Source organism: Castellaniella hirudinis, assembly GCF_047468865.1.
Classification (GTDB): Bacteria; Pseudomonadota; Gammaproteobacteria; order Burkholderiales; family Burkholderiaceae_B; genus Castellaniella; species Castellaniella hirudinis_A.
On record NZ_JBLGTV010000016.1, the window covers coordinates 1 to 56,457 of the forward strand.

Consider the following 56,457-nt stretch of genomic DNA (forward strand, 5'->3'; position numbering starts at 1 on the left):
TCTCAGTCCCAGTGTGGCTGGTCGTCCTCTCAAACCAGCTACAGATCGTTGCCTTGGTAGGCCTTTACCCCACCAACCAGCTAATCTGATATCGGCCGCTCCAATAGTGAGAGGTCTTGCGATCCCCCTCTTTCTCCCGTAGGACGTATGCGGTATTAGCTGACCTTTCGGCCAGTTATCCCCCGCTACTGGGCACGTTCCGATATATTACTCACCCGTTCGCCACTCGCCGCCAAAGAAAGCAAGCTTTCTTCGCGCTGCCGTTCGACTTGCATGTGTAAAGCATCCCGCTAGCGTTCAATCTGAGCCAGGATCAAACTCTTCAGTTTAATTCCTGTAATCGTAGTTTCTTGTCCCTGCCAAAACAGGAACGGAAAGCTACGTTCGCTATGCATCACTCAAAAGAAATGATCAGTTTGGTGTTAACCTTACTTCTTCATTTCTATCTGTGCGAGCACTTGGTATAACTTGTTTGCATTGCCAGCAATAACCAACCCGTGAGAGTCGATCATCGCCGTGCCTTGCTGCCAGTTACCCAGCGCCCACACTTATCGGCTGTTAAGTTTTTAAAGAACAATTCTGCGTCAAGCACAGAAACGAGATTATGAAGCAGTTTTTTTAGCTTGTCAAATCAGCGTTGGGGAAGAATTTGATCTTCTGGTTTTGCCGGATCGCCACCGGCAAGCTGCCGGCAACATCTGCCAAACCCCCGTGAAACCAGGAAAAATCCCCTGGGTATCACGGCCCACTGCGGACTGAAAAGCATTGCTGCATATTCCCATCCAAGCCCTCTATTAAAACAGAATTAAGTTTTAATGTCAAGCTGCACTGCCATTGGCCGAGGCCAACACTTCGTCGCCGGCGTGTCGCGGGAGTCGGGCCGTAGCCTGCAAACCCCCGCCAACTGAGCCGGGCACCGCACCGATGACTCGGTGATACCAGGGTTAACCCTGGGTGCCTGGCGGCGAAGAGGTCGAACTATAGCATGGTTTTTTCAATGCGCGCAAATCAGGAGAACCGCCCGCGCCGGCGGCGCCATTCTCCGGCAGGGCCGGGTTTTTCTATACACTGGAAAGACTGCTGCCTTGCGCAGCATTGCCCTTTGTCATCCCTCAGCCAGATTGCCGCATGAATCAAAGCGAAGACATCCTGATCAACGTAACCCCTTTCGAGACCCGGGTGGCCCTGACCGTCCAGGGGGTGGTTCACGAACTCCACATCGAGCGCAGCATACAGCGCGGCCACGTGGGCAACCTGTATCTGGGACGCGTGGCCCGCGTGCTGCCGGGGATGCAAAGCGCTTTCGTCGACATCGGCCTGGAGCGCGCCGCATTCATCCATGTGGCCGACCTGCGGCAAAACCGGCATACCCGCAACAACGCGGACGCCACGCCCCAGACCCCGATCGAAAAACTGCTGTTCGAAGGCCAATCCCTGCTGGTGCAGGTGATCAAAGACCCCATCGGCACCAAGGGCGCGCGCCTGTCCACGCACATCAGCATTGCCGGGCGGATGCTGGTGTACCTGCCGCATGAATCCCATATCGGGGTCTCGCAGCGCATCGACAACGAAGCCGAGCGCAGCGCCCTGCGGGATCGCCTGCTGGCCCTGCGCCCCGAGGACGAGGCAGGCGGCTACATCGTGCGCACGCAGGCCGAAGGCGCCAGCGACGCCGAACTGGCGGCCGACATTGCGTATTTGCGCACGCTGTGGGCCAACATCCAGACCCGCATCCGCCAAGTGCCGGCGAGCTCGGTCGTCTATACCGAGCTGACCCTGGCCCAGCGGGTGCTGCGCGACATGGCCGGCCCGGAGACCGAATCGATCACGGTCGACTCACGCACGGTTTGCCAGGAACTGACGGACTGGGCGCAGCGCTATACGCCGTCGGTAAACAACCGCATCCATCATTACCACGGCAACCGGCCCTTGTTCGATACGGCCAATGTCGACGAGGAGATCGCCCGCGCCCTGTCGCGGCGGGTCGACCTGAAATCCGGCGGCTACCTGATCATCGACCAGACCGAGGCCCTGACCACGGTGGACGTGAACACCGGCGGCTATGTGGGCGGCCGCAATTTCGACGACACGATCTTCAAGACCAATCTGGAGGCGGCGGTGACGATTGCCCGCCAATTGCGCTTGCGCAATCTGGGCGGGATCATCGTGCTGGATTTCATCGACATGGACGACCCGGATCATCAGGCTTCCGTGCTGGCCGAACTGCACAAGGCGCTGGCGCACGACCGCACCCGGGTGACGGTCAGCGGCTTCAGCCAGCTGGGGTTGGTGGAAATGACCCGCAAACGCACCCGGGATTCTCTGGCGCACCAGCTGTGCGAGCCCTGCCCCACCTGCCAATCCCGCGGTTCGGTGCGCACCCCGCGCACGCTGTGCTATGAAATCCTGCGGGAAATCCTGCGCGAGGCGCGGCAATTCGATCCCAAGGAATTCCGCGTCGTGGCGTCGCAGGCCGTGGTGGATTTGTTCCTGGAAGAAGAAAGCCAGCACCTGGCGATGCTGGGGGATTTCATCGGCAAGCCGATTTCCATGACCGTCGAGGCCGGCTATGCCCAGGAACAATACGACCTGGTGCTGATGTAGACCCGCGCCGGCAGGGGCATCAGGGGCCGACGTCCATTTTGTTTTCCCAGCTGGTATCGGCCTGGCATGCCGCCGGCTTCATCATGGCCGTCACCATCCGGTGCACCCGATCCATCTGGCCGGAGTAGTAGCTGTAGGCCTTGACGTTGATGGTGCGGTTGTGCAGCAGCGTCAGGCCCAGCACCACGCTGTCCGCCCAACCGGCGCCGGGCGCAGGCCGATAGACCACCCGGCCGAACGTGGACTGCCCGGGCAGCATCTCGAAGGTATAGACCTCGCCGCAAGCGGCTTCGTGGCGGAACAGGTTCTGCTGCACCCCGGCCAGGTCGATGGGCAGACGGCGGCGTTCGGTGACCAGGTAGCGGTCTGTTTCCAGCTGGTCGGCGGTCAGCCCGGCAGGCTGGCTGGCGCAGGCCGACAGCATCAGCACGGCGCTTAGGACGTAAAAGGTTTTCATGGGTTTCCTGTTGCCGATGAGGCGGCGGGCGATGGATTGGGGGCATCTTGGAACTGCAGCCGGTACAGGTTGGCATAAAGCCCGCCCTGGGCCAGCAAATGCGTGTGGCTGCCTTGTTCGACGATCCGGCCCTGATCCAGGACGACGATGCAATCGGCCTTTTGGACGGTGCTCAGGCGGTGCGCGATCACCAGGGTGGTGCGCCCGGCCATCAGCCGTTCCAGGGACGCCTGCACCTGGCGCTCGGATTCATTGTCCAGGGCCGAGGTGGCTTCGTCCAGGATCAGGATCGGGGCGTCTTTGATCAGCGCCCGGGCAATGGCCAGACGCTGGCGCTGGCCGCCGGAGAGGGCGTTGGCATTGCTGCCCACCTGGGTATGCAGCCCCGCAGGCAGGCTATCGACGAAATCCAGCAGACTGGCGGCCTGAAGCGCGGCGCGGATGCGGTCTTCGGGGACGTCTTCGAGCCCTCCGTAGGCCACGTTCTCGGCGATGGTGCCTTCGAACATCACGACGTCCTGGCTGACCAGGGACAGCTGCGAACGCAAGGCCCGCAACTGCAGTTCGCCGATATCGACGCCGTCGATCAGGATCTGGCCGCTGCCGGGCTGGATGAAGCGCGGCAGCATATTGACCAGCGTGGTCTTGCCGCTGCCCGAACGCCCCACCAGCGCGACGGTCTGGCCGGCGGCCACGGACAGCGACACCTGGTCGAGCGTATTGCGGGCAGCATCCGCGAACCGATGCGAGACCTGGCGAAACTCGACCTGCCCGGACGCCCGGCCCGGCAACTGCCGCGTGCCGGTGTCGGATTCGATGGGTTCCTCGATCAGGGCAAACACGCTTTCCGCGGAAATCAGCATGCGCTGGGAAGCGCCCGCGATGTTGGTCAGCCGTTTCAGGGGATCGAAAATCTGGCCCAGGGCGGCCATGAAGGCGGCGAAACTGCCGACCGTCAGCCCCTGGTGATTGGCTTGGTACAAGGCCACCGCCACCACGATGGCGACCGACAGGGCCACGAAGAATTGGGAAATCGGCGACATGGCGGAATCGGCGCTGGCCGCCCGCATGGCAAAGCGCCGCAGCCGCGCATTGACATAGGCGAAACGGCCGCGTTCGCGGTCATAGCCGTCGAAAAGCTTGACGACCCGCTGACCGGCAATGCCTTCGGACACCACGCGGGTGAGCTCGGCATTCATGTTGATGGTGTCGCGGTTGATGCGCCGCAGCCGGCGCACGAAGTAGCGGCCGGTCAGCACCGACAGCGGCAGCATGACCAGGACGATCAGGGTCAGTTGCCAGGACATGTACAGCAGCACCCCCAGCAAGGCCACCACCGTCAGGGATTCGCGCACGATCACGCGGATGACCTCGGTGGACAGGCCGCTGACATTGCCCGCGTCGATGGTGAAGCGGTTCAGCAGCCGCCCGTGGTCGCGGGCGCGGAAGGTCTCGTCCGACATGCCCAGCAGGCGCTCGAACATGTCGTGGCGCAAGCCCAGGAGCATGTTGTTGGCGACCCAGCTCATCAGGTAGGTGCCGCCGAAGGTGGCGACGCCGCGCAGCAGCATCAGGCCCACCACGGCCAGCGGGATCGACCAGACATAGGAGGGCCGGGCCCCGGTGAAGCCTTCATCCAGCAGGGGCTTCATAATGACGGCCAGCAGGGGCTGGGTGGCCGAGGCGATACTGAGCAGCACCAAAGCCAGCACGCCGACTTTCCAGTCTTTGCCCAGGCGGGTATAGATTTGCTGCCACAGCACGCGCCGCACCGGGCGGCTGTCCGTGGACTGTTCGAAATCGGGTTTCAACCGGCACACTCTCTTATATACTGTCAGGAACCACGCATTTTAGCCCGTCGCGCACGCGTGACGGGCTGTCGGAGCACCGCGTTGACCCCTGCCGCCCCTCTCGCCCTGTACGTGCGCCTGCCCAACTGGGTCGGCGATGTCTGCATGAGCCTGCCCAGCCTGGCCCTGCTGCTGGACAGCGGCGCGCCGGTGGTGGCCTGCGCCCGTCCCTGGGCGCAGGATCTGCTGGCCGCCTACCCCCTGGCGGGCTTCATCCCCCTGCGCGGCGGCTGGCGCGCCGACCGCGTCGCCGTGCGCCAGGCCCTGAAGCAGGCCGGGCACCAACGCCCCCGCGGGCTGCTGCTGCCGGATTCCTTGTCCAGCGCGCTGGCTTTCCGCTTCGCGGGCATCCCCTGCTCCGGCTACCGGGACGATGGCCGCAGCCTGATCCTGCGCTGGCCCTGTCGCAAACCCAAGGCCAGCCTGCACGCCGTGCAATCCTGGCACCACCTGGCCCGCTTCGCCCTGCAGCGCTGGCAACTGCCCATCGCCGCTCCGCAGCCCGACGCAGAGCTCCAATGGCAGGCGGCCGCGCAACACGAATCCCTGGCCCGGCAAGCGCTGGCCCAGGCCGGCCTGCAAGCCCGCGACTTCATCCTGATCGCCCCGACGGCGGTCGGCCTGCACAAGGGCCAGATCAAGACCTGGCCCGGCTTCGACGGACTCAGCAAGTCCCTGCAGGCCCAAGGGCACACGGTCGTGATGGCGCCGCCCGCCGCGGAACAAACCGCCGCCCGGCTGGCGGCCCCCAGCGCGCAATGCCTCCCGCCCCTGGGGCTGGGGGCCTTTGCCGTCCTGTGCCGGCTGGCCCGCCTGGTGATCTGCAATGATTCCGGGGTGTCCCACTTGGCCGCCGCCGCTCGGGCGCGGCAGATCACCCTGTTCGGCGTTACCGATGCGACCCGCACCGGCCCCTGGTCCAACCACGCGCTGCGCCTGGGCCGGCTGGGCGCCTGGCCCAGCCTCGCCGAAGTCCTGACCCAATCCATGGAAATCCTGGATACCCCCTTGCCCGCATGAGTTTGTCCGAGTTTCTGGCCAATCTGGTCATCCCGCTGAATCTATCCATCACACTGCTCCTGCTGGCCAGCATTCTTTTCATCATCCGCTGGCGCAAATCCGCTACGCTGCTGGTGCTGGGCGCGCTGGCCTGGGTGGTCTTCTGGTCGCTGCCCACATCGTCCCTATGGGCCGGCGGCCTGCTGGAACAGCGCTATGCCTACACCCCCCCCGCCGCGCTGCCGACAGCCCAGGCTATCGTCGTGCTGGGCGGCAACACGGCCAACAGCCGACAGAACTGGTTCGAGGAATACGACCGCCGCAGCACGATCCCGCGCACGGAAACCGCCGCCAAGCTCTACAAGGCAGGCCGGGCGCCCCTGGTCATCGTGTCGGGCGCCGCCCTGGACGGCGGGGTGAGCGAAGCCAGTATGATGGCGGCCGCCCTGGAACGCGACGGGGTGCCCGGCAACGCCATCATCCAGGAAAACCGCAGCCTGACCACCCACCAGAACGCGGTCTACAGCGCTCTCGTGCTCAGACAGCACGGGATACAGCGGTTCTTGCTGGTGACCTCCGCGCTGCACATGCCGCGCGCCATGGCCAGTTTCCAGAAGCAAGGTTTCAGTCCGATCCCGGCGGCCTCGCCCCCCCAGATCGTCGTCCCCGAAGACCCGGCTTTCTCTTTCTGGCTGCCCGACCTGCGGGCGCTGCAGGCCAGCCGCTCGATCGTCAAGGAATATCTGGGGATACTGGTGTATTGGCTGCGGGGTTGGGCCTGAGCCCGCGTTCGGCCAAAACGGCGTCATAGAGCGCCAGATACTGCCGCGCGACCTGGGGCCAGGCGTGGCGCGCCAGCACCGCCTGCATACCCGCCCGCAACCGATCCCGCAGCGCCGCATCCGAGCGCAGGCGGCCAATGGCCTGAGCCAGCTCGTCGGCGCGCTCGGGATGGCTCAGAACCAGGGCGTCTTGCTGATCCCGGACATACTGGGCGAAACCGCACCAGGGCGCCGGGCTCAATACCACGGGCAGGCCGAACGCCATGGCTTCCAGAGGCGCCATGCCGAAGCTGTCGTTCAGGGTGGGATGGACGTAGAGGTCGGCAGCCTGGTAGTACGGCGCAACCCGCGAGGTCTCGGACACCAGATGCACGCGGGCGCGCACGGCGGCCGGCGCCAGGGCCACGCAGTCCCGCGAGGCCGCATTGGCTCCCACCACCAGCAACAGCACATCATCAGGCAGGCGCGACAAGGCGGACAGCACCGTGGGCAGCCCTTTGCGCATGGGGTTGCGCGCCACCAGCAGGCACAAGGTGCCGGCCGCGGGCAGGCCCAGCGCCTGGCGGGCCTGGCGCCGCCGAGCCGGCGAAACAGGGGCTTCGAGCGCCACCCCGGGGGCAATGACCGGGATGTTTTCCTGGGCAAACCCGTAGGCCCGGGCCAATTGGTGAGCAATCAGGTGGGACACGGCCACGACCCGATGGCCGGGCCGGGGCGCGACCCGCCGGGATTCCAGGCCCAGGTAGGTTCGCACCCGGGGGCTGGCGAAGGACAGCAGGCGCTTGAGCCGGGCCATGGGCTGCACGCGCCAGCGATACCGCACGGGCGTGACGTGAATGACTTCGACGTCGCCGCACCAGCCATTCATGTGCGAATGTACAATATCGAAGCCTGTCGCGGTGGCGCGGGCCGCCTGGCGCGCAAACAGGTAGACGCGTATCCAGCTGGGCCAGCGGCGGCCGATGCGAAGGGGATGGAACGGCAGTTTCAGGTCGCAGGCGGGGTCGTATTCGCGGGCGAAGACGGTAATGCGGTGGCCCGCCGCGGCGAGTTCGCGCATCAGCGCCACCCCGTAGGCTTCGGCCCCGCCAAAACGATTGCCGAAACGATCCACCACGAAGGCGATGGACAAGGGCGCATCGGCCGCCAAATCTGCAGAGGCCCCGTTGGCAGCCTGAACGCCCGCTGTGTCCACAGAGGAAGACCCGTTGACGGCCTGAGCGTCCGCGGTGTCCGCAGAGGAAGACTCGTTGTCAGTCTGGCCGCCAGCCCGACCCCCGGCGTGGTTGGCGGGAATCACGTCCGGGCCTCCGCGGCCCGCCGTTTCCTGTCTTCCAGACGGGTCAGGCATTTTTGCAAAAAGCGCACCAGCAGGGTGGAGCGCATGACGGCGACCCGCGGCAAGGCGAAGCGGTCGTCGGGCCGCCGGGCCAGGCCGCGCGCCGTGGTGGTGGCGTTCAGGTAGCCGGCCGCGCGCACTTGCTCGGCCAGCGCCGGGGTGAATTTGCCATAGGGGTAGCAAAAGGCCGTCACCGGGGCGCCGCAAAGCTGTTCCAGGGCGTCGCGCGAATCGCGGATTTCGTTGATGGCCAGTTGGGGGGAAAGCCTGGGCAGGACGGGATGGTTCAGGGTGTGCGAACCGACCTCGTGCCCGGCCTCGGCCCAGGCCCGCAACCCGTGGGCGTCCATCAAGGCGGCGGCGGGCACGCCCTCGGCATGATCCCAGACGTTGCTGCCGCCCAGTTGCCGCACCACGAAATAGTTGGTGGCGTGAAAGCCGCATTCTTCCAGAATGGGCATGGCATGATCCAAGACGTTCTGGTAGCCGTCATCGAAGGTGATGCCGAAGACCTTGCCGTGCTTGTCCCCGGCCAGATACGGCATCAGCTGCGTCATGGACAAGCCGCGATACCCCAGGCGGCGCAACCAGATCATTTGCCGCCGGAAGTCCCGCGGATGCACCGTCAGCCCCCGATAAGGCGTGCCTCTGGGCGCGGGCTGGCCGATCTGGTGATACATCAGGATGGGAATCATAGGCGATGCCCCATTGGACTAAGCCCTGCGCCGGCGCGCACAAGCCGGGCAGACCTGTTGATAGAAGTCCAGGGTGCGCCGCGCGAAGCCGCGCAGCGAAAAGGCGGTTTCCGCATGCTTGCGCGCCGCCGGGGACATGGTCGGCGGAAGGGGTTCGGCCAGACGCTGGCGCAGCCAGGCGTGCACCGCATCCAGATTGCCGGCGGGCACGACCCAGCCGTCCACCCCGTCGCGCACGACTTCGGGCAGCCCGCCCGCATCGGACACCAGGGTGGGCAGGCCGGTAGACAGGGATTCCGCGGCGGCGAACGAAAAGGCTTCGTGCAGCGACAGCACGAAGCCGATGTGCGCGGCCGCCAGCACCAGTTCGGGACGATCCACCAGGCCGGGAAACACCACGCTGGTGCCTACCCCCAGGCGCTTGAAATCTTCCAGCAGCGGCCCTTGGATGGGGTCGCCCGCCACCAGCAGCCGAACCCGGGCGCGCAGCGCGATCGGCAGTTTCGCAATCGCCTGGGCCAGGTAGATCCAGCCCTTGTCGCGGTCGGTGCCGCCCACGCTGGCCAGCACCAGGGTATCGGCCGGCAGGTCGCCCAGGAACTGCCGGCGCAGGACTTGCGCCCGGGCCGCCGTCACGGGCCGGAAGCGATCGGTATCCACGCCATGGTGGATGGTGCGGATCGGGCAGCGGGCATAGCTGGAATCCAGCAGCAGGCTGCTGACGAAATCGCTGACCCCGATGACGCCATCCGTCCCCATCTGGGCGCGCAGGCGATTGCCCATGCTGCGAATCGGCGTCGTGTTGTGCTTGGTCCAGATGATGCGGGGGCGGTCGCGCAGGCCCACCCGAGCGAGCATGGCCTGGCGATGATCCGCCGAGCCGTTGACATGGATGAGATCGAACCGGCCTTCGCGCAGCAGCAGGCGCAAGGTGAGCACCTCGGCGCTCATGGCGGCGGGCCGGGTGCTGAAGGGCATATCCAGGCACTGCACCCCGGCGATATCGCTGGCCATGCCATACAGGCGGCTGGTGCCCGGGGTGGCCACCGCCACCTGGTGCTCGCCCTGGAAACTGCGGGCCAGATTGGCGATGTAGTTGGCATGCCCGCCCCCGTTGCGGGGATGGAAATTGGTGTAGAGAATTTTCATGGTGCGGGCTTGCCTGTGGTATCGGCCGCGGCCTGACGCTGCAAGCCATACAGTTTAGCGTAACGGTAGAAGCTGCCGGTGCCGGCCATCCCGGCCAGGATCAGCCCCTGCCAGCCATCCAGCACGCCCCGGCGCAGCGCATAATGGCGAAAAAAAGTCCAGAACCCATGCCCGAACGGGCCCAGCACCGACGTGCGGCGGCCCCGATCGTAGGCGGCCCGCGCCGCCTCGGAGGAATAACGGTTGATCTTGTCGATGAACACCTCGAAGCTGGCATAGGGATAATGCAGGAAATGCCCCGCCAGGGTGCCGGTGCGCCCCCGCACCTGAACGCTCTCGTGCACGGCGGCCTCGGTAAAGCGCCCCGCCTGACGGCGGAACAGGCGCACCACATAGTCCGGCCACCAACCGCTGTGGCGTATCCAGCGCCCGCAAAAATTGGACAGGCGGGCCATCCGGTAGGCATCGGCGGCGGCCGGATTCTGGATGGCCTGACGGATCTGCGCCGCCAGCTCGGGGGTGACCCGCTCATCGGCATCCACGGAAAGCACCCAATCGCCCGTGGCCAGGGCCAGGGCGCGGTTTTTTTGCGGCCCGAAGCCCGGCCAATCGGCGCGCTGGTGCCAGCCGGCCCCGCGCTGGCGCACGATCTCGCCGGTGGCGTCCGTGCTGCCGGAATCGAGAACGATGATTTCATCGGCAAACGCCAGGGAGTCCAGGCAGGCCCCGATGTGCGCGGCTTCGTTCTTGGTAATGATGATGACGGACAGGCGCATGACGACGCGGGCCTAGCCGGAATAGCGCTGGCCGCGCTTCCAGCGCTTCCAGGCATTGAAAACCGGCCCGGCCACCGGGTTGGCCGCCACCTGGATACGCCGCCCCACCGAGTCTCCGGTGGTATTGCGCACGGCGAAGCGAAAAATCGACGCCGGATCGCTGCCGGGACGGTTTTGGCCAAAAGCCCGGGTGGTGTACAAGTGCCTGAACCCGGCGTCCTGGGCGATTTTCACATAGTCGGCATCGAAATAGCCCTGCGGCCAGCACAGGTGGTCGGACACGCCGCCCAAGTGTTCTTGCAAGCACTGCCGCGATTGGGCCAACTCGATTTGCATGCGGCTGTTTTTATTGCCCGGGTCTTGTTTGTCCCAACGGGTATGGGTATGCGTGTGGCTGTGGAATTCGCACACCCCGTCGGCCTGCATCCGCTGGATTTCAGACCAGCGCAAGGCGATGTCGGACGCCTGGCCCGCGGCCACCCGGGCGCTGCAGGCGGCGTGATCGGGGGTCTCGGGCAAGTCGCCGCCCTGCCCCGCCGCCGCCCGCGCGGGACCATCGCCCACCCAGCCGGTGACCAGAAAGATCACCGCGTGGAAGCCGTATTCGCGCAGCAAGGGCCAGGCGTGCACGTAATTGTCCAGATAGCCATCGTCAAACGTCATCAGCACCGACCGCGCCGGCGCCGGCGCGCCCGCCAGATGGGCGGCAAATTGCGCGCACGTCAGGCTGCGATAGCCCCGCCGCCGCAGCCAGGCCAATTGGCCGCGAAAATGATCGGGCGTGACATTGATGGCCCCGCCCGCCGGGGTGACATGGTGGTACATCAAGACCGGCACCGTGCGCGTTGAACTCATGACTGACGCTCCTGTAGCCACCTTAAATAGCATGCTTCTGTTTGCCGGACAAGGCCTTCCGTGGTGAATTGGTCGGATCCCCGAACCGCCCGCAGGCCCGCCTGTCCCATGGCGCGCCGCTGCTCGGGATGGTCGACCAGGGTCTGCAGCGCGGTGGCCAGGGCGGCGGCATCGTGCAAAGGCACCAGCAGGCCCGTCACCCCGTCTTGCAGCATTTCCGACACCCCGCCGACATCCGTGCCGATCACGGGCAGGCCCGCGGCGGCGGCCTCGACAAACACCGTGCCCGAGGCTTCCTGCTCGGTGGCCAGGGCAAACACATCGAAGCCCGCCAGCACATTGGGAATATCCGCGCGCCGCCCGGTGAACAGCACCTTGTCCTGCAAGCCGCGCGACCGCACATGGGCCTGCAAGGCTTCCAGGGTGGGCGAGCCGTCCCCCACCAGCACCAGGTAGACGTCCGGCCGCTGCAAGAGGCCGGCCATGGCGTCGATCAGGGCCCGGTGCCCTTTCTTGGCCCGCATCACCGCCACGCAGCCCACCACGACCGCGTCGTCCGGCAGGCCCAGTTCTTGGCGCAAGGTGGAGTGCGCCACGCAGGGCGGCAGGGGAATCGGCGAATACACAGTGGCCACCCGATCCGGCGCGGCCCCGCGATCCAGCAACAGCTGGCGCACGTGATGGCTGACGGTGGTGACGCAGTGCGGCACCACGGTATACGACAGCAGGGATCCCGGGCGCACCGCCAAGTGGCGGGTACGCACGATCAGCGGGGTGCCGGCCAGACGGGCCGCCACCCCGGCCAGCATCGTGTCGCGCCGGCTGTGCGTGTTCAAGACATCGAACCGGCCGTCTTTCAGAATCCGGCGCACGCGGACGACACCGCGAAAATAGTTGCACGGGCCATCCATCAGCAGCGTATGCACCTGGAAGCCCGCGTCGCGCAGGCGCTGCGTCAGGCGGGCGTGCGGCTGGCACAGGGCTTCCAGATGATGGCCCGCCGCGCGCATGGCGCACATTTCCTTGAAGATGCGGTTTTCCTGGCCGCCAAACCCCGTGGCGGCCTCGGCGTGCAAGATGCGCAGGGGTTTCATCCGTAAAAAACCTCGACCTGATCGAAGGACAGCCACTGGCGCGCCTGGGCAATCAAGGCGTCATCCATACGCACCCGCCAGTCATCCCCCAGACGCAGCTGGCAGGCAAAGCCCGGGCGCTGCACCCGCAACTCCACCGGCAGGCCGGCCTCGGCCGAGCGCCACGGGGCCAGCAGCTCGCCCAGCCGCGCGGGATCCAGATCGGCGGGCACGGCCAGGCGCAGACAGCGGGCGCGGGTTTCGCGCACCCGCTGCAAATCGTACAGCTCATCCGCCGACACCCGCAGGCCGCCGGAATAATCATCGTGACTGACGCGCCCCTGGATGACCAGCGGACGGTCTTCCTTCAGGCTCTGGCGGTATTGCTCGTACAGTTCGTTGAAGATGGCGATTTCGATCTGAGCCGTGCCGTCGTCCAGCAGGGCATACAGCATTTTGCCGCGCCGGGTCATGCGCGGCCGCACGGCGGCCAGCACGCCGGCAAGCCACTGCGAACCGCGCGACGGCGCCAGCCGGGCCAGCGGCGTGGGCGCCACCCGGCGGATTTCATCGCGCCAGGCATCGAACAAATGGCCGCTGAAATAAAACCCCAGCGCGGTTTTTTCTTCGGTCAGAAAGGTTTGCAGATCCCAGGGGGTGACGCGGGCCAGTTCGCCCGCCACCAGTTGGTCGGAATCATCGTCGAACAAGGATCCCTGGTTGACATTGCGCTCGGCCTGCTCGGCCGCCTCGATGGCGCTGCCCAGGGTTTCCAGCAGGGCCGCCCGGTTGCTTTCCAGGGTATCAAAGGCCCCGGCCCGGATCAGGGCCTCGATGGTGCGGCGGTTGACGGTGTGGCGATCCACCCGGGCGCAGAAGTCGAACAGGCTGGCAAAGGGGCCGCCCGCCTCGCGGGCGGCCAGAATGGCTTCGACCGCCCCCTGGCCGGTGCCCTTGACCCCGCCCAGGCCATAGCGGATGGTGCGCGGCGGCCGGCCCTGGGCGGTGTGCGCGTCGGCCACCGGCGCGAAGCGATAGCCCGAGGCATTGACGTCGGGCGGCAGCACCGCCACGCCGTTATCCACGGCATCGCGCCAGAACACCTGGATCTTGTCCGTGTCGTCCATGTCCGACAGCATGGTGGCGGCCAGGAATTCGGCGGGATGGTAGCGCTTCAGCCAGGCGGTCTGGTAGGAAATCAGCGCATAGGCCGCCGAGTGACTCTTGTTGAAACCATAGCCGGCGAACTTTTCCATCAAGTCGAACAGATGGGCGGCAAGATCGGCATCGTAGCCCTTCTTGACGGCCCCTTCCTGGAAAATGACCCGGTGCTTGGCCATTTCCTCGGGCTTTTTCTTGCCCATGGCGCGGCGCAGCAAATCGGCCCCGCCCAGCGAATAGCCGCCGATGATCTGCGAAATCAGCATCACCTGTTCTTGGTAGACGATGACGCCGTAGGTGCTTTTCAGCACGGGTTCCAGGTCCGGGTGGAAATAATCGACTTCGGCGCGGCCATGCTTGCGATTGACGAAATCGACCACCATGCCGGATTCCAGCGGCCCGGGCCGGAACAGGGCCAGCAAGGCGATGACGTCTTCGAACGTATTGGGCTGCATGCTTTTCAGCAGCTCTTTCATGCCCCGGGATTCCAGTTGGAACACCGCCGTGGTGTTGGCCGCGGACAGCAAGACATAGGTTTCGGCATCGTCCAGCGGCAGGCTCATGATGTCGAAGTCGCGCTTGTCCGGGTTGAATTCGCGCACATAGCGCACCGCCCAGTCCAGGATGGTGAGGTTGCGCAGCCCCAGGAAGTCGAACTTCACCAGGCCCACGTCCTCGACGTCGTTCTTGTCGTACTGCGACACCACGCTGGTCTCATTGCCCGGCTGGCAATACAGCGGGGTGTAGTCCGTCAGCTGGCCCCGGGCGATGATGACGCCGCCCGCATGCATGCCGATATTGCGCGTCAGGCCCTCCAGGGGGCGGGCCAGGTCGATCAGGGCGCGGATTTCCTCGTCCGTGTCGTAGCGCTCTTTGAAGGCGGGCTCGTTTTCCAGGGTGCGTTCCAGCGACCAGGGATCCGCCGGATTGAACGGAATCATCTTGGACAGGTTGTCGCACACGCTGTAGGGCATTTCCAGCACCCGCCCCACGTCGCGCACCACGGCCTTGGCCCCCAAAGTGCCGAAGGTGGCGATCTGGCTGACGGCGTCGCGGCCGTATTTCTGCTTGACGTAGTCGATCACGCGTTCGCGGTTGTCCTGGCAGAAATCCACGTCGAAGTCGGGCATGGACACCCGTTCCGGGTTCAGGAAGCGTTCAAACAGCAAGTCGTAGCGCAGGGGATCCAGATCCGTAATGCCCAGGCTGTAGGCCACCAGGGAGCCCGCCCCCGACCCCCGGCCCGGCCCCACGGGCACGCCGTGCCCCTTGCCCCAGTTGATGAAGTCCTGCACGATCAGGAAGTAGCCCGGGAAGCCCATGCCGACGATGGTCTGGCATTCCAGATCCAGCCGGGCCTGGTAATCCGGCATCCGGCGGGCGCGTTCGCCAGCGTCGGGATACAGCTGCAGCATGCGCCGCCGCAGGCCTTCGTTGGCCAGCTGCACCATGTAATCGTCCAGCGTAACGCCATCGGGCGTGGGAAACAGCGGGAGTTCTGGGTGCCCCAGGTTGAGGCTGACATTGCAGCGCTGGGCGATCCGCACGGTATTGGCCAGGGCCGACGGCACATCCGCGAAACGGCGGGCCATCTCGACGCTGTCGGTCAGGTATTGGTCGGGCGTAAAGCGCTTGACGCGGCGCGGGTTGCCCAGCAGTTCGCCCTCGGCGATGCACACCCGGGCCTCATGCGCCCGGAAGTCGTCCGCCGCGATGAACTGGACGGGGTGCGTGGCCACCACCGGCAGGCCGCAATCCGCCGCCAGGGGCAGGGCCGCCTGCACGTAGGCCTCGTCGCCCTCGAAGCCGGCGCGCTGCAATTCGATGAAGTAATTGCCGGGAAAACCCGCCCCCCATTGGCGCGCCAGGCGGCGGGCCTCGTCGAGGCGGCCGGATTCAAGCGCCTGGCCGACATCCCCCGCCCGGCCGCCCGACAGAATGATCAGTCCCGCGTGGCCGGACAGCCAATCCCGGCGGATTTCCGCCCGGCCGCGCGCGCTGTTTTCAATCCAGGCGCGACTGAGCAACTGACACAGCGCCAGATAGGCCTCGTGATCCGTGGCCAGCAGCAGAATCCGAAACGGCTTGTCGGCGTCGCCATCGTTCTGCAGCCAGACATCCGCGCCCACCAGCGGCTTGATGCCCGCCTTGCGGGCCGTCTTGTAGAACTTGATCCAGCCGAACAGGTTGCAGAGATCGGTGATGGCCATGGCGGGCTGGCCAAACGCCTTGGCTTGCTTGATGAGATCCGGGATGCGCGCAATGCCGTCCACCACCGAGAATTCGGTGTGGCTGCGCAGATGCACGAACAAGGAAGATTCGGGGGAAGTGGTCATGGCAGGATTGTACTGAAGGATTTTCCCGGGCCCTTAACGGGGCATGGCCGCCCAGGTCTTTTGCAAACGCTTGACCGACACGGGAAACGGCGTGCGCAGCGTTTGCGCAAACAACGCCACCCGCAATTCCTCCAGCTGCCAGCGAAACGCATCCAGCTGCGCGTCCGGGGCCCCTTTCAAGGCGGCCCGGGCCCGCTGCCACGGGGTGATCAAAGGGGCCATCTCGGCCATCAGGCGGGCATCGCGCGCGGGGTCTGCGCGCAGCTTGTCGACACGCATCTGGGCGGCCTTCAGGTAGCGCGGCACATGCTTGAGTTGTTCCGCCGGCGTTTCCTGGATGAACCGGGGGTCCACCAGGGCATCCAACTGCTGGCGGATATCCTGCTGGGCAGCCGGCCAGGGCTTGGCCTGGGGCAGCTTTTTTTGCAAGGCGGCGCGTTCCTGCAAGATCGCCCCCACCAAGCGGGCCAATTCCTGCGCCAGCAGGTTCAGGCGGGTTCGGGCGTCCTCGCTGCGCCGGGCGAAGGATTCGGCGCAATCCGGCCAGGGCTCCATCAGGCAGGCCTGGTCAAGCGCGGCATCGATCAACTGATCGCGCAAATCCTCCTGGCTGCCCAGATCCATGAACAGCAAGGCCAGGCGGGTCAGGTCGGGCAGGTTTTTCTCCAGGTAGCGTACCTGCTCGCGCAAGGCCAGGCGAAACAGGCGGCGCAGGCCAACGGCATGCACGCGGCGGGCCTGCAGGGGGTCGTCGAACACATCCAGGTCGCAGCACTCGCCCCGGTCGCGCAAGGCGGGATAGCCGATGAGCGATTGCCCGCCCCGATGGATTTCCAGCAGTTCCGGCAGCGCCCCGAAGGTCCATGCGGTCAGGTGCTCGTGTTCCAGCACCTGGGCGGCCTGATGATCCTTGGCGGCCAGTTGCTGGAACGAAGCCTGGGCCTCGCGGCCATGCTCGGCGCGCAGCTGATCCAGGCTGCGCCCGCCCGACAGCATGCGGCCATGCGCGTCGACCACCTTGAAATTCATGAACAGATGCGCGGGCAAGGTTTCCAGCTTGAAATCCGTGGCCGCCAGACGAATCCTGCACTGCGCCCAGACGTCCTGCGCGATGGCGTCCAGCAGCCCCATGCCCGGATCGGCGGCGCGCTCGAACCAGCGGTCGTGAAACCCGGCGGCATAATCCGGCAAGGGTACGCAATGGCGGCGCAGCTTCTGCGGCAGGGATTTCAGCAACAGGTGGACTTTTTCCTTCAGCATCCCGGGCACCAGCCACTCGCAGCGCGCCGCATCGATCTGGTTAAGCGCAAACAGGGGCACTGTCAGCGTCATGCCGTCGCGCGGCGAACCGGGCTCGAAGTGGTAGTCCACCGCCAGCTCCGCGCCCGCCCAGGACAGGCGGCGCGGAAAGACTTCGGTCGTGACCCCGGCGGCATCGTGCTGCATCAGGTCGTCGCGGCTGAGTTTCAGGCGATTGGCCCGGGCCGCGTCCAGCGTGGCCACCCAGGCTTCCAGCGTGGCGGTCTGGCAGACATCCGGCGGGATTTGCTGGTCGTAGAAGGCGAAGATCAGGGCATCGTCCACCAGGATGTCGGGCCGGCGGCTCTGGTGTTCCAGGCGTTCGATGGATGCGATCAGGCGCCGGTTGTGGGCGATGAACGGCAGTTTGCCGTCGATCTCCCCCGGCACCAGGGCATCGCGGATGAAAATTTCGCGCGCGGCCTTCGGGTCGATGCGGCCGTAATGCACGCGCCGCCCGGTGTATACCGGCAGGCCGTGCACCGTGCCGCGTTCATTGGCCACCACCTGCCCCGCCTTTTTTTCCCAACGCGGATCGGACCAGGCTTTTTTCAGCAGGTGTGCGCCGGCTTTTTCCACCCAGGCGGGCTCGATCTGCGCCACGCAACGGGCATACAGGCGGGTGGTTTCGACGAGTTCGGCCGCCAGAACCCAGCGGCCCGCTTTTTTTTGCAGCGGCGAACCCGGATGAATGGCGAAGCGGATGTCCCGCGCCCCCTGGTACAGGCTGGCGTCGTCGGATTTCATGCCGATATTGCCCAGCAGGCCGGCCAGCAGGGCCAGGTGCAGCTGTTCCCGGGTGGCCGGCGTCTGGTTCAGCCGCCAGCCTTGCTCTCGCGCCAAGGTCAGCAGCTGGGTGTGGGTGTCGCGCCACTCGCGCAGGCGGATGGGGGACAGGAACTTGGCCCGCAGCTGATCCACGAGTTTGCGCTGGGAGGCCTTGTGGGCGACTTGCTCGCCATACCAGGCCCACAGCTTCAGCCAGGACTGGAACTCGGACTGCTTGTCCCGGAACAAGGCGTGGGCCTGGTCGGCGGCCTCGCGCGCCTGCATGGGCCGGTCGCGCGGATCCTGGATGGACAGGGCCGAGGCGATCACCAGGATTTCCGTCAGGCACTGCTGTTCGTGCGCCGCGTGGATCATGCGGGCGATGCGCGGGTCCACCGGCAGCTTGGCCAGCACCCGGCCCACGGCGGTCAGGCGGTTGCGCTCGTCCAGCGCGCCCAGTTCCTGCAGCAGCTGGTAGCCGTCCGCAATCGCCCGGCCCGCGGGGGGCTCGACGAAGGGAAAGGCCTCGACGTCATCCAGCCGCAGGGCCTTCATGCGCAAGATCACCGAGGCCAGCGAAGACCGCAGGATTTCGGGGTCGGTGAACGGGGCGCGCTGTTTGAAATCCTGTTCGGCATACAGGCGGATGCACACCCCCGGCCCCAGGCGGCCGCAGCGCCCCGCCCGCTGGTTGGCCGAGGCCTGGCTGATGGCCTCGATGCGCAGCTGCTCGACCTTACTGCGCCAGGAATAGCGCTTGATGCGGGCCAGGCCGCTGTCGACCACATAGCGGATGCCGGGCACCGTCAGCGAGGTCTCGGCCACGTTGGTGGCCAGCACGATGCGCCGCTGATTGCCGCGCGGATGGAAAATCTGTTCTTGCTCGGCCCGCGACAGGCGGGCATACAGGGGCAGAACCAGGGCGCCCACGGGGTGGCGCTTGCGCAGGGCCTCGGCGCATTCGCGGATTTCGCGTTCGCCGGGCAGAAACACCAGCACGTCGCCCGCGCCATGGCGGGCGCACTCGTCCACCCCATCGACCACGGCATCGACCAGGTCGCGTTCTTCGTCGCCGCGCGCGGCGGCGTCGGCCGGTTCGTCATCCGGGCGAATGGGCCGGTAGCGGATCTCGACGGGATACAGGCGGCCGGACACCTGGATGACCGGCGCGGGCCCCGCCGCGCCGGCGAAATGCCGGGCGAAGCGGTCGGCGTCGATGGTGGCCGAGGTAATGATCAGCTTGAGATCGGGCCGCCGCGCCAGCAACTGCTTCAGAAAGCCCAACAGAAAGTCGATATTCAGGCTGCGTTCGTGGGCTTCGTCGATGATCAGGGTATCGTAGCGGCGCAGCAGGGGGTCGCGCTGGGTTTCCGCCAGCAAAATGCCGTCGGTCATCAGCTTGATGGCGGTCGCCGGGCCGGATCGGTCGCTGAAGCGGATCTGGTAGCCCACCCAGTCGCCCAGTTCGGTACGGAGTTCTTCGGCCACCCGCTGGGCGACCGAGGTGGCCGCCAGCCGGCGGGGCTGGGTGTGACCGATCATCCCCTGGCGGCCGCGCCCCAGCGCCAGGCAAATCTTGGGCAGTTGCGTGGTCTTGCCCGAGCCGGTTTCGCCGCACACGATGACCACGGGATGGGCCTCGATCGCCGCCGCGATGTCCTGGCGGCACGCGCTGACGGGGAGTTCTTCGGGATAGACGATGACGGGCAGCGGCCGGTCGCCGGCGCCGGCGGGCGCTGCCGCGGGCCGGGGCGGCCGGCCGGCGGCGGACGCGCCCGGCGGATGCGCGGCGGAGGCGGAGCGCGGCCCGCGAACGGCGCGACGGGGCTTGGAAGCGAGGGAGTCTGACAAAAGCGGTAATTCCACGAAAGAGGCCTGCCGACCACAAAAAACGAGGGGGCGGCCCGGCGGCGCCGGCGCGGCTGTCGGCAAAACACAATCCCTTATTATAATTTCGGAGATCAGCCCCAGTCGCCGTCACCAAGCCTTGCCATGAGCGTCACAGAAACCGATACCTATTCAGCCCAGGATGCCCCCGAGTTCGCCCCAGCCCAGTTCGTGCGCTGGTTTCGCGAGGTGGCGCCCTACGTGCACGATTTTCGCGGCAAGACCTTCGTGGTGGCGTTTGGCGGCGAACTCATCGAAGACGACGGCCTGGAGCCGCTGGTGGCCGATCTGTCCCTGCTGTCGGCGCTGGGGATCAAGCTGGTGCTGGTGCACGGGTCGCGCCCGCAGGTCAACGAGCAGCTGCGCCTGAAAGGCTACACCACGCAGTTTGGCCGGGGCACCGAGCCCACGACCCCGGAAGCCCTGGAATGCGCCAAGGAAGCCGCCGGTGAAATCCGCCTGGACATCGAGGCCGCCTTCAGCCAGGGGCTGCCCAACACCCCGATGTCGCACGCCAAGATCCGCGTGATCTCCGGCAACTTCGTCACCGCCCGGCCGGTCGGCGTCATCGACGGCGTCGACTACCGCCGCGCCGGCACGGTGCGCAAGCTGGACATCGACGTCATGCACAACGTCATCAGCCAGGGGGCCATCGTGCTCTTGTCGCCGCTGGGTTTTTCCCCCACGGGCGAAGCCTTCAATCTGGCCATGGAAGACCTGGCCACCAACGCCGCCGTGGCCCTGCGCGCCGAAAAACTGATCTTCCTGACCCAGAACCGCACCGTCACGGAAGTCGACGGTTCGGTGGACACCGAACTGGCCCGCAAGGACGCCGACGACCTGCTGGCGCAAAATGTGCTGGACGAAGACACCACGGCGTTCCTGCGGCACGCCTCGCTGGCGGTCAAGCGCGGGGTGGCCCGCGCCCACTTGGTGCCCTACACCCTGGACGGCAGCATCCTGCTGGAAATCTTCACCCACGACGGGGTGGGCACCATGGTGGTCGAGGACACCCTGGAAGACCTGCGTCCCGCCGTGGCCGACGACGTCGGCGCCATCGTGCAGCTGATCGAACCCCTGGAAGCCGACGGCACCCTGGTGCCGCGCGGGCGGGCCGTCATCGAGCGCGATGTGGAAAAATTCACCGTGCTGGAGCACGACGGGGTGATCTACGGCTGCGTGTCCGTCATCCCCTACGCCAACACAGGCATGGCGGAAATGGCCTGCCTGATCGTACACCCCGAATGGCAGGGCACCGGCGACGGCGAAAAACTGCTGCGCCACGCCGAGACCAGCGCGCGGGCGCTGGGGGCCCGGCGCCTGTTCGTGCTGACCACCCGCACCTCCCACTGGTTCCTGAAACGCGGCTTCGTCCAGGGCGGGGTGTCCGACCTGCCCCAAGAAAAGCGCGCCCACTATAATCATTCGCGCAACAGCCTGATTTTCATCAAAAGGCTGTAAACCGCGATGACTGCCACACACGAGACCCCAAGATGAAAATCCTAGTCACGGGCGGGGCGGGCTTTATCGGCTCGGCCCTGGTTCGCCACCTGATCCACCACACCCCGCATGCGGTGGTCAACGTCGACAAGCTGACCTACGCCGGCAACCTGGAGTCCCTGGCCCCTGTCGCCGACGACCCGCGCTACGCCTTCGAGCACCGGGACATCTGCGATGCCGCCGGGCTGGCGGACGTCTTCGCCCGGCACCGGCCCGATGCCGTGATGCACCTGGCGGCCGAGTCCCACGTGGATCGTTCCATCGACGGGCCGTCGGCTTTCATCCAGACCAATATGGTCGGCACCTACACCCTGCTGGAAGCCGCCCGGCGGCACTGGCTCACGCTGGACGAATCGGCCAGGCCGGGTTTTCGCTTTCATCACATTTCCACCGACGAGGTCTATGGCGACCTGGCCGACGCCGGCGGCCTCTTCACCGAAACCACGCCCTATGCGCCCAGCTCGCCGTATTCCGCCAGCAAGGCGGGGTCGGATCACCTGGTGCGCGCCTGGCACCGCACCTACGGCCTGCCCGTCCTGGTGACCAACTGCTCGAACAACTACGGCCCCTATCATTTCCCCGAAAAGCTGATCCCGCTGGTGATTCTGAACGCCCTGGAAGGCAAGCCCTTGCCCGTCTACGGGCAAGGGCTGCAAATCCGCGACTGGCTGTACGTCGAAGACCACGCCCGCGCCTTGCTGCGCGTGCTGGAAGCCGGCGCGCCGGGGGAAACCTACAACATCGGCGGCCACAACGAACAACGCAACATCGACGTGGTGCGCGCCATCTGCGACCTGCTGGAAACCCTGGCCCCGCAACATCCCGCCGGGGTCGCGCACTACCGGGATCTGATCACCCACGTCGCCGACCGGCCCGGGCACGACCTGCGCTACGCCATCGACGCGGGAAAAATCCAGCGCGAACTGGGCTGGACGCCGCAGGAAACCTTCGACAGCGGGCTGCGCAAGACCGTGCAATGGTATCTGGCCCACCGCGACTGGTGCCGCAACGTGCAGGACGGCAGCTACCAGCGCCAGCGCCTGGGCCTGACCGCCTGATCGTTCTCCGGGGATTTGAACCATATGGACATGGACACACCGCTGCGCATCCTGGTGACGGGCGCCAACGGCCAATTGGGCCGTTCTCTCCAGGCCCTGGCCGCCCCGCTGGCCGGCCGGATTCACTATGCCTTCACCGACCGCGACAGCCTGGACATCACCAGCGATGCGGCCATCGGGCGCTGGCTGGACGCGCACCCGGCGGATTGCCTGGTCAACGCGGCGGCCTATACGGCGGTCGACCGCGCCGCCGACGAGTTGGATACGGCGCTGGCCATCAATGCCCAGGCCCCGGCCTTGCTGGCCCGGCACTGCGCCCGCCGCGGCATGCGCCTGCTGCACGTATCCACCGACTACGTCTTCGACGGCACCCTGGATCGGCCCTATCGGGCCGACGACCCCACCCGGCCCCTGAACACCTATGGCCGCAGCAAGCGCCAGGGCGAGGAAGCCGTGCTGCAGGCCGCCCCGGATGCCCTGGTCGTGCGCACCAGCTGGGTGTTCAGCGCCTGGGGCGACAATTTCGTGCGCACCATGCTGCGCCTGGGCCAGCAGCGCGATCACCTGCGGGTGATCGACGACCAGGTGGGCGGCCCCACCTGGGCGGGACACTTGGCGCAGGCCCTGCACCAGCTCGCGCAGCGCCTGCACACCCCCGGCCTGCACACCCCGGGGGGCCTCTATCATTTCAGTGGAACCCCCGACGTCAGCTGGCATGGCTTCGCCCGGGAAATCTTCACCCAGGCCGTGGCGCGCGGCATGCTGGCCCGCGCGCCCGCCCTGGCCCCGATTCCGGCCAGCGACTGGCCTTCACCCGAGCCCCGGCCCGCCAATAGCCGGCTGGACTGCGACAAGCTGGAGGCCCTGCTGGGGCCGCTGGAACGCGACTGGCGCATCGGCCTGGGCCGGGTGCTGGACGCCTGGCGCGACGACGCGCCACCCCGAACCGAGACTTTGCGATGACGCGTATGATTCACTGCCGTAAACTGAAGCGCGAGGCCCCCGGCCTGGATTACCCGCCGTACCCCGGCGAAATCGGCGCCCGCATCTGGCGCGAAATCTCGCGCGATGCCTGGGCGAAATGGCTGGACATCCAGACCCGCCTGGTCAATGAAAACCACCTCAGCCTGGCCGAACCCGAAGCGCGGAAATTCCTGGCCGAACGCATGCGGGCTTTTTTATTCGACGACCAGGACGTCGAAGCGCAGGGCTACACGCCAAGCCAGGCCGCGACGGACGGCCCCCGGCCCTGACACTGCGGGGGAAACACCGAAGCCTGCCACATCGGCCTGCTGGGCGGCCACCCGGCCCTGACGCCGTGGGGGAAACACCCCCCGCCCGGGCCGGCCGGCGTTAATCACGCGGCTGGGCCGGTTCGCCTCGCGCCAGGCGTTCGGTGTTGCTGACCCCGGTATGGCGCACGTCGTCGCCGCGCACCATGTAGATGACGCGCTCGGCCATGTTCTTGGCATGGTCGCCGATGCGTTCCAGCGCCCGCGCAATGAAGATCAGGTCGATGGAACGGGAAATCGTGCGCGGATCCTCGATCATGTAGGTGATGATGTGGCGCAGCGTGGCTTTCCATTCTTTGTCCACGTCCTTGTCGTTGCGCACCACCTGGGCGGCGGCCACCGGGTCTTCGCGGGCGAAGGCATCCAGGGCGGCGCGGATCATGCTGGCCACGGCATCGGCCATGTGGCGCAATTCGACCACGGGCTCGTAGGCCGAATCGGCCTCGTGCAGACGGCGCGCCACCTTGGCGATCTTCTCGGCCTCGTCGCCGCAGCGTTCCATGTCGGTCAGCATTTTGGAAATCGACAGCAGCAGGCGGAGATCCACCGCCGTGGGCTGGTTGCGCGCAATCAGCTGGCCGATGCGCTCGTCGATGTCGACCTCGAACTGGTTGACCTGTTTTTCGTGCGCCCGGACGCGATCCACCCACTGCAACTGGCCTTCGGTCAGGGCTCGCATGCTATCCAGCACCATGGACTCGACCAGCCCGCCCATCTGCAAAAACAGGGAGCGCGTGGTTTCTAGTTCGGCATGAAATAATTTATTGGTGTGTTCCAGCATCTAGGGGCCTCTGTCTGCCTATGATGAAGGCGAATGTAACAAAGCAAAGGGTAGCATTGCGCCGATGGAATGGAAAGCCGGCGGCCTGCGCGGATAAAGAGATGGGCACACGATAGCAGGCGATCATGACAAGGCCATGACAAGACACGGCCTGGCCATGGCCAAAGCTGCCGGGGGACAGGCCCGGGGCACGCCGGCTGGCCCCCGGACGCCAGCCCGCCAGCGGCGCGGACAGGGGCTCAATCGTCTTGCAATGCCAGCCGGGACACGCCGTCCTGGCCAGCCACCAGCGCCACATGGGCGCCCGAAATCGCAAACAGGCCGCAGCAGACGACGCCGGGGATATTATTCAGCAAAGCCTCGAAGGCGGCGGGATCGCCCTGGTAGTCCAGGCCGGCCACATCCAGGATCTGGTTGCCGTTGTCGGTGACGAAATCGGCGCGCAGCCGGGGCAGGCCGCCCAGCTGGCGGATTTCACGCGCTACCGCTTCGCGCGCCAGCGGAATGACCTCGATGGGCAGGTCGAAGCCGCCCAGCTGCGACACCAGTTTGGTGTCATCCACGATGCAGACAAAGCGGTCGGCCACCGAGGAAACGATTTTTTCACGCGTCAAGGCCCCGCCTCCGCCCTTGATCATGTTCAGTTGGTGGTCAATCTCGTCGGCCCCATCCACATACAGGGCCGTGCCGGGAACGTCGTTCAAATCCAGCACGGCGATGCCCGCCGCCTGCAGGCGGCGGGTGCTGCGTTCGGAGCTGGACACCGCCGCCTGGAAGGCGTCGCGGTGCGCAGCCAGCAGGTCGATGAAGCGATCCACCGTGGATCCGGTGCCCACCCCCAGGATACTGTCGGGCTGCAATTGAGGCAGCACATAGTCCAGCGCGGCCTGGGCGGCCTGTTGCTTGAGTTGATCCTGGGTAAACATGGGGCCATCATCCATTCAGTGTCGGAAAGGCCCCATTTTAAAGGGAGCGCCGGCCGCCCGCCAGGGCGAGACAACCGCCCATGGCGCCACGCGGCTCGGCGACCTCAGAGCTTGGGGCGGCGACCGGTGATCAACGAGACCACGAACAGTATCAGGAAGATGACGAACAGCACCTTGGCAATTGTGGCGGCAACCCCGGCCACACCGAAAAAACCCAGGAACCCGGCAACCAGGGCGATGACCAAGAAAACAAGCGCATAGTGCAACATAAGATCTCCTTTGGAAAAATCAGGACAGGCGACGGCCTCAGGGTTGAACCACCAGGTTGTTGTGCACCGCGCTGACCCCCGACACCGTGCGGGCGATGTCTCCCGCCCGCGCGCGCTCGGATTCAGAGGAAGCGAACCCGGACAACTGCACGATCCCGCCGCGAATGGTCTTGACATTGATGTTCGCCGCAGGGCCCGCGCCCATCTGATCCGCCAGCTGGGCCTTGACCTTCGTGGTGACGACGGAACCGTCCACGTACTGGCCGACGGATTCCTGGTGATTGGCAACGGAACAGCCCGCCAACACGGCGGCGGACAAGCCGACAACAGCGGCAAAAGCGATGTGATGTACGGTTTTCAAGGGCTTCTCCTGTAAGACGACAGGCCTCCACCCTACCCCTTCAGGCCGTCCAAGTGATGACACAGGTTTTCCAAATGCTACTTTAATGCAGGAAAATCCCGGCGACGCCCCTCGGCTGAACACCCGCCGCCGGCGCAATAAAACCCGTGGGAAAAGTTGCGGATTAAAGTATCATGAGACCGCTTCCTCTCTGATTTTTCCGCTTTCCGGCACCCGTCTTGCCGCAATCTTCCAGACAACCCATTCAAGGGGACATTCTATGTGCGACTCACCCCATTGCCTGCATGCGCAGGCAGGTTCTCGCCGCGCGTTTCTGCGCACCTCCGCCGCGTTGGCCTGGACGGCATCGGCCGGCCTGGGCGGGCTGTTCAGTCCAGCCGCCTGGGCCGCCGCCCCGCCAAAACCGGAAAACGTCCTGTCGCCCGCCGACGCGCTGCAGCGCCTGGCCGAAGGCAACCAGCGTTATGTGTCGGGGGTGATGCTGCGCCACCGCTTCGCGCCCGAACGCCCGGCCCTGGCGGGCGGGCAGAACCCGTATGCCGCCATCCTGGGCTGCGCGGATTCGCGCGTGGTGCCCGAATACGCCTTCGACAGCGGCCGGGGCGACCTGTTCGTGACCCGGGTGGCGGGCAATGTCGTCAACGACGACATGCTGGGCAGCCTGGAATACGCGGTGGCGGTGCTGAGAGTTCCGGTGATCCTGGTTCTGGGGCACGACCGATGCGGGGCCGTGGGGGCCGCCGTCAAGGCGGTGCGGGAACACACCGTATTTCCCGGACACATCCAGACACTGGCCAATGCGCTGGCCCCGGCCGTGCGCCAGCTGGGCCCGCAGCACCAGAACGTGCTGGACGCGGCCATCGCCGAGAACGTGCGCCAGGGCGTGACGGCCCTGGCGGCGCAATCGGACATCCTCGCCCAGGCGCAACAGGCCGGGAAACTGAAGATCGCGGGCGGCATATACCGCCTGGACACTGGCAAGGTGGATTTCCTGGCGTCGCCCTGAGCAAAAACGGCAACTGCAAAAATTTGCAATAATGCCGCGTCTTCTGTCCGCATTCCTATCATGTTCGACCTATTCTCCGGGCTGCCGCTGGCCGTCGGGTTCAGCCTGGTGCTGGCGCTGGCGCTCGTCCTGGCCTTTGAATTCATCAACGGTTTTCACGACACGGCCAACGCCGTCGCCACGGTCATCTACACCAAGGCCATGCCACCCCATCTGGCGGTGTTCTTCTCGGGCATCTGCAACTTTCTCGGGGTCTTGCTGGGCGGGGTGGGGGTTGCCTATGCCATCGTGCATTTATTGCCCATCGACGTCCTGCTCAACCTGGAGAACGGCCGCAGCCTGGCCATGGTGTATTCCATCCTGGCGGCCGCCATCGTCTGGAACCTGGGCACTTGGTATCTGGGGATTCCCTCGTCCAGTTCGCACACGCTGATCGGAGCGATCCTGGGCGTCGGCGTGGTCAACGCCCTGCTGACCGACCTGCCCGTCAGCACCGGCGTCAACTGGGGCAAGGCGCTGGACATCGGCCTGTCGCTGATTATCTCCCCGCTGGCCGGCTTCGTGATCGCCGGCCTGATGCTGCTGGCACTGAAAAAGCTGTTCGTGGGCTCGAAAATGCACAAGACGCCCGAACAGCGCCGCACCATCGACAACAAGAAACACCCACCCTTCTGGAACCGGCTGATCCTGGTGCTGTCGGCCATGAGCGTCAGCTTCGTGCATGGGTCGAACGACGGGCAAAAGGGCATTGGCTTGATCATGCTGGTGCTGATCGGCATCGTGCCGGCCAAGTTCATCCTGGATCCGGGAGCCACGCCCTACCAGATCCAGCGCACTTATGATGCCACCGTGCACCTGCACAGCCTGTACACGCGCAATGCCGACGTCCTGGACGAGTTCCTGGCGCTGCGGACGCCGCCCGCCCCGCTGGCCCAGGATTTCCGCTGCAACCCCAGGAACACGCCGTCCACCATCCAGGCCGTGCGCCTCAGCCTGGACGGCATACATGCCTACAATGAACTGCCGCCCGCAGTGCGCGGGCAAGTGCGCCGCTATTTGCTGTGCCTGGACGATACGGCCCGCCGGGTCGCCGGCCTGGGGGTGCTGCCCGCCGCTGAAGCGGCCGACCTGCAGCGCCTGCGCCGCGACCTGACCGCCACAGCCGAATACGCCCCCTTGTGGGTGATCGCCGCCGTCGCCCTGGCCCTGGGGGTGGGCACCATGGTGGGCTGGCGCCGGGTCGTGGTGACCGTGGGCGAAAAAATCGGCAAGCAAGGGATGACCTACGCCCAGGGGATGTCGGCCCAGATCACCGCCGTGGCGGCCATCGGGGTGGCCAACCTGTTCAGCCTGCCGGTCTCCACCACCCAGGTGCTGTCGTCCGGGGTGGCCGGCACCATGGTGGCCAACCGCAGCGGCCTGCACAATGGCACGGTGCGCACGATTCTGCTGGCCTGGCTGCTGACCTTCCCGATCAGCATGCTGCTGTCGGCCGGCCTGTTCAGCCTGACGGTCATGGCGCTGAAGATATAGCGGAGACACGGACGGGACGGGCGGCCAGGCCCCGGCCCTATCCCGTCTGGGTTTTCCCGGCCTGGATCTGCATGCGGTTCAGCGCCACCACGATGACCCCCACCAGCACGATGAACAAGGTGGCCAGGGCATTGATCTCGGGCTTCAGGCCCAGGCGCACGCGGGAAAAGACTTCCAGCGGCAAGGTGGTATAGCCCGGCCCCGACAAAAAGGCCGCCACCACCACGTCATCCAGGGACAGGGTGAACGCCAGCAGCCAGGCCGCCATCAGGGCGGGGGCGATCAGCGGCAGGGTGATGGCGAAAAATACTTTCAAGGGGGACGCCCCCAGGTCGAGTGCGGCTTCTTCCAGGGAGCGATCCAGGTCGCGCACCCGCGACTGGATGATGACCGCCACATAGGCCGTGCACAGGGTGACGTGCCCCACCCAGATGGTGAACAGGCCATTGCCGTCCGGCCAGCCAAAGAGCTTGGACATTTCCACGAACATGAGCAACAGGGAAATGCCCAGCACGACCTCCGGCATGACCAGCGGGGCGCAGAGCATGCCGATGTACAGGCCAAAGCCGCGAAAGCGCCCCATGCGGGCCAGCACATAGCCCGCCCAGGTGCCGATGACCACGGCCGCCGTGGCCGTCAGTAAGGCGATCAACAGCGACAGGCGGGCGGCGGCCAGCAAGGCCTGATCCTGGAACAGCGCGCGATACCAGCGCAAGGAAAACCCCGACCAGGAATTCATCAGCGTGGAATCGTTGAAGGAAAACACCATCAGGCAGACGATGGGCACATACAGAAAGCCATAGCCCACCACCAGCGACAAGAAACGGAACCAGGACGACTGCCGCATCAGGCCCCCCGGCCGGTCAATTGGCGGGCCTGGTTGTACTGGAACAGCGACAGCGGCACCAGCAGCAGCAGAACCATCACGCAGGTGACGGCGGCGGCCATGGGCCAGTCCGCGTTATTGAAGAATTCATTCCACATGACGCGCCCCATCATCAGGGTATTGGCCCCACCCAGCATCTCCGGGATGACGTATTCGCCCACCGAGGGGATGAACACCAGCATGGCCCCGGCCACAACCCCCGGCATGGACAGCGGCAGCGTGACGTTAAGAAACACTTGCCAGGGCCGGGCGCCCAGGTCGTAGGCGGCCTCCAGCAGACGGTTGTCCAGCTTGACCAGATTGGCATACAGCGGCAGGATGAAAAACGGCAGGTAGGCGTAGACCAGCCCGACATACACGGCCCAATCGGTGCGATAGATTTCCAGCGGGGCGTCGATGAGCCCCAGGCCCATCAGCAGATTGTTCAGCAAGCCGTCGTTGCGCAGAATGCCCACCCAGGCGTACACGCGCAACAGCAGCGAGGTCCAGAACGGCAGAATCACCCCCAGCAGCAGCAGATTGCGAACCTGCGGGCGCGAACGGGCGATCTGGTAGGCCATGGGATAGCCGATCAGCGCGCAGCACAGGGTCGTCACCAGGGCCATCTTGACCGAATTGAGATACACCGCCACGTACAGGCTGTCGGTGAACAGCAGGATGTAGCCGCGCAGGTGCAGGGCCAGCGACAGGGTTTCGTCTTCCAGCGTGGCGATGGGCAGATAAGGCGGGATACCGAACTGCAGATCCGAAAAGCTGATTTTCAACACCAGCAGAAACGGCACCAGCAAAAACAGCATCAGCCAGACAAAGGGGACGGCGATCGCCCACTGCCGGGCGCTGGGACGGCGACCGCGGATCATGAGGCCAGCACGGCGCCGGCATCGTGCGACCAGCTGACGTAGATTTCTTCGTCCACGCCGGGCGCATCGGACTGGCTCCAGTCCAGGGTGGGCACGCTGGCCTCGATCACCTGGCCCGCGTCCAGGCGGATCTGGTAGCGCGCATAGCTGCCCATCCAGGCGACGTGCGACACCATGCCGTGGCCCCAGTTGAAGTCGGATTCCGGGGCCTGGCGGGCCACGCGGATCTGCTCGGGCCGGATCGACACATGGACTTCCATGCCCAGGGGTTCGCTGATCCCGTGGCTGACGAACAAGGGCCGGGACAGGGCGTCGCTTTCGATCTGGACGTGGTCGGGCTCGTCCACCACGATGGTGCCGGTAAAGAGATTGGTGGAGCCGATGAAGCCCGCCACGAAGCGCGTGCTGGGAAAGGTGTAAACGTCGCGCGGCGTGCCGCACTGCACGATCTGGCCATCGCTCATGACAGCCAGGCGGCTGGCCATGGTCATGGCTTCCTCCTGGTCGTGCGTGACCATGATGCAGGTGACGCCCACCTGATCCAGGATCTTGACCAGCTCGATCTGCGTGGCCTGGCGGATTTGCTTGTCCAGGGCCGACATGGGCTCATCCAGCAGCAGCAGCTTGGGGCGCTTCACCAGGCTGCGCGCCAGGGCCACGCGCTGCTGCTGGCCGCCCGACAACTGATGCGGCTTACGCCGGGCGTAGCCCGCCATCTGCACCAGGTCCAGGGCCTCGAAGACGCGCTCGTGGATTTCGTGACGCGCCACGCCTTCTTGCTTGAGCCCGAAGGCCACGTTGGCCTCGACCGTCATGTGGGGAAACAAGGCGTAGGACTGGAACATCATGTTGACCGGCCGCCGGTGCGGCGGCAGGCTGGTGATGTCCTCGTCGTCCAGGATGATGCGCCCGGAGGTGGGTTCTTCGAACCCGGCCAGCATGCGCAGCAGGGTGGATTTGCCGCAGCCCGAGCTGCCCAGCAGCGCGAAGACTTCGTGGCGGCGCACCGACAGGCTGACCGAGCGCACCGCCACCGTGTCGCCGAAGATTTTGACGACATCCTCGATGCGCACGAAATCATCGGCCTCGCCCTGGCGGGGCATGCCGCGCGGGTCCTGCATCACCGTCAGTGCCCGGTTTTAAGCTGGGCCCACAGCTTGGTCTGCAGGCGCAGGATGTTCATGGGCTGCGGCTGGATGACGAACAAAGTGCGGGCGACGTCGGGCGACGGGTAGATCATGGGATTGTCGGCGACTGCCTTGACCACGAACTGCCGCGCCGTCTTGTTGGCGTTGGGGTAGAACATGGTGTTGGTGATAGCCGCGTGGACTTCGGGCGTTTCGATGTAGTTGATGAAGGCATGGGCCGCATCGACGTGTTCCGCGCTTTTCGGGATGGCCATGGTGTCGAACCACACGGGCGCCCCGCCTTCGGGAATGAAATAATTAATGGCGTAGGACTTCCCGGCTTCGTGCGCCCGCGCGGCGGCGATCATGACGTCGCCGGAAAATCCGTACACCATGCACAGCCCGCCGGAAGCCAGTTCGTCGATATAGCCCGACGAGCTGAACTGCCGGATGTACGGCCGGATGCCTTGCAGCAGTTCGAAGGCGGCTTCGTAGTCCTTGGGATCCTGGCTGTTGGGGTCTTTGCCCAGGTAATGCAGCGCGGCCGGGAACACCTGGGCGGCCTCGTCCAGCACGGAAATCCCGCAGGACTGCAGCTTGGCGGCGTTTTCGGGCTTGAACAGCATGTCCCAGGATCCCAGCGGCGCATCCGCCCCCATGATGTCCCGCACCTGGGTGACGTTATAGCCCAGGCCGTTGGTGCCATAGCCCCAGGGCACCAGGTATTGGTTGCCGGGGTCGACCGTGGCCACCAGGGCCATCAGGTCGGGATCCAGGTGCGCCCAGTTGGGGATCTTGGACTTGTCCAGCTTCTGGAACAAACCGCCCTGGATCTGGCGCGCGGCGTAGTGCGTGGACGGCACCACCACGTCGTAGCCGGACTTGCCCGTCAGCAGCTTGGCCTGCAGGGTGTCGTTGGTGTCGTAGACATCGTAGCGCAACTTGATGCCGGTGGCTTTTTCAAAGCCCGGCAGGGTGTCGGGCGCGGTGTATTCGGCCCAGTTGTAAACATTGACGACGGCATCCTGGGCGGTTGCCGATCCGGCTGTGATCAGCACGGCGGCGGCCAACAGGGTTTTAACGGTGCCCAATTTCATGGCAAGGTTCCCATAGAAAGGTCAATCACAGGATTGTTCGGGGCGGTATCCCGAGCCCCGGGCTTTGGTGTCAAGCCGGCAATGTCCGCCAGACGGTATCCAGCGCATTCCACCACTGCGCTCCGTGCGCGCCGGCTACCTTAACCAAAGACCGTCGCAAACGCAACAGGTTTTTATGCTGCTGTGCCGGCGACACGACACCCAGGCGCGCCCGGTCGAAATCGATCAGCCAGACCCGATCCTGGGCATCGAACAAGATATTGTAGGCATTGAGATCGGCATGCCAGACCCCGGCCCGGTGCATGGCCCGGATGGCCGCAGCCACGGCGGCGGGATCGGCCCGATCCAGACGGCTGGCCAGCGCCTGCGCGCCTGCGATGCGCGCCACCAGGATCGCGGCGCGGTAGCTTGGGCCGGCACGCCAATAGGCCGCGCCCAACGCCTCGGGAACCCGCACCCCGGCGGCCTGCAGATGCACCAGCACACGCGCCTCGGCATAGGCGCGCACGCGGGCCGGGCCCAGCCACAGATAGGTGTCCGGCCCCAGGCGGGCGCGCAGCCCGCCTCGCCGGTAATGCCGCAGCACCGCTGGGCCGTGGGCGCCCGACACATACCAGGCCGCCTGGCGGCCGCCCTCGGCCACCGGCGCGGCATCCGCCCGGGCGGGGTCGAACCAGGCGGCCTGGGCGCAGCCGGCCAACCGGGGCGGCACGCCGTATGCGCCGCCGGGCAGCGGCCCGGACACCCACCGGGGCGGCAGCGCGGCCATCAGGCGCCCCCCCGCATCAACAGCAGGCCCATGATCACCAGCAACATGCAGGCGAAAATCAGCTTCAGGCGGGCCTCGGGCAGCGCATAGGCCAACCGCACCCCGTAAGGCACGCACAACAGACTGCCCACGGCCAGGGGCAGGCCCACTAGCCCATGGGCCTGCCCGTGCCAGGCATACGTGGCCAGGGCAACCACCGTGCCCGGGACGATCATGGTCAAGGCCAGCGCCTGGGCGGTGGTCTGGCGCAGGCGAAACAGCGCCGTCATCAAGGGCACGGCCAGCACCGACCCGCCCACGCCGAAAACACCCCCGGTGAAGCCGGCGAATACGCCGACCAGCAGATACCACAGGCGGCGGACTTCACCCACGCCGCGGTAGTGGCTGTCGGGCCGCGCCCGGGCCTTGCGGCCCAGGCTTTCACGAAAATAGAACAAGGCGATCACAAAGACGAAACCCGCGTAAATCCGCCGCAGCAGCCAAGGATCCAGGCCCAGCGCGATCTGCGCCCCCACCCAGGTGAACAGCACCGACCCGCCGGCCCCGGCGGCGGCCGAGCGCAAGTCGATCGGCGCGCGCTGGTGGTACTTACGCACGGTCAGCAAGACGGCCGGCAGCACCATGATCAGCGCCGTGCCCTGGGCCGCCTGCTGGTCGTAGCCCAATACCAGCCCCAGCAAGGGAATGGCGATCAGGCCGCCGCCGATGCCCAGCACCCCGCCGGCGAAACCAATGGTTCCGCCCACCAGCAGGCAAGCGGCAATCAGCCAGAAACCATCCATTATCGCAGCACGTCCAGAATGTCTTCGACCCGGTCGATGGGCCGCACCTGCAGGCCGTCGATGGGCTGGCGCGGCATGTTGGCGCGCGGCACGACCGCCTGGGCAAAGCCCAGCTTCGCCGCTTCGCGCAGGCGCTCCTGGCCCCGGGGCGCGGGCCGGATTTCACCGGCCAGGCCGATCTCGCCGAAAGCCAGCAGGCCGGCGGGCAGCGCCTGGTCGCGCATGGAGGACAGAATCGCCAGCGCCACGGCCAGATCCGCGGCGGGTTCCATGATGCGCACCCCCCCCACGGCATTGACGAACACGTCCTGGTCGTAGGTGGCCACCCCGGCGTGGCGGTGCAGCACCGCCAGCAGCATGGCCAGGCGGCTGCTTTCCAGCCCCACAGACAGGCGCCGGGGATTGGGCACATGGGCGGTATCCACCAGCGCCTGAACCTCGACCAGCAAGGGGCGCGTGCCTTCCTGGGTGGCCATGACGCAGGAGCCGGCCACGTCGCGGGCGTGGCCCGCCAGGAACAGGGCCGAAGGGTTGTTGACGCCTTTCAGACCCCGGTCGGTCATGGCGAACACGCCCAGTTCATTGACCGCGCCGAAGCGGTTCTTGATGGCGCGCACCAGGCGAAAAGAAGAATGCGTATCGCCTTCGAAGTACAGCACGGTGTCGACGATGTGTTCCAGCACGCGCGGCCCCGCCAGGGCCCCGTCTTTGGTGACGTGGCCGATGAGGATCAGGGTGACGCCGGTCTGTTTGGCCACCCGGGTCAGTTGGGCGGCGCATTCGCGCACCTGGGACACCGAGCCCGGCGCGGCGGTGAGTTCGGCGGAATACAGGGTCTGGATGGAATCAATGACGGCGACCTCCGGGCGGCGCTCGATCAGGGCCCCGGTGATTTGCTCCAGACGGATTTCGGCCAGCAGATCGACGGCATCGCCGACGACCCCCAGGCGCTGCGCCCGCAGGGCGACTTGCTCGGCGGACTCCTCGCCGGTGACATACAGAACCGGGCCGCGCGCGGACAAGCTGGCCAGAGCCTGCAGCAGCAGCGTGGACTTGCCGATGCCGGGGTCGCCGCCGATCAGCACCACCGCGCCCGCCACCAGGCCGCCACCCAGGACGCGGTCGAATTCTTCGATGCCGGTGGGATTGCGCGTATGCTCGCGGGCTTCGATATCGGCCAGGCGGCGCACCGGCGCCGAAGCCGCCAGGGGGGCGAAGCGATGGCTGGCGGCGGCCGGGGTCTCGCGGGATTCCTGCAGGGTGTTCCAGGCCCCGCAATGGGGGCAGCGGCCTTCCCACTTGGCCGTGGTGCCGCCGCAATCGGCGCACAGGAAAACGCTGCGGGCCTTGGCCATCAGCGCCCTGCCAGGCTGCCGCCGCCGTCCACGCCGAGTTCCTGGCCGGTGATGAAGGCGGCTGAATCGCTGAGAAGAAAGACGACGGCGGCGGCGACCTCGTCGGCCTGGCCCAGGCGGCCCAGCGGGACGGTGGACAGGATGGATTTCTCGGCCTCGCTGCCCACGGGACATTCGGCCCGGAACGAAGCGGTTTCCACCGGGCCAGGCGAAACGGCATTGACCGTGACCCCGTAGGGGGCGAGTTCCAGCGCCCAGGTGCGGGTGCAGCCCAGCAAGGCGCTTTTGGCGGCCGAATAGCTGGTATGCCCCGCCGAGCCATACACCGCGCGGCTGCAGAGATTGACGATGCGGCCCGACTGGCGGGCCTTCATGCCGGGCACGAAGGCCTGCACGGCCTGCACGGCCACGCGCACGTTGAGGTCGAACGCCTGGTAGAGCGAAGCCAGGTCGACCTCGCCCAAGGGTTCGGGCATGACGGGCCCCACGCAGTTGACCACGGCATCGACGGGATATTTTTCGCGGATGACGCGCAAGAGTTCTTCGGTCTCGCCCGCATTGGCCAGATCGCAGCCATACAGATAGCCTGGGAAATCAATGTCGGCGGTGTGCCGGGCCAGGCCCACGACATGGCAGCCCAGATCGGCCAGGCGCTGGCTGACCGCCCAACCGATGCCTTTCGTGGCGCCGGTGACCAGCACGCAGCTGTTTTTCATGGGGGCTCCTTGGGATCAGAGTTCGGCGCGCGGCACCCGCGGGGCGACTGCGCAGAGCAATTCGTAGCCAATGGTACCGCACGACAAGGCGACTTCGTCGACCGAAGGCCCGCCGTGCCCCCACAAGACCACGGGATCCCCCACGCTGGCCCCCGGAACGGGATCGAGATCGACCGCCAGCATGTCCATGGAGACCCGCCCGACCAGGCGCGTGCGCACCCCGGCCACCGTGATGGGCGTGCCTGTGGCCGCATGCCGGGGATAGCCGTCGGCATAGCCGCAGGCCACGATCCCCACCCGCATGGATTGGGGCGCGCGGAAAATCTGGCCGTAGCCCACGGCCTCGCCCGCCGGCACCGTATGCGTGCCGATCAAGCGCGCGGTCAGCGTCATGGCGGGGCGCAGGTCGAAAGTATCGGCGGGCCGGTCGGCAAACGGCGAGGCCCCATACAGGCAGATACCCGGGCGCACCCACTGGCCATTGGGCGCCGCCACGCCCGCCGCCAGCCCTTCGGTGAGGGTGGCGGCGGAGTTGCAGACGCTGACCGGGCCGGGCAGACCCCGGGTGGCCGCCAGGAAACAGTCCAGTTGCCCCTGGGTGACGGCGGGGTCGTCGTCGGCCCGGGCGAAGTGCGTCATTTTGCCCAGCGCCCCCAGCACCCCCTGCGACTGCAAAGCCTGCGCCCGGGCATAGGCCGCCGCGTATTCGCCCGGCTGGAAGCCCAGCCGGTGCATGCCGCTGTTCAGCTTGATCAGGGCGTCGATAGGTGAATTGACCGGGCCTTCTTCGAGCATGGCCAGTTGATCGGCGCAGTGAACCGTGGTGCTGATGCGGTAGCGCGTCAGGATTTCCAGGTCGGCGGGCTCGAAGAAGCCTTCGAGCAATAGAATGGGCCCGGACCAGCCGAGTTCGCGGCACTGGACGGCCTCGTCCAGATCGAGCATGGCCAAGCCATCGGCCTGCGCGAAACCGGCCACCGCCGCCGCCACCCCATGCCCGTAGCCCCGGGATTTCATGACCGCCCAGATGAAGGGCGGGGCTTTGGGGGCGTCTTGCGCCAAGCGCCGGGCAACAGTTTGCAGATTGTGCGCCAAAGCGCTGGTGTCGATGGTCGCCAGAATCGGACGCGGCATGGGATCCCCTAAAAAGGAATAGCGGGGCACCCAGGCCTCGCCAGACAGGGCCGTTTGCCGGCCGACAATCAGTATACTGCCTGATGATGTCGATTGATCACTACGAAAACTTCCCGGTCGCCTCGATCCTGCTGCCCGCCGCCCTGCGCCCGGCCGTGCGCAGCCTGTACGCCTTCGCCCGGGGCGCGGACGACCTGGCCGACGAGGGCGACGCCGACCCCGCCACCCGGCTGGCCGCCCTGCAGGCCTGGCGCTCGGCCATCCAGGATCTGGGCAGCCGCAAGGCCGTGCGCGCGCCCCTGCCCGCCGCCGATCTGGCCATGTTCCAGCGCCTGGGCGAAACCATCCACGCGCACCACCTGCCCATCCAACCCTTCCTGGATCTGCTGTCGGCCTTCATGCAGGACACCCATGTCCCGCACTACGCCGACGAACACGCCTTGATGGATTACTGCAGCCGTTCAGCCAACCCGGTGGGCCGCCTGATGCTGCACCTGACAGGCGCCACAAGCCCCCGGGATCTGGCCGAATCCGACGCCCTCTGCAGCGGCCTGCAGCGCGTCAACTTCTGCCAGGACGTGGCCATCGACCAGGCCAAGGGCCGCTGCTATATCCCCCTGGACTGCCTGGCGCGCCACCAGCTGACCCTGCCCGGCCTGGCCGACCTGTGCCGCCACCCGCCGGCCCAGGCGCCCGCGGCCTGGCAGGCCGCCCTGCGGGAGCAGGCCCGCATCGCGGAGCAGCTGCTGCGGGCCGGCAGCCCGCTGGCCTGGCGCCTGCCCGGGCGGTTCGGGCTGGAACTGCGCCTGGTGGTGCACGGCGGCCTGCGCATCCTGGAAAAGCTGGCCGCCGGGCAGTACAACCCTTATGCCAACCGGCCCATCCTGACCCGCCGCGACCGCTTCCTGCTATGCTGGCGCGCATTCTGCCGACCACGCCCCCGGCCGACTCCGGCACGGCTTACCCACCATGACACCTGACGAATACTGCCAAAAAAAAGCGGCCCAGAGCGGATCCAGCTTTTATTACTCTTTCTTGTTCCTGCCCGGTGAACAACGCAAGGCCATCACCGCGCTGTACGCATTCTGCCGCGAGGTGGACGACATCGTCGACGAGGTCGAAGAAGCCTCGGTGGCCCGCATGAAGCTGAACTGGTGGCGCACCCAGGTGGACGCGATGTTCGGCGGCACCCCCGACCACCCCGTGGCGATTGCCCTGCAACGCCACCTGTCCACCTACGCCCTGCGGCCCGACCCCTTCTACGCCCTGATCGAAGGCATGGAAATGGATCTGGATCAGTTCCGCTATCCCGACTGGCCAAGCCTGAAAGAATACTGCTGGCGCGCCGCCGGCGTGGTGGGGGAATTGTCCGCCGGCATCTTTGGCCACACCCGGCCCGAAACCCTGCAATACGCCGAGACCCTGGGCCTGGCTTTCCAGATGACGAACATCATCCGCGACGTGGGCGACGATGCCCGGCGCGGGCGCATCTACCTGCCCGAAGCCGATATGCGGCAGCACGGGGTGACGATGGACGACATCCTGGACGGCCGCTACAGCGACAATTTCCAAGCCCTGATGCGCCAGCAGACCGAACGCGCCCGCGCCCTGTACCGCGACGCCATGCGCCTGCTGCCCGAGGCCGACCGCCGCGCCCAGCGCCCCGGCCTGATGATGGCCGCCATCTACGCCACCCTGCTGGACGAGATCGAGCGCGACGGCTGGCACGTACTGCAGCAGCGCATCGCCCTGACGCCCATCCGCAAGTTCTGGCTGGCCTGGAAAGTCTGGGTCGGCGGCGGCCGGGGACTGGTCAAGCGTCTGGCGGCATGAAGATCGCGGTGGTCGGGGCGGGCTGGGCGGGGCTGGCCGCCGCCGTCCGCCTGCGCCAGCAAGGGCGCGACGTCCAGGTCTTCGAGGCCGCCCCCCAGCCCGGCGGACGCGCCCGCCCGGTCAGGCACCCCGCCCTGGGGCAGGTGATCGACAACGGCCCCCACCTGCTGCTGGGGGCCTACCGCGAAACCTGCGCGCTGATGCAGTCCCTGGGCCTGGATCCGCATGACGCCTGCCTGACCCAGCCCCTGCGGCTGCAATCCGCCGACCGGCGGCTGCGCCTGCGGTTCTGGGCCCTGCCCGCCCCCTGGCACCGTTTGGGGGCCGTGCTGGACAGCCGGGGGCTGGAAGGCTGGCGCGGCCGCTGGCACTTGGCCCGGGTTCTGAACGCCGCCCATCCCGACCGGATCGACCCGCATCTGACGCTGCAGGATTGGCTGGCCCGGCTGGGTTGCCCCGCGCCGCTGCTGCAGCGCCTGTGGGCGCCCTTGTGCCTGGCCGCCACCAACACCCCGATCGCGCACACCGAGGCGCGCCTGTTTGCCCGGGTGCTGCGCGACAGCCTGGCCGCCGACGCCCGCGCCAGCCGGATGCTGATCCCGCGCCATACGCTGCACGCGCTGTGGCCGCAAAAAGCATGCGATCTCCTGGGCCCCCGTCTGCGGCGGCAGCGCGTCCAGCGCCTCGACCCGGGGCCGGGTTCCGGCTGGCGGGTGGATGGAGAAGCCTTTGACCGGGTGATCCTGGCCACGCCCCCTGCCGCCGCCCAGCGCTTGCTGCGGCCCCTGCCAGACGCGGCGGCCTACCTGGCCCGCTGGCCAACCTGGCGGCACGCCGCCATCGCCACGCTGCACCTGCGCCTGACGGCCCCCTGGCGCAGCGGCATGGCCCTGGGCCTGCTGTGGGACGACCCGGACAAAAACGCCTGGGGCCAATGGTTCTTCGACCGCAGCCACAGCGCGGCATCGGCCGACGACCAGACCCTGGCCCACGTGGTCATCGGCCGCGCCGACGCGCTGGCCCATGCCCCGCCGGACGCCGTCCGGGCCGGCGTATTGGCCCAACTGCACACCCAGTGCGCCCAACCCCTGCCCCCGGTGTCGGCCTGGGCCCTGATCAACGAAAAAAGGGCCACGTTCGACGTGACCCCCGGTTTGGCGCGGCCCGGCACCGCGACGGCCTGGCCTGGCCTGCTGCTGGCGGGCGACTGGACCGACACCGGCTACCCCGCCGTGCTGGAAGGCGCGGTGCGCAGCGGCCTGCGCGCCGCCGCGCTGGCGGCCGGCCCGGCGTCCGGGTAAGCCCCGAACCGGTCGCCGCCGGCGCGCCGCCCGGCTCAAGCCGACACGGTTTCCGCGCGGCCCTGGGCCTGCAGCCAACCGAACAGGTCGCGCGGGTCTTCCTGGTGCGGAGTGACGTCCACCCAACGCCCCACCCCATGCTGGGTGGCCTGGGCGTACAGAAACTGCAGGGCCGAGTAATCTTCCAGGGCGAAGCCCACCGAATCGAACAGGGTGATCTGGGCATCATCGGCGCGCCCGGGCCGCTGGCCGGCCAGCACCTGCCAGAGTTCGGTGATGGGGAAATCGGCCGCCTGGTGCTGGATTTCGCCTTCGTTGCGCGTCTGCGGCGGGAATTCGACGAACACCGTGGTCTTGGGCAGGATGGCCGGATCCAGCTCGGTCTTGCCCGGGCAGTCGCCGCCCACGGCATTGATGTGCATGCCGGGTTCCAGCAGGTCGGCGCTCAGAACCTGGGCGACCCCCTGGTAGGCGGTCACGGTGGTGACGATGTCCGCCCCCTTGACCGCCTGCTCGACCGAGTCGCAGACCCGCACGTCCAGATCGGCCAGGCCGCTGGCCGCCAGGTTGCGCTGCAGGCGCAGCGACGCGCCCCGGTCGATGTCGAACAGGCGGAATTCGCGGATGCCCAGCAGGGTATAGAAGGCGATGACCTGGAAATCGCTTTGCGCGCCATTGCCGATCACCGCCATGCTGCGGCTGTCGGGCCGGGCCAGCGCCTGCGCCGCCAGGGCTGAAGTCGCCGCCGTGCGCAGGGCCGTGGTCAGGGTCAATTCACTCATCATGCGGATCATGCCGGTATCGCAATCCAGCAAAGCCCCGGTGGCCATGACCGTGGGCAGGCCATAGGCCCCGTTGCCGGGATGGCCATTGACGCATTTGAAGGTGTATTGCTGGCCATCGCTGATGGGCATGAGTTCGATGGTGCCGGGCTCGGCATAGCTGGCGATCCGGGCGGCCTTGTCGAACTGCGGCCAGCGCAGGTAGTCGGCCCGCAGGCGGCCGACGAGCTGTGTCACGGCCTCGGGCAGCCCCATGGCGCCCAGCAGGCGGGCGACGTCGTGGGTATCCAGAAACAGGGTTCTGGGATTGGATGTGTGCGTGCGTTGCATGGTGGTCTCCGTTTAATCCTTATCCGGGTTCCAGTATGGCGAAAAGCGGAGACAATAACTATCGTCAAAAATGCATGCAATATGGCATAAAATCATCAGAATGCTGGCATTGAAAATGCAATTTGCTTGTTTTCATTGCCGACGCCCAAGACACCCCGGCATGCCGGGCGGGACACGCGCGGCAAACCGGACGACACACCACGAGGAACAAGGCATCATGAGCAAGGATATTTCGATCGACAGCACGGATCAGCAGCTGATCCGCTTGCTGCGGGCGGACGCGCGCAGCAGCATCGCCACCCTGGCCAAGCGCCTGGGGGTGGCGCGCGGCACGGTCACCCAGCGCATCCGGCGGCTGGAGGACGCCGGCCTGATCGTGGGCTACACGGTGCGCCTGCGCCCCGACGTGCAACCGCAGAACATCGGCGCCTGGATGGGCATCGCCGTGGAAGGCAACGACGCCCGCACGGTGATCGCCAGCCTGCTGGGCGAACCCGGCGTAGCCGCCCTGCACGACACCAATGGCCGCTGGGATCTGCTGGCCGAACTGCGGGCCGCCGACCTGCAGGAGCTGGCCAAGGTGCTGGAACGCATCCGCCTGATCCGGGGCATCAGCCAGTCGGAAACCAGCATTCACCTGCAAACCTATCGCGCAGCCTGAGCACGCAAAGGGCCGCAACCCCGAAAGGCGGCGGCTCGGCGGAAAAAAAAACTAGACGGCGTGCCGCCGCAGGTAATCGGCTACCTGCTGCGCATCGCACGCCATCTCCACCACGCGCTGCGGGCGCTGCTGCAGGTCTTGCAGCCCCGGCGGCACCGCTGGCTCTTGGCCGATCGCCTGGACGATGGTGTCGGCGAACTTCGCGGGCAAGGCGGTTTCCAGCACCAGCATGGGCACGCCCGGATCCAGGTGGGCCCGGGCCACCTGCACACCATCGGCGGTGTGGGGGTCGATCAGCACCCCGGTCTGTTCATGGATGTCGCGGATGGTGGCCAGGCGGTCGGCATGCGTGCTGGCCCCCGAGACAAAGCCATAGCGGGCCGTGAACTGGTCTTGCAGGCTGGACAGGTCGAATTGCCCGGTTTGCCGCAGCTGATCCATCAGGGCGCGCACCCGCGCGGCGTCCTGGCCCACCAGGTCGAACACGAAGCGCTCGAAGTTGGACGCCCGGGAAATATCCATGGACGGGCTGGACGTGGCGAAGGTCCGGCTGGCCGGGCGCGGCCGGTACACCCCGGTGCGGAAGAATTCTTCCAGCACGTTGTTTTCGTTGGTGGCCAATACCAGGCGATGGATGGGCAGGCCCATTTGGCGCGCCAAATGGCCGGCCAGGATATTGCCGAAATTGCCCGACGGCACGGCGAAGGACACCAGTTGCCCCGGGCCCTGGGTGGCCCGCAGCCAGCCCCAGACGTAATACACGATCTGGGCGGCGATCCGCGCCCAGTTGATGGAATTGACCGCCCCCAGGCGATACCGGGTCTTGAAGTCCAGGTCGCCCGCCAGGGCCTTGACGATGTCCTGGCATTCGTCGAACACCCCATGCACGGCGATATTGTGGATGTTGTCGTCCTGCAGGGAATACATCTGCGCCCGCTGGAAGGGGCTCATGCGGCCATGGGGCGACAGCATGAACACCGCCACGCCCTGCTTGCCGCGCAAGGCGTATTCGGCGGCCGACCCCGTATCGCCCGACGTCGCCCCCAGGATGTTCAAGGTCTGCCCGCGCTTTTGCAGCACGTACTCGAACACCTGGCCCAGGAACTGCATGGCCATGTCCTTGAAAGCCAGCGTGGGGCCTTCGGACAGTCCCAGCAGGGACAGGCCCGGCGTCAGCGGCTTGAGCGGGGCGATCGAGGGAAAGACTTCCGGGCGGTAGGCGGCCTGCGTCAGGCGCAGCAAGTCATCCGCCGGGATGTCGTCGATGAACAGGCCCAGCACCCGGGCCGCCAGCTGGGGATAGGCCAGCGGCCGCCAGGATTCCAGCGTTTCGGCATCCAGCCGCGGCAGGGTTTCGGGCAAGGACAGGCCGCCGTCGGGGGCCAGGCCTTCGAGCAGGATGTCGCAAAAAGGGACAGGGGCCATGCCCCCCCGGGTAGAGCGGTATTTCAAGAGAGATTCTCCACGCGCAAACGGGTCACGTCCGAACGCACGAAAGGCTGGGCCTGCATGGCCTGCAAGGCGGTATCCACGTCGCCCTCGCGGGCTTCATGAGTCAGGAAAATAATATCGGCCTGGCGGTCGCCATGCGGCTGCTGGAACATCGAGCCCACGGAAATCCCGGCCCCGGACAGAATCCGGGCCAGGTCGGCCAGCACCCCGGGCCGGTCATCCACGCGCAGGCGCAGGTAAAAACTGGAACGAACCTCGGCCATGGGCAGGATGGGAATATCCACCATGGCATCGGGCTGGAAGGCCAGGTGCGGCACCCGGTGCTCGGGGTCGGCCATCTGCAGGCGCGCCACGTCGACCAGATCAGCCACGACCGCCGAAGCCGTGGGCAGCGCCCCCGCCCCCTGGCCGTAGTACATGGACAGGCCCACGACGTCGCCGCGCACCAGCACGGCATTCATGGCGCCCTCGACATTGGCCAGCAGACAGTCTTCGGGCACCAGCGTGGGGTGCACGCGCAGTTCGATGCCATCGGGGCGCCGGCGCGTGATCCCCAGCAGCTTGATCCGATAGCCCAGACGGGCGGCATGCAGGATGTCCTCGGACGCCAGACCGGGGAGACCTTCGGTGGTGGCCTTGTCGAACTGCACCGGAATGCCGAAGGCCAGCGAAGCCAGCAGGGTGAGCTTGTGCGCGGCATCCACGCCTTCGATGTCGAACGTGGGGTCGGCCTCGGCGTAGCCCAGGCGCTGGGCCTCGGCCAGCACCTCGGCAAACGGCAGGCCGCGCTGACGCATTTCGGACAGGATGAAATTGGTGGTGCCGTTGATGATCCCGGCCACCCACTGGATGCGGTTGGCCGTCAGCCCTTCGCGGATGGCCTTGATGATGGGAATCCCCCCGGCCACGGCGGCCTCGAAGGCCACCATCACCCCGCGCGCCTGGGCCGCGGCGAAGATTTCATTGCCGTGCACGGCCAACAGGGCCTTGTTGGCGGTGACGATGTGCTTGCCCTGGTCGATGGCGGCCAGAATACAGTCGCGGGCCAGCGTATCGCCGCCCATGAGTTCGACGATGATGTCGATGTCGGGATCCAGGGCCAGCGCCATGCCGTCATTGGTCACGGTGACCGCGTCGCCGACCAGGGCGCGGGCCTTGGCCACGTCGCGCACCGCCACGGCGGCGACCTCGACGCGGCGGCCCGCCCGGCGGGTGATTTCGTCGCCGTTTTGCGCCAACACCGTCCAGACGCCGCCGCCGACCACCCCCAGGCCCAGCAGGCCAATGCGAATCGGCTTCATTTCAGCAGCCCGTCCTTGCGAAACATGTCCTTGATGCCGCGCACCGCCTGGCGGATGCGCTGCTCGTTTTCGATCAGGGCGAAGCGCACGTATTCATCGCCGTAGTCGCCAAAGCCGATGCCCGGCGACACAGCGACCTTGGCCTCGGCCAGCAGGTGCTTGGAGAATTCCAGCGAGCCCTGGGCGCGATAGGGTTCGGGTATCCGCGCCCAGATGTACATGGACGCCTTGGGAATATCCACCGGCCAGCCGGCATCGTGCAGGCCCTTGGCCAGCGTGTCGCGCCGGCGGCGGTATTGTTCCACGACCTCGGCCACGCAATCCTGGGGGCCTTCGAGGGCGGCGATCGCGGCCACCTGCAAGGGCGTGAAGGTGCCGTAGTCGTGATAGCTCTTGATCCGCGCCAGGGCGTTGACCAATTCCTGGTTGCCCACCATGAAGCCGATGCGCCAGCCCGCCATGTTGTAGCTTTTGCTCATGGTGAAGAATTCGACGGCGACGTCGCGCGCGCCCGTCACCTGCATGATGGACGGCGCCACATAGCCGTCGAACGTGATGTCGGCATAGGCCAGGTCGTGCACCACCAGAATGCCGTGTTCCTTGGCCAGCGCCACGATGCGCTCGAAAAACGACAGATCCACGCATTGCGCGGTGGGATTGCTGGGAAAGCCCAGGATCATCATCTTGGGCTTGGGGATGGCTTCGCGCACGGCGCGCTCGATTTCCTCGAAAAAGTCCAGCCCCGGGGTCATGGGCACCGAGCGGATGTTGGCCCCGGCGATCACCGCCCCATAGATATGGATGGGGTAGCTGGGATTGGGCACCAGCACGGTATCCCCGCGATCCAGCGTGGCCAGCATCAGGTGGGCCAGGCCCTCTTTCGAGCCGATGGTGACGATGGCTTCCGTGTCGGGGTTGAAATCCACCCCGTAGCGGCGCTGATACCAGCCCGTGATGGCCCGGCGCAGGCGCGGGATGCCCTTGGACACCGAATAACCGTGCGTGTCGGGCCGCTGGGCGGCCTCGACCAGCTTGTCGACGATGTGCGGCGGCGTGGGGCCATCGGGGTTGCCCATGGACATATCAATGATGTCCTCGCCGCGGCGGCGGGCGGCCATCTTCAGTTCCCCGGTGATGTTGAACACATAGGGGGGGAGGCGCTCGATGCGCGGAAAGGTCGTCATGATGATCCTTTGGGGGAAGGCAAAAGCGGGCGGATGATTGCAGTGCAGCAAATCCGATAATCTAGCGCATGCGCCCCGGTCTCGCAAATCCAGCGGCGCGGCGCGCGCAAAAGGCCGGTCTTGGCGGGATGGCGCGGCGCCCTCGCCACCCCGCGGCCCGGCGCGCGCGGCAGGCCGCACGGCGGCGCCCCCACTGCGCTATCATCACAGGAACTCTGGAGTGCACCGTGCTACTGCAAAAAGACTTCAATCCCGCCCTGAACACCGTGACAGCCTATGGGGAACACCACCTGGAAATCAACCAGACGCGCTACGAAACCGCAGTCTGCTTCGGCCCCGAAGGGCCCATCCAGACCCTGGATCTGCACAGCGCCGCCGACATCGACGGCGCATTCCTGAAGACCCTGGTGGGTCTGGACGCGCCCCGGGATCCCATGGCCTTCCTGGACGACGCGCCGCCCAGCCTGCCCAAGGATGCGCCGGAAGTCCTGCTGATCGGCACGGGCACCCGCCAGGTCTTCCTGGCCCCCGATATCATCCGCCCGCTGCTGCGGCTGGGCATCGGGGTCGAGACCATGACCACCCAGGCCGCCGCCCGCACCTACAACATCCTGATGTCCGAAGAGCGCCGCGTCCTGGCCCTGCTGCTTCCCGGAGGCCCCACCACATGAGTTCCATCGCCACAGGCCAGGCCCTGCCCCGCCTGACCGCCGAATCCACCCACGGCCCGTTCGATTCCAGTACGCTGCTGGGCCGCCCTTTCGTCCTGTACTTCTACCCCAAGGACAACACCCCCGGCTGCACCACCGAATCCCAGGATTTCCGCGACCTGCACGACCAGTTCCTGGCGGCGGGCTGCGCCGTCTACGGCATTTCGCGCGACACCCTGAAATCCCACGACAACTTCACCGCCAAGCAGTCCCTGCCCTTCGCCCTGATTGCCGATCCCGACGAAACCCTGTGCCAGCTGTTTGACGTGATGAAGCTGAAAAACATGTACGGCAAGCAGGTGCGCGGCATCGAACGCAGCACTTTCCTGGTCAATGCCCAGGGCATCCTGGTTCAGGAATGGCGCAAGGTGCGCGTCCCCGATCACGCCCAGGAAGTCCTGCAAGCCGCACAGAACCTGGCCGCCTAGGCCCCGGAGCCCTTCTCTATGCCCCTGCCCAAACCGCCCAGCCGACTGGGCGACACCGCCACACCGGATACCGCCGCGACGGCCGCCGTCGCCACCCCCGACGCCGCCCCGGCGGCCGCCGCGACACCCGCCCGCAGCGCCCCGGCGGCAACACCGGCGCCCGCCCGGGACACCCCGGCCGCCGCCCCGGCCAAGCGCGGCAAGCGGCCCATCGCCGCCATCCTGACGGCGCGCGCCAGCGTGCCGGCCACGCCGGCTACGCCAACAAGCGCCCCGGCGCCCGCGGCGGCGTCCGCTGCGCCGGCGGCCAAGCCGCGCACCGCTGCAACAACACCCGCTGCAACGGCACCCGCCGCAACGACGCCTGCCGCTGCAACGCCCGCCGCAACGTCCGCTCCCCCGGCGACACCCGCCCCCTCGGCAGCGCCCGCCGCCCGGCAGGCCGCCCCGGCCGCGACACCGCCGGCCGGGCGGCGCAAGACCGACACCGCGCAGGCAGCCGCCGCCCCGGCGGCCAAACCGCGCGCCAAGCGCCTGCCCGCCGCCCAGCGCAAACTTTTCGTGCTGGACACCAACGTCCTGCTACACGACCCCACGTCGCTGTTCCGCTTCGCCGAGCACGACGTCTTCCTGCCCATGATCGTGCTGGAAGAACTGGATCACCAGAAAAAAGGCATGTCCGAGGTCGCCCGCAACGCGCGCCAGGTCAGCCGCTATCTGGATGAACTAATCGCCACGGCCGACCTGGCCAAGGGCGTGCGCCTGGACACCCTGGGCAACACCGACGCCCTGGGCGCGCTATACGTCCAGACCCGGCCCACCGACGCGCACCTGCCCGTCGAGCTGCCCATGGGCAAGGCCGACAACGTCATCCTCAGCATCGTCCACGGCCTGCGCCAGGAATCCCCGAAACGCGAAATCGTGCTGGTGTCCAAAGACATCAACATGCGCCTGAAGGCCCGCGCACTGGGCCTGCCCGCCGAAGACTACCTGAACGACCATGTCCTGGACGATTCCGACCTGCTGTACGACGGCGTCATGCCCCTGCCGGAAAACTTCTGGATCAAGCACGGCAAGGACATCGAATCCTGGCAGCAGAACGGCCTGACCTGGTATCGCGTGCGCGGCCCCCTGTGCAGCCAGTTCAGCGTCAACGAATTCGTCTACTACGACGGCGACATGCCGCTGGCCGCCCAAGTGCACGAAGTCACCGGCAAGAGCGCCGTGCTGTCCACGCTGCGCGACTACAGCCACGCCAAGAACAGCGTCTGGGGCATCACGGCCCGCAACCGCGAACAAAATTTCGCGCTGAACCTGCTGATGGACCCCGACGTCGACTTCGTGTCCCTGCTGGGCCAGGCCGGCACAGGCAAGACCCTGCTGACACTGGCCAGCGGGCTGGCGCAAACCTTCGAGACCAAGCGCTACACCGAAATCATCATCACCCGGGCCACCGTCCCGGTGGGCGACGACATCGGCTTCCTGCCCGGCACCGAGGAAGAAAAAATGCTGCCCTGGATGGGCGCGCTGGAAGACAATCTGGAAGTCCTGCACCAGGGCTCCGGCGGCCCCGTCAGCACCAACGGCAACGGCGGCGGCCAAGACTGGAGCAAGACCCCGGCCATGGATCTCATCCGTTCGCGCATCAAGGTCAAGTCCCTGAATTTCATGCGCGGGCGCACCTTTCTGAACAAGTTCCTGATCATCGACGAAGCCCAGAACCTGACCCCCAAGCAGATGAAAACCCTGATTACCCGGGCGGGGCCCGGCACCAAGATCGTCTGCCTGGGCAACATCGCCCAGATCGACACGCCTTACCTCACCGAAGGCAGCTCGGGGCTGACGTATGTGGTGGATCGCTTCAAGGGCTGGCCGCACGCCGGCCACATCACCCTGCAACGCGGCGAACGGTCCCGCCTGGCCGACTATGCCAGCGACGCGCTCTAGGCCGGCGGCACCCTTGCGCCAGCCGCCGCAGGCCAGGACAGCCCATGACGAGCCGGCGGATACCAGCCGCCGGCCCCTGGCCTTCACCATGGGCGACGCGGCGGGCGTGGGGCCGGAACTGATTGCGCGCCTGTTCGCGCAAGGGCTGCCCCACCCGGCGGTGGTGTATGGCGACGCGGGCATCCTGGCGCGCACCTGCCGGGCGCTGGGGACGGCCCTGCGGGTGCAGCCGCTGGATCAGCCCGGCGCGGGCACCACCGGCGGCGTCATCGGGGTGCTGAACCGCTGGCAGGCCCTGCCCCCCGACCTGCCCGCCGGGCGCGTGGATGCGCGGGCCGGGCGCGGGGCCTATGAATACCTGTGCCACGCCATCGACGACGCCCTCGCCGGGCGGCTGCGCGCCCTGGTGACGGCCCCCCTGCACAAGGGCGCCATGCATGCGGGGGGCATCGACTTCCCCGGCCACACGGAAATCCTGGCGGCGCGCACCGGCACCGCCGACTACGCCATGATGCTGGCCAACGACGAGCTGCGCGTGCTGCTGGTCACGATCCACATCGCCCTGGCCGACGTCCCGGCGGCCATCGACCAGGCCGCCGAAACCCGCGCCATCGGGCTGGCCCACCTGGCCTGCCGGCAATCCGGCATCGACCGGCCGCGCATCGCGGTGGCGGGCCTGAATCCCCACGCGGGCGAAGGCGGCGTCTTCGGCGACGAAGAAGCCCGCCACATCGCCCCGGCCATCGCCCAGGCCCGCGCCCAGGGGCTGGAGGTCTCCGGCCCCTGGCCGGGCGACACGGTGTTCATGCGGGCGCGCCAGGGCGAATTCGACATCGTCGTGGCCCAGTACCACGACCAGGGCCTGATCCCGGTCAAGTACCTGGGCCTGGACGAAGGCGTCAACGTCACGGTGGGCCTGCCCTTCGTGCGCACCAGCGTGGATCACGGCACGGCCTTCGACATCGCCGGCCAGGGCATCGCCGACCCGTCATCGTTGCGGGCCGCGCTGGCCATGGCGCTGAAAATGACCACGCGCCACCCGGGCTGAAAAAGCCGGCTGGCGGGCGCGCACGGCACAGGCGCGGCTACCGCCAGACGGGGGCGGGCTTCCGGGATACCGTTCCCACTGCATCCAGGACACAAGGCCTTTCACGTTAAAACACAGGGGCCGCCGAAAAATTGAGAAACCGCGTGCTGGCGCCCTGAAAAGTCAGGCGCACCGTGCCGATGGGGCCATTGCGCTGCTTGCCGATGATGATCTCGGCCGTGCCTTTGTCCGGTGAATCCGGGTTGTAGACTTCGTCGCGGTAGATGAAGATGATCACGTCGGCGTCCTGCTCGATGGCCCCGGATTCGCGCAGGTCGCTCATGACGGGGCGCTTGTTGGGGCGCTGTTCCAGGCTGCGGTTCAATTGCGACAAGGCCACCATGGGGCAGTTGAGTTCCTTGGCCAGGCCCTTCAGGGACCGGCTGATCTCGGAGATTTCCGTGGCGCGGTTTTCCCCCCCGCTGCCGGACATCAACTGGATATAGTCGATGATGATCAGGCCCAGCTGGCCGCACTGGCGCGACAGCCGCCGGGCACGGGCGCGCAGCTCCATGGCGGTCAAGGCCGGGGTTTCATCAATGTAGATTTGCGCCTGTTCCACCTTTTGCACGGCGTGCGTCAGGCGCGGCCAGTCGTCCTGGTTCAGCTTGCCGGTGCGCATGCGGTGCTGATCCAGCATGCCCACCGAGCCGATCATGCGCATGGCCAGCTGCACCGCCCCCATTTCCATGGAGAACACCGCCACGGGCAGCCCCTGCTCGATGGCGACGTGCTCGCCGATATTCATGGAAAAAGACGTCTTCCCCATGGACGGGCGGCCCGCCACGATGACCAGGTCGCCCGGCTGCAGGCCCGAGGTCATGCGATCCAGATCTTCGAAGCCGGTGGGCACCCCGGTGATGTCGGAATCCCCTTCGCGGTGATAGAGCTCGTCGATGCGCTCGACCACCTGGGCCAGCAGGGGACGGATTTCCTGGAACCCGGCCATGCCGCGCGCGCCTTCCTGGGCGATCTGGAATACTCGGGACTCGGCCTCGTCCAGGATCTGGCGGGCTTCCTTGCCCTGCGGATTGAAGGCGGCCTCGGAGATTTCGTCGGCAATCGACACCAGCTTGCGCAGCATGGCGCGTTCACGCACGATCTCGGCATAGCGGCGAATATTGGCCGCCGACGGGGTATTGTGCGCCAGGGCGTTCAGATAGGCCAGGCCGCCGGTGTCGTCGGCCTTGCCCGACGAGCTCAGGGATTCGAACACCGTAATCACGTCGGCCGGGCGCGACAGGCTGATCAGACGCGCGATATGCTGCCAGATCAGCCGATGGTCGAAGCGGTAGAAATCGTCTTCGACCAGGACATCGGCGATGCGGTCGAAGGCGGCGTTGTCCAGCAGCAGCCCGCCCAGCACCGATTGCTCGGCCTCGATGGAATGCGGCGGCACCCGTAAATAATCCAACTGCGTATCGGCTTTGGTTTCCACCCCGAGTGTCCTTCAAAACGAAAAAAGGGCCGACGACATGCCGGCCCTTTTATCCTACCCCGCCCGATTGCGGCGGGGCAATGCGGCACCGCCGCCCGCCTGGCCGAACCGAAGCCCGGGCTTCGGCGCAAGGCGGGGCCCCGGACGCCGATGCGGCGATTACGCCATTTCGCCCTGCACCGTGAGCGTGACATCGGCCACCACGTCGGCGTGCAGCGCAACCTGCAGGGGGAACTCGCCCACGGCCTTGATGGCGCCGTCGGGCATGTGGACTTGACCTTTGTGCACATCGGCAAAGCCGGCGGCCTGCAAGGCCTTGGCGACGTCCATGTTGGTGACCGAGCCGAACAGGCGGCCGTCGACACCGGCCTTCTGGCCGATGACCAGGGCGAAACCATGGAGTTTTTCGGACAAGGCCTGGGCGGCGGCCAGTTTTTCGGCCTGCAGTTTTTCGAGCTCGGCACGGCGAGCTTCGAATTCTTTCAGGGCGGCGTCAGTGGCGCGGCGGGCGATCTTCTTGGGGATCAGGAAATTGCGGGCGTAGCCATCGCGCACGCGCACGACATCGCCCAGGTTGCCGAGATTGGCGACTTTTTCAAGCAGAATGATTTGCATGACGATTGACCCCTGGCTTAGTTGTGGTTGTCGGTGTACGGCAACAGGGCCAGGAAGCGGGCGCGCTTGATGGCCGTATCCAGCTGGCGCTGGTAGTGTGCCTTGGTGCCGGTCAGGCGGGCCGGGATGATCTTGCCGTTTTCCTGGATGAAATCACGCAGGGTGTCGAGATCCTTGTAGTCGATTTCCTCGACCTTGGCGACGGTGAAACGGCAGAATTTGCGACGTTTGAACAACGGGTTCTGTTGTCCGAATTTACGTTTTTCTTTGGACTTTTTGAAGTAAGCCATGATAGTTAGACCTTTGTCTGGTTCCGGGCCGGGCCCGGCGGGTTCATTCAGTTGCCTGCACAAGCTGCTGGATATGCAATACCAGCCGATCCGATCCTTGACGCTGCGGGGCCAGAAAACCGACCATCCGCACCTGGCTGCCCACGGGCTTTCCGGCCAGTTCCAAGGCCACGTCGCCCAGGGCGACTGCCTTGAATTCCATCGAGACCCGGCGTTCGAGGCCGGCTTCGATGACCTGGGATTCATGGGCCAGCGGCAGGCGCAGCACAGGCAGGCCAGCCGGCGTGTGGCGCATGGGCGGAATCTCCAGCAATCGCACAGCCAGTTCGACGCGGTTCACGGATCGCGCGCGCGCCGGATCAAGCAGCGTTCGAGGACTCGGCGGTGGAAGCCTTGCGGGCTTCTTCGCGTTCGACCGACTTCATCATCAGCGACGGTTCGGTGTGGGCGTGCTTGGTCTTGATGAACAAGTGGCGCAGGATGGCGTCGTTATAGCGGAACGCGTGTTCGAGTTCGTCCAGGGCGGCCTGGTTGCACTCGATGTTGAAGCACACGTAGTGGGCCTTGACGAGCTTCTGAATGGGATAGGCCAGCTGGCGGCGGCCCCAGTCTTCGACCCGGTGAATCTGGCCGCCGTGGGTGGTGACCGTGGCGGAATAGCGCTCGATCATGGCGGGCACTTGCTCGCTTTGATCGGGATGCACAATAAACACTACTTCGTAGTGACGCATGAATGACTCCTTGTGGATATCTGCGATGTTGACAGACAGCCCGCCAAAACCCCGCCTATGGAAAACCCCATAAAACAAAATCTGGTCGGGCAAGTAACCAAGCAGTGTAGCACGAATCTTGTATTTATGGGAAACCCCAACCCACTCACAGCCAGCCCGGCCGGCACACGCCTGATTGAGGGGCCGGCTATGCACCGCCCCGGAATTGGGCGCGTGCCGGATGCCGGATGCTAGGTGCCGGGAGCGCCTGGTGACTCCGGCGCCGCCAGCACCGCGGCCCGCCGCATCGGCGGGGGGCCGCGACGGCGCAGTGCGTTAACGGCTGCGCACCACCGCGTAGGCGGAATGATTATGGATGGATTCGAAGTTCTCGGCTTCGACCTCGAAGCCCTCCACCCCCGGCAAGGCCCGCAGCATCACGGCCACGTCGCGCACCAGATCTTCGACGAATTTCGGGTTTTCGTAGGCGCGTTCCGTGACGAATTTTTCGTCCGCGCGCTTCAGAAGCCCCCAGAGTTCGCACGAGGCCTGGGCTTCGATGCGGGGAATCAAATCATCCAGGACGGGTGCCTGGTCTGCCGCACACTGCAGGCGCACCGTCACGTGTGAGCGCTGGTTGTGCGCCCCGTATTCGGAAATCGCCTTGGAGCATGGGCACAGGCTGGTGACCGGCACCTGCACCTGCAGGGAAAAGGACGGCTGCTCTCCCTGGCGCACCCGCACCGACCAGCGCACCTGGTAATCCAGCAGGCTGCGCACGCCGGTGACCGGGGCGGCCTTGTCCAGGAAATAAGGAAAGCTGGCCGCGACATCGCCCGCGTCGGCCTGCAGCAGCGCCAGCATGTCCTGCGCCATAGCCGCCATCGAGGCGGGCGTCATGGGCTGGCCGCGATGGGTTTCCAGCAAGGCAATGAAACGCGACATGTGGGTGCCTTTTTCCTCCGGCGGCAAGGCGACTGTCATCTCCCAGTCGGCGATCGTGGCCTGGGGCTGGCCCGCCCCCGCCACCACCAGGGGATGGCGCACCCCGCGCACCCCCACGCGCTGGATGGCGATATGCCGGGTGTCGGCACTGCTTTGCACATCCGGCATCGCCACAGCGACCGAATCGAGCACGGTATTCATGAAGATATCCTTTGCAAACGCTGGCGTATCGAGGTTTCGATGCCATCGGCGTCCAGGCCCAGCCTGGCGAGGATGGCCTTTTGATCGCCATGATCAATGAATTCATCCGGCAGGCCCAGCTGCAGGACGGGGCGCACAATGCCCTGGTGATTGAAATACTCGGTGACGGCGCTGCCCGCGCCGCCCATGACGGCCGCTTCTTCCAGGGTGACGAACAGGGTGTGGTCGGCCGCCAGCTGCGACAGCAGGGCCGCATCCAGGGGTTTCACAAACCGCATGTCCACCAGGGTGGCGTCCAGGGCCTGGGCCGCCTGGGCCGCCTGGGGCAGCAGGGTGCCGAACACCAGGATCGCCGTGTCCCGGCCCTGGCGGCGCACCACGGCGCGGCCGATGGCGACCGGTTCGAGCGAATCGCCGGGGTCGGCCCCGCAACCGGCCCCGCGCGGATAGCGCACCGAAGCCGGGCCCGCGTGCAGATAGCAGGCATTCAGCAGCAGGCGGGCTTCGTGCTCGTCCGACGGCGTGGCCACCACCATATTGGGAATGCAGCGCAAGTACGCGATATCGTAATTGCCCGCGTGCGTGGCGCCGTCGGCCCCGACGATGCCCGCGCGATCCAGGGCGAACGTGACATCCAGATTCTGCAAGGCCACGTCGTGGATGAGCTGATCGTAGCCGCGCTGCAGAAAGGTGGAATAAATCGCCACCACCGGCTTGCTGCCCTCACAGGCCAGGCCGGCGGCAAAGGTGACGGCATGCTGTTCGGCGATGCCCACGTCGAAATAGCGCTGGGGAAACTGCCGCTCGAATTCGACCAGCCCGCTGCCCTCGCGCATGGCGGGGGTCACCCCCACCAGGCGGTCGTCATGGCGCGCCATGTCGCACAGCCAGCGGCCAAACACCTGGGTAAAGGTGCGCCGGGCGGGTTGGGCGGGGGTCTGGATGCCGATGGACGGATCGAATTTTCCCGGCCCGTGGTACAGCACGGGATCGGCCTCGGCCAGCTTGTAGCCCTGGCCCTTGCGGGTGACCACGTGCAGGAACTGCAGCCCTTTCAGGGCGCGGATGTTTTCGAGCATGGGCACCAGGGCTTCGAGGTCGTGGCCATCAATGGGCCCCATGTAGTTGAAGCCCAGTTCTTCAAAGAGCGTGGCGGGCGACAGCATGCCCTTGGCGTGGCCTTCGAGCTTGCGCGCCAGGGCCAGGGCGGGCGGCACGTGCTGCAGCATGGCGCGCCCCATCATCTTGGCCCGCGCATAAAACTGCCCGGACAGCAGCCGCGCAAAATAGTAGTTGAGCGCCCCGACCGGCGGCGAAATCGACATGTCGTTGTCGTTCAGCACCACCAGCAGGTTCACATCCGGGGTCACTCCGGCGTTGTTCAGGGCCTCGAAGGCCATGCCCGCAGTCATGGCGCCGTCGCCGATCACCGCGATGTGCTGACGGTCGAGGCCCGCATTGCGGGCCGCCACGGCCATGCCCAGGGCGGCGGAGATCGACGTCGAAGAATGCGCCGTCCCGAAGGCATCGTAAGGCGATTCGCTGCGCTTGGGAAAGCCGGATATCCCGCCCCATTGGCGCAGGCTGGCCATGTCCCGGCGCCGCCCGGTGAGGATCTTATGCGCATACGACTGGTGGCCCACATCCCAGACCAAGCGGTCGTCGGGGGTATTGAAGACATAATGCAACGCCAGGGTGAGCTCGACCGTCCCCAGGTTGGACGACAAATGCCCCCCGGTGCGGGCCACGGAATCCAGCAC

Annotated in this window: 51 protein-coding genes and 1 rRNA gene (1 of these 52 only partly in view); 17 read left to right on the plus strand and 35 right to left on the minus strand. The window is 66.5% G+C overall.

Features of this window, described 5'->3' with window-relative positions:
* Positions 1-329 (minus strand): 16S ribosomal RNA (locus ACMHYJ_RS14825); the annotation flags it as partial.
* A 799-nt stretch (positions 330-1,128) separates the two neighbouring features.
* Between ACMHYJ_RS14825 and rng the strand changes: the two genes are divergently transcribed.
* Positions 1,129-2,604 (plus strand): ribonuclease G, encoded by a 1,476-nt coding sequence (gene rng / locus ACMHYJ_RS14830; RefSeq protein WP_414246965.1) that lies wholly within the window; start codon positions 1,129-1,131, stop codon positions 2,602-2,604.
* Between the two features lie 19 nt (positions 2,605-2,623).
* Here the strand turns inward: rng and ACMHYJ_RS14835 are convergent, their stop codons facing one another.
* The gene (locus tag ACMHYJ_RS14835; protein ID WP_414246966.1) at positions 2,624-3,061 is read right to left on the minus strand and encodes a hypothetical protein; all 438 of its coding nucleotides are present in this window, start codon (positions 3,059-3,061) and stop codon (positions 2,624-2,626) included.
* Complete coding sequence (gene msbA, locus ACMHYJ_RS14840; protein WP_414246967.1) at positions 3,058-4,872, minus strand: lipid A export permease/ATP-binding protein MsbA; 1,815 nt, start codon at positions 4,870-4,872, stop codon at positions 3,058-3,060. Before msbA ends, ACMHYJ_RS14835 begins: the two co-directional genes overlap by 4 nt.
* 144 nt (positions 4,873-5,016) lie before the next feature.
* Here msbA and ACMHYJ_RS14845 point away from each other — a divergent pair, with 144 nt between their 5' ends.
* Together ACMHYJ_RS14845 and ACMHYJ_RS14850 are read left to right on the plus strand one after the other, a co-directional pair.
* Positions 5,017-5,931 carry a glycosyltransferase family 9 protein gene (locus ACMHYJ_RS14845; protein ID WP_414247025.1) on the plus strand — a complete coding sequence of 305 codons (915 nt, stop codon included), beginning with the start codon at positions 5,017-5,019 and terminating at the stop codon, positions 5,929-5,931.
* Positions 5,928-6,692: a YdcF family protein gene (locus ACMHYJ_RS14850; RefSeq protein ID WP_414246968.1), complete on the plus strand. Its 765-nt coding sequence runs from the start codon at positions 5,928-5,930 to the stop codon at positions 6,690-6,692. The genes ACMHYJ_RS14845 and ACMHYJ_RS14850 overlap by 4 nt, the downstream gene beginning before the upstream one ends.
* Here ACMHYJ_RS14850 and ACMHYJ_RS14855 read toward each other — a convergent pair.
* From ACMHYJ_RS14855 to hrpA, 8 genes are all read right to left on the minus strand, one after another.
* The gene (locus tag ACMHYJ_RS14855) at positions 6,643-7,824 is read right to left on the minus strand and encodes a glycosyltransferase family 4 protein (RefSeq protein WP_414247026.1); all 1,182 of its coding nucleotides are present in this window, start codon (positions 7,822-7,824) and stop codon (positions 6,643-6,645) included. The genes ACMHYJ_RS14850 and ACMHYJ_RS14855 overlap by 50 nt on opposite strands.
* A 164-nt stretch (positions 7,825-7,988) precedes the next feature.
* Complete coding sequence (locus ACMHYJ_RS14860) at positions 7,989-8,726, minus strand: polysaccharide deacetylase family protein (protein WP_414246969.1); 738 nt, start codon at positions 8,724-8,726, stop codon at positions 7,989-7,991.
* Positions 8,727-8,744: 18 nt separating this feature from the next.
* Positions 8,745-9,875 carry a glycosyltransferase family 4 protein gene (locus tag ACMHYJ_RS14865; protein ID WP_414246971.1) on the minus strand — a complete coding sequence of 377 codons (1,131 nt, stop codon included), beginning with the start codon at positions 9,873-9,875 and terminating at the stop codon, positions 8,745-8,747.
* Positions 9,872-10,651 (minus strand): glycosyltransferase family 2 protein, encoded by a 780-nt coding sequence (locus ACMHYJ_RS14870; protein ID WP_414246972.1) that lies wholly within the window; start codon positions 10,649-10,651, stop codon positions 9,872-9,874. Before ACMHYJ_RS14870 ends, ACMHYJ_RS14865 begins: the two co-directional genes overlap by 4 nt.
* Before the next feature lie 12 nt (positions 10,652-10,663).
* Positions 10,664-11,506, minus strand: a complete 843-nt coding sequence (locus tag ACMHYJ_RS14875) for a polysaccharide deacetylase family protein (protein WP_414246973.1) — start codon at positions 11,504-11,506, stop codon at positions 10,664-10,666.
* On the minus strand, positions 11,503-12,600 hold the full coding sequence (locus ACMHYJ_RS14880) for a glycosyltransferase family 4 protein (protein ID WP_414246974.1): 1,098 nt from the start codon (positions 12,598-12,600) through the stop codon (positions 11,503-11,505). The genes ACMHYJ_RS14875 and ACMHYJ_RS14880 overlap by 4 nt, the downstream gene beginning before the upstream one ends.
* Complete coding sequence (gene dnaE, locus ACMHYJ_RS14885) at positions 12,597-16,076, minus strand: DNA polymerase III subunit alpha (RefSeq protein ID WP_414246975.1); 3,480 nt, start codon at positions 16,074-16,076, stop codon at positions 12,597-12,599. The genes ACMHYJ_RS14880 and dnaE overlap by 4 nt, the downstream gene beginning before the upstream one ends.
* 33 nt (positions 16,077-16,109) lie before the next feature.
* Positions 16,110-19,994 (minus strand): ATP-dependent RNA helicase HrpA, encoded by a 3,885-nt coding sequence (gene hrpA, locus ACMHYJ_RS14890; RefSeq protein WP_414246976.1) that lies wholly within the window; start codon positions 19,992-19,994, stop codon positions 16,110-16,112.
* 141 nt (positions 19,995-20,135) lie between these two features.
* On the opposite strand from hrpA, the gene argA reads away from it, so the two are divergent.
* The 4 genes from argA to ACMHYJ_RS14910 are packed head-to-tail and all read left to right on the plus strand — an operon-like array spanning position 20,136 to position 23,841.
* Positions 20,136-21,491 (plus strand): amino-acid N-acetyltransferase, encoded by a 1,356-nt coding sequence (gene argA / locus ACMHYJ_RS14895; protein WP_414246977.1) that lies wholly within the window; start codon positions 20,136-20,138, stop codon positions 21,489-21,491.
* A 32-nt stretch (positions 21,492-21,523) separates the two neighbouring features.
* On the plus strand, positions 21,524-22,588 hold the full coding sequence (rfbB, locus tag ACMHYJ_RS14900) for a dTDP-glucose 4,6-dehydratase (RefSeq protein WP_414246978.1): 1,065 nt from the start codon (positions 21,524-21,526) through the stop codon (positions 22,586-22,588).
* A gap of 30 nt (positions 22,589-22,618) precedes the next feature.
* The gene (gene rfbD / locus ACMHYJ_RS14905; protein ID WP_414246979.1) at positions 22,619-23,551 is read left to right on the plus strand and encodes a dTDP-4-dehydrorhamnose reductase; all 933 of its coding nucleotides are present in this window, start codon (positions 22,619-22,621) and stop codon (positions 23,549-23,551) included.
* A complete protein-coding gene (locus ACMHYJ_RS14910) occupies positions 23,548-23,841 on the plus strand; it encodes an oxidative damage protection protein (RefSeq protein WP_414246980.1) in 294 nt (97 codons plus the stop codon). Before rfbD ends, ACMHYJ_RS14910 begins: the two co-directional genes overlap by 4 nt.
* A gap of 100 nt (positions 23,842-23,941) precedes the next feature.
* Here the strand turns inward: ACMHYJ_RS14910 and phoU are convergent, their stop codons facing one another.
* The 4 genes from phoU to ACMHYJ_RS14930 all read right to left on the minus strand — a co-directional run bounded on the left by phoU (position 23,942) and on the right by ACMHYJ_RS14930 (position 26,217).
* Complete coding sequence (phoU, locus tag ACMHYJ_RS14915) at positions 23,942-24,661, minus strand: phosphate signaling complex protein PhoU (RefSeq protein WP_414246981.1); 720 nt, start codon at positions 24,659-24,661, stop codon at positions 23,942-23,944.
* Positions 24,662-24,900: 239 nt separating this feature from the next.
* Entirely contained in the window at positions 24,901-25,587 is a 687-nt protein-coding gene (gene rpiA / locus ACMHYJ_RS14920) for a ribose-5-phosphate isomerase RpiA (protein ID WP_414246982.1), read from the minus strand.
* A gap of 104 nt (positions 25,588-25,691) precedes the next feature.
* Entirely contained in the window at positions 25,692-25,856 is a 165-nt protein-coding gene (locus ACMHYJ_RS14925) for a DUF1328 domain-containing protein (RefSeq protein ID WP_414246983.1), read from the minus strand.
* Positions 25,857-25,893: 37 nt separating this feature from the next.
* Entirely contained in the window at positions 25,894-26,217 is a 324-nt protein-coding gene (locus ACMHYJ_RS14930) for a BON domain-containing protein (RefSeq protein WP_414246984.1), read from the minus strand.
* A 259-nt stretch (positions 26,218-26,476) separates the two neighbouring features.
* Here ACMHYJ_RS14930 and ACMHYJ_RS14935 point away from each other — a divergent pair, with 259 nt between their 5' ends.
* Both ACMHYJ_RS14935 and ACMHYJ_RS14940 read left to right on the plus strand, forming a co-directional pair.
* Positions 26,477-27,223: a carbonic anhydrase gene (locus ACMHYJ_RS14935; RefSeq protein ID WP_414246985.1), complete on the plus strand. Its 747-nt coding sequence runs from the start codon at positions 26,477-26,479 to the stop codon at positions 27,221-27,223.
* Between the two features lie 60 nt (positions 27,224-27,283).
* On the plus strand, positions 27,284-28,756 hold the full coding sequence (locus ACMHYJ_RS14940; protein WP_414246986.1) for an inorganic phosphate transporter: 1,473 nt from the start codon (positions 27,284-27,286) through the stop codon (positions 28,754-28,756).
* A gap of 37 nt (positions 28,757-28,793) precedes the next feature.
* Here the strand turns inward: ACMHYJ_RS14940 and ACMHYJ_RS14945 are convergent, their stop codons facing one another.
* The 9 genes from ACMHYJ_RS14945 to alr form a co-directional block, all read right to left on the minus strand.
* Complete coding sequence (locus ACMHYJ_RS14945) at positions 28,794-29,603, minus strand: ABC transporter permease subunit (RefSeq protein WP_414246987.1); 810 nt, start codon at positions 29,601-29,603, stop codon at positions 28,794-28,796.
* On the minus strand, positions 29,603-30,502 hold the full coding sequence (locus ACMHYJ_RS14950) for an ABC transporter permease subunit (protein WP_414246988.1): 900 nt from the start codon (positions 30,500-30,502) through the stop codon (positions 29,603-29,605). The genes ACMHYJ_RS14945 and ACMHYJ_RS14950 overlap by 1 nt, the downstream gene beginning before the upstream one ends.
* A complete protein-coding gene (locus ACMHYJ_RS14955) occupies positions 30,499-31,623 on the minus strand; it encodes an ABC transporter ATP-binding protein (protein ID WP_414246989.1) in 1,125 nt (374 codons plus the stop codon). Before ACMHYJ_RS14955 ends, ACMHYJ_RS14950 begins: the two co-directional genes overlap by 4 nt.
* 5 nt (positions 31,624-31,628) lie before the next feature.
* Complete coding sequence (locus tag ACMHYJ_RS14960; RefSeq protein WP_414246990.1) at positions 31,629-32,726, minus strand: polyamine ABC transporter substrate-binding protein; 1,098 nt, start codon at positions 32,724-32,726, stop codon at positions 31,629-31,631.
* 70 nt (positions 32,727-32,796) lie between these two features.
* Positions 32,797-33,495 (minus strand): 3-deoxy-D-manno-octulosonic acid kinase, encoded by a 699-nt coding sequence (locus ACMHYJ_RS14965; RefSeq protein ID WP_414246992.1) that lies wholly within the window; start codon positions 33,493-33,495, stop codon positions 32,797-32,799.
* Complete coding sequence (locus tag ACMHYJ_RS14970) at positions 33,495-34,277, minus strand: sulfite exporter TauE/SafE family protein (RefSeq protein ID WP_414246993.1); 783 nt, start codon at positions 34,275-34,277, stop codon at positions 33,495-33,497. Before ACMHYJ_RS14970 ends, ACMHYJ_RS14965 begins: the two co-directional genes overlap by 1 nt.
* Positions 34,277-35,632: a DNA repair protein RadA gene (radA, locus tag ACMHYJ_RS14975; RefSeq protein ID WP_414246994.1), complete on the minus strand. Its 1,356-nt coding sequence runs from the start codon at positions 35,630-35,632 to the stop codon at positions 34,277-34,279. The genes ACMHYJ_RS14970 and radA overlap by 1 nt, the downstream gene beginning before the upstream one ends.
* Entirely contained in the window at positions 35,632-36,348 is a 717-nt protein-coding gene (locus ACMHYJ_RS14980) for an SDR family oxidoreductase (RefSeq protein WP_414246995.1), read from the minus strand. The genes radA and ACMHYJ_RS14980 overlap by 1 nt, the downstream gene beginning before the upstream one ends.
* 15 nt (positions 36,349-36,363) lie before the next feature.
* Positions 36,364-37,482 carry an alanine racemase gene (gene alr / locus ACMHYJ_RS14985; protein ID WP_414246996.1) on the minus strand — a complete coding sequence of 373 codons (1,119 nt, stop codon included), beginning with the start codon at positions 37,480-37,482 and terminating at the stop codon, positions 36,364-36,366.
* Positions 37,483-37,568: 86 nt separating this feature from the next.
* Between alr and hpnC the strand changes: the two genes are divergently transcribed.
* The 3 genes from hpnC to hpnE are packed head-to-tail and all read left to right on the plus strand — an operon-like array spanning position 37,569 to position 40,616.
* Entirely contained in the window at positions 37,569-38,462 is an 894-nt protein-coding gene (gene hpnC / locus ACMHYJ_RS14990; protein ID WP_414247027.1) for a squalene synthase HpnC, read from the plus strand.
* Entirely contained in the window at positions 38,452-39,315 is an 864-nt protein-coding gene (hpnD, locus tag ACMHYJ_RS14995) for a presqualene diphosphate synthase HpnD (RefSeq protein WP_414246997.1), read from the plus strand. The genes hpnC and hpnD overlap by 11 nt, the downstream gene beginning before the upstream one ends.
* On the plus strand, positions 39,312-40,616 hold the full coding sequence (hpnE, locus tag ACMHYJ_RS15000) for a hydroxysqualene dehydroxylase HpnE (RefSeq protein WP_414246998.1): 1,305 nt from the start codon (positions 39,312-39,314) through the stop codon (positions 40,614-40,616). The genes hpnD and hpnE overlap by 4 nt, the downstream gene beginning before the upstream one ends.
* A 35-nt stretch (positions 40,617-40,651) precedes the next feature.
* Here hpnE and ACMHYJ_RS15005 read toward each other — a convergent pair whose 3' ends face one another.
* Positions 40,652-41,728: an ornithine cyclodeaminase gene (locus ACMHYJ_RS15005; protein ID WP_414246999.1), complete on the minus strand. Its 1,077-nt coding sequence runs from the start codon at positions 41,726-41,728 to the stop codon at positions 40,652-40,654.
* A gap of 235 nt (positions 41,729-41,963) precedes the next feature.
* On the opposite strand from ACMHYJ_RS15005, the gene ACMHYJ_RS15010 reads away from it, so the two are divergent.
* Positions 41,964-42,389 carry an Lrp/AsnC family transcriptional regulator gene (locus tag ACMHYJ_RS15010; RefSeq protein WP_414247028.1) on the plus strand — a complete coding sequence of 142 codons (426 nt, stop codon included), beginning with the start codon at positions 41,964-41,966 and terminating at the stop codon, positions 42,387-42,389.
* A gap of 51 nt (positions 42,390-42,440) precedes the next feature.
* Here ACMHYJ_RS15010 and thrC read toward each other — a convergent pair whose 3' ends face one another.
* From thrC to alaC, 3 genes are read right to left on the minus strand one after another with little or no spacing between them, the layout of a single operon-like run.
* Complete coding sequence (gene thrC, locus ACMHYJ_RS15015; RefSeq protein WP_414247000.1) at positions 42,441-43,841, minus strand: threonine synthase; 1,401 nt, start codon at positions 43,839-43,841, stop codon at positions 42,441-42,443.
* Positions 43,838-45,142, minus strand: coding sequence for a homoserine dehydrogenase (locus ACMHYJ_RS15020; protein WP_414247001.1), 1,305 nt, complete (start codon positions 45,140-45,142; stop codon positions 43,838-43,840). The genes thrC and ACMHYJ_RS15020 overlap by 4 nt, the downstream gene beginning before the upstream one ends.
* Positions 45,139-46,326 (minus strand): alanine transaminase, encoded by a 1,188-nt coding sequence (gene alaC, locus ACMHYJ_RS15025; protein ID WP_414247002.1) that lies wholly within the window; start codon positions 46,324-46,326, stop codon positions 45,139-45,141. Before alaC ends, ACMHYJ_RS15020 begins: the two co-directional genes overlap by 4 nt.
* A gap of 227 nt (positions 46,327-46,553) precedes the next feature.
* On the opposite strand from alaC, the gene ACMHYJ_RS15030 reads away from it, so the two are divergent.
* The 4 genes from ACMHYJ_RS15030 (at position 46,554) to pdxA (ending at position 50,459) form a co-directional block, all read left to right on the plus strand.
* A complete protein-coding gene (locus ACMHYJ_RS15030) occupies positions 46,554-46,997 on the plus strand; it encodes an Mth938-like domain-containing protein (protein WP_414247003.1) in 444 nt (147 codons plus the stop codon).
* A complete protein-coding gene (locus ACMHYJ_RS15035) occupies positions 46,994-47,464 on the plus strand; it encodes a peroxiredoxin (RefSeq protein WP_414247004.1) in 471 nt (156 codons plus the stop codon). The genes ACMHYJ_RS15030 and ACMHYJ_RS15035 overlap by 4 nt, the downstream gene beginning before the upstream one ends.
* An 18-nt stretch (positions 47,465-47,482) precedes the next feature.
* A complete protein-coding gene (locus tag ACMHYJ_RS15040; protein WP_414247005.1) occupies positions 47,483-49,411 on the plus strand; it encodes a PhoH family protein in 1,929 nt (642 codons plus the stop codon).
* An 88-nt stretch (positions 49,412-49,499) separates the two neighbouring features.
* Positions 49,500-50,459 carry a 4-hydroxythreonine-4-phosphate dehydrogenase PdxA gene (gene pdxA / locus ACMHYJ_RS15045; RefSeq protein WP_414247029.1) on the plus strand — a complete coding sequence of 320 codons (960 nt, stop codon included), beginning with the start codon at positions 49,500-49,502 and terminating at the stop codon, positions 50,457-50,459.
* 106 nt (positions 50,460-50,565) lie between these two features.
* Here pdxA and ACMHYJ_RS15050 read toward each other — a convergent pair whose 3' ends face one another.
* From ACMHYJ_RS15050 to dxs, 7 genes are all read right to left on the minus strand, one after another.
* Positions 50,566-51,936, minus strand: coding sequence for a replicative DNA helicase (locus ACMHYJ_RS15050; protein WP_414247006.1), 1,371 nt, complete (start codon positions 51,934-51,936; stop codon positions 50,566-50,568).
* A gap of 159 nt (positions 51,937-52,095) precedes the next feature.
* Entirely contained in the window at positions 52,096-52,551 is a 456-nt protein-coding gene (rplI, locus tag ACMHYJ_RS15055) for a 50S ribosomal protein L9 (protein ID WP_414247007.1), read from the minus strand.
* 17 nt (positions 52,552-52,568) lie between these two features.
* Positions 52,569-52,841, minus strand: a complete 273-nt coding sequence (gene rpsR / locus ACMHYJ_RS15060; RefSeq protein WP_066456389.1) for a 30S ribosomal protein S18 — start codon at positions 52,839-52,841, stop codon at positions 52,569-52,571.
* 43 nt (positions 52,842-52,884) lie between these two features.
* Complete coding sequence (gene priB, locus ACMHYJ_RS15065; protein ID WP_414247008.1) at positions 52,885-53,181, minus strand: primosomal replication protein N; 297 nt, start codon at positions 53,179-53,181, stop codon at positions 52,885-52,887.
* 19 nt (positions 53,182-53,200) lie between these two features.
* The gene (gene rpsF / locus ACMHYJ_RS15070) at positions 53,201-53,572 is read right to left on the minus strand and encodes a 30S ribosomal protein S6 (RefSeq protein WP_414247009.1); all 372 of its coding nucleotides are present in this window, start codon (positions 53,570-53,572) and stop codon (positions 53,201-53,203) included.
* Positions 53,573-53,887: 315 nt separating this feature from the next.
* Complete coding sequence (gene folE2, locus ACMHYJ_RS15075) at positions 53,888-54,697, minus strand: GTP cyclohydrolase FolE2 (RefSeq protein ID WP_414247010.1); 810 nt, start codon at positions 54,695-54,697, stop codon at positions 53,888-53,890.
* Positions 54,694-56,457 carry the 3' portion of a 1-deoxy-D-xylulose-5-phosphate synthase gene (gene dxs, locus ACMHYJ_RS15080; RefSeq protein ID WP_414247011.1) on the minus strand. Its footprint extends 96 nt past the window's final position, so only the last 1,764 of its 1,860 coding nucleotides appear in the window; its start codon lies off the right edge, out of view — the gene reads right to left on this strand; its stop codon occupies positions 54,694-54,696. Before dxs ends, folE2 begins: the two co-directional genes overlap by 4 nt.

What these genes read in the sequence shown, in the direction of transcription:
- ACMHYJ_RS14850 (WP_414246968.1), top strand. Translation starts at nt 5,928, where the DNA reads ATGAGTTTGTCCGAGTTTCTGGCCAATCTGGTCATCCCGCTGAATCTA.
- rpsF (WP_414247009.1), bottom strand. Translation starts at nt 53,572, where the DNA reads ATGCGTCACTACGAAGTAGTGTTTATTGTGCATCCCGATCAAAGCGAG.
- hpnE (WP_414246998.1), top strand. Translation starts at nt 39,312, where the DNA reads ATGAAGATCGCGGTGGTCGGGGCGGGCTGGGCGGGGCTGGCCGCCGCC.
- ACMHYJ_RS14870 (WP_414246972.1), bottom strand. Translation starts at nt 10,651, where the DNA reads ATGCGCCTGTCCGTCATCATCATTACCAAGAACGAAGCCGCGCACATC.
- rng (WP_414246965.1), top strand. Translation starts at nt 1,129, where the DNA reads ATGAATCAAAGCGAAGACATCCTGATCAACGTAACCCCTTTCGAGACC.
- ACMHYJ_RS14950 (WP_414246988.1), bottom strand. Translation starts at nt 30,502, where the DNA reads ATGATCCGCGGTCGCCGTCCCAGCGCCCGGCAGTGGGCGATCGCCGTC.
- ACMHYJ_RS14935 (WP_414246985.1), top strand. Translation starts at nt 26,477, where the DNA reads ATGTGCGACTCACCCCATTGCCTGCATGCGCAGGCAGGTTCTCGCCGC.
- rpiA (WP_414246982.1), bottom strand. Translation starts at nt 25,587, where the DNA reads ATGTTTACCCAGGATCAACTCAAGCAACAGGCCGCCCAGGCCGCGCTG.
- ACMHYJ_RS14880 (WP_414246974.1), bottom strand. Translation starts at nt 12,600, where the DNA reads ATGAAACCCCTGCGCATCTTGCACGCCGAGGCCGCCACGGGGTTTGGC.
- alr (WP_414246996.1), bottom strand. Translation starts at nt 37,482, where the DNA reads ATGCCGCGTCCGATTCTGGCGACCATCGACACCAGCGCTTTGGCGCAC.
- pdxA (WP_414247029.1), top strand. Translation starts at nt 49,500, where the DNA reads ATGGGCGACGCGGCGGGCGTGGGGCCGGAACTGATTGCGCGCCTGTTC.
- ACMHYJ_RS15040 (WP_414247005.1), top strand. Translation starts at nt 47,483, where the DNA reads ATGCCCCTGCCCAAACCGCCCAGCCGACTGGGCGACACCGCCACACCG.
- hpnC (WP_414247027.1), top strand. Translation starts at nt 37,569, where the DNA reads ATGTCGATTGATCACTACGAAAACTTCCCGGTCGCCTCGATCCTGCTG.
- rfbD (WP_414246979.1), top strand. Translation starts at nt 22,619, where the DNA reads ATGGACACACCGCTGCGCATCCTGGTGACGGGCGCCAACGGCCAATTG.
- ACMHYJ_RS15035 (WP_414247004.1), top strand. Translation starts at nt 46,994, where the DNA reads ATGAGTTCCATCGCCACAGGCCAGGCCCTGCCCCGCCTGACCGCCGAA.
- ACMHYJ_RS14940 (WP_414246986.1), top strand. Translation starts at nt 27,284, where the DNA reads ATGTTCGACCTATTCTCCGGGCTGCCGCTGGCCGTCGGGTTCAGCCTG.
- argA (WP_414246977.1), top strand. Translation starts at nt 20,136, where the DNA reads ATGAGCGTCACAGAAACCGATACCTATTCAGCCCAGGATGCCCCCGAG.
- rfbB (WP_414246978.1), top strand. Translation starts at nt 21,524, where the DNA reads ATGAAAATCCTAGTCACGGGCGGGGCGGGCTTTATCGGCTCGGCCCTG.
- alaC (WP_414247002.1), bottom strand. Translation starts at nt 46,326, where the DNA reads ATGACGACCTTTCCGCGCATCGAGCGCCTCCCCCCCTATGTGTTCAAC.
- ACMHYJ_RS14835 (WP_414246966.1), bottom strand. Translation starts at nt 3,061, where the DNA reads ATGAAAACCTTTTACGTCCTAAGCGCCGTGCTGATGCTGTCGGCCTGC.
- ACMHYJ_RS15020 (WP_414247001.1), bottom strand. Translation starts at nt 45,142, where the DNA reads ATGAAGCCGATTCGCATTGGCCTGCTGGGCCTGGGGGTGGTCGGCGGC.
- hpnD (WP_414246997.1), top strand. Translation starts at nt 38,452, where the DNA reads ATGACACCTGACGAATACTGCCAAAAAAAAGCGGCCCAGAGCGGATCC.
- ACMHYJ_RS14875 (WP_414246973.1), bottom strand. Translation starts at nt 11,506, where the DNA reads ATGAGTTCAACGCGCACGGTGCCGGTCTTGATGTACCACCATGTCACC.
- rpsR (WP_066456389.1), bottom strand. Translation starts at nt 52,841, where the DNA reads ATGGCTTACTTCAAAAAGTCCAAAGAAAAACGTAAATTCGGACAACAG.
- ACMHYJ_RS15005 (WP_414246999.1), bottom strand. Translation starts at nt 41,728, where the DNA reads ATGCAACGCACGCACACATCCAATCCCAGAACCCTGTTTCTGGATACC.
- ACMHYJ_RS14970 (WP_414246993.1), bottom strand. Translation starts at nt 34,277, where the DNA reads ATGGATGGTTTCTGGCTGATTGCCGCTTGCCTGCTGGTGGGCGGAACC.
- ACMHYJ_RS14865 (WP_414246971.1), bottom strand. Translation starts at nt 9,875, where the DNA reads ATGAAAATTCTCTACACCAATTTCCATCCCCGCAACGGGGGCGGGCAT.
- folE2 (WP_414247010.1), bottom strand. Translation starts at nt 54,697, where the DNA reads ATGAATACCGTGCTCGATTCGGTCGCTGTGGCGATGCCGGATGTGCAA.
- phoU (WP_414246981.1), bottom strand. Translation starts at nt 24,661, where the DNA reads ATGCTGGAACACACCAATAAATTATTTCATGCCGAACTAGAAACCACG.
- ACMHYJ_RS14960 (WP_414246990.1), bottom strand. Translation starts at nt 32,726, where the DNA reads ATGAAATTGGGCACCGTTAAAACCCTGTTGGCCGCCGCCGTGCTGATC.
- ACMHYJ_RS14955 (WP_414246989.1), bottom strand. Translation starts at nt 31,623, where the DNA reads ATGCAGGACCCGCGCGGCATGCCCCGCCAGGGCGAGGCCGATGATTTC.
- rplI (WP_414247007.1), bottom strand. Translation starts at nt 52,551, where the DNA reads ATGCAAATCATTCTGCTTGAAAAAGTCGCCAATCTCGGCAACCTGGGC.
- ACMHYJ_RS14980 (WP_414246995.1), bottom strand. Translation starts at nt 36,348, where the DNA reads ATGAAAAACAGCTGCGTGCTGGTCACCGGCGCCACGAAAGGCATCGGT.
- ACMHYJ_RS14845 (WP_414247025.1), top strand. Translation starts at nt 5,017, where the DNA reads ATGAGCCTGCCCAGCCTGGCCCTGCTGCTGGACAGCGGCGCGCCGGTG.
- ACMHYJ_RS14965 (WP_414246992.1), bottom strand. Translation starts at nt 33,495, where the DNA reads ATGGCCGCGCTGCCGCCCCGGTGGGTGTCCGGGCCGCTGCCCGGCGGC.
- ACMHYJ_RS14925 (WP_414246983.1), bottom strand. Translation starts at nt 25,856, where the DNA reads ATGTTGCACTATGCGCTTGTTTTCTTGGTCATCGCCCTGGTTGCCGGG.
- dnaE (WP_414246975.1), bottom strand. Translation starts at nt 16,076, where the DNA reads ATGACCACTTCCCCCGAATCTTCCTTGTTCGTGCATCTGCGCAGCCAC.
- radA (WP_414246994.1), bottom strand. Translation starts at nt 35,632, where the DNA reads ATGGCCAAGGCCCGCAGCGTTTTCCTGTGCGCCGATTGCGGCGGCACC.
- ACMHYJ_RS14860 (WP_414246969.1), bottom strand. Translation starts at nt 8,726, where the DNA reads ATGATTCCCATCCTGATGTATCACCAGATCGGCCAGCCCGCGCCCAGA.
- ACMHYJ_RS14910 (WP_414246980.1), top strand. Translation starts at nt 23,548, where the DNA reads ATGACGCGTATGATTCACTGCCGTAAACTGAAGCGCGAGGCCCCCGGC.
- ACMHYJ_RS14945 (WP_414246987.1), bottom strand. Translation starts at nt 29,603, where the DNA reads ATGCGGCAGTCGTCCTGGTTCCGTTTCTTGTCGCTGGTGGTGGGCTAT.